The sequence below is a fragment of the Desulfovibrio sp. TomC genome, assembly GCF_000801335.2.
Lineage (GTDB): Bacteria > Desulfobacterota > Desulfovibrionia > Desulfovibrionales > Desulfovibrionaceae > Solidesulfovibrio.
Window position 1 is genome coordinate 55207 of record NZ_JSEH01000007.1, and the last position, 56167, is coordinate 111373.

Annotated in this window: 55 protein-coding genes and 1 tRNA gene (1 of these 56 cut by a window edge); 20 read left to right on the top strand and 36 right to left on the bottom strand. The window is 60.2% G+C overall.

The annotated features are described in order from the left end of the window. Positions 1 to 36 precede the first annotated feature (36 nt). Together NY78_RS08255 and NY78_RS08260 are read left to right on the top strand one after the other, a co-directional pair. Positions 37 to 840: a sulfite exporter TauE/SafE family protein gene (locus NY78_RS08255; protein ID WP_043634257.1), complete on the top strand. Its 804-nt coding sequence runs from the start codon at positions 37 to 39 to the stop codon at positions 838 to 840. 26 nt (positions 841 to 866) lie between these two features. Further along, complete coding sequence (locus NY78_RS08260) at positions 867 to 2111, top strand: NupC/NupG family nucleoside CNT transporter (RefSeq protein WP_043634259.1); 1245 nt, start codon at positions 867 to 869, stop codon at positions 2109 to 2111. Here NY78_RS08260 and NY78_RS23590 read toward each other — a convergent pair. Both NY78_RS23590 and NY78_RS08270 read right to left on the bottom strand, forming a co-directional pair. Continuing rightward, positions 2023 to 2802 (bottom strand): potassium channel family protein, encoded by a 780-nt coding sequence (locus tag NY78_RS23590; RefSeq protein WP_082139923.1) that lies wholly within the window; start codon positions 2800 to 2802, stop codon positions 2023 to 2025. The two genes, NY78_RS08260 and NY78_RS23590, sit on opposite strands and share 89 nt — an antisense overlap. Before the next feature lie 60 nt (positions 2803 to 2862). Then, on the bottom strand, positions 2863 to 3852 hold the full coding sequence (locus tag NY78_RS08270) for an HD-GYP domain-containing protein (protein ID WP_043634265.1): 990 nt from the start codon (positions 3850 to 3852) through the stop codon (positions 2863 to 2865). A 182-nt stretch (positions 3853 to 4034) separates the two neighbouring features. Between NY78_RS08270 and NY78_RS08275 the strand changes: the two genes are divergently transcribed. Continuing rightward, on the top strand, positions 4035 to 4679 hold the full coding sequence (locus NY78_RS08275) for an SOS response-associated peptidase (protein ID WP_043634268.1): 645 nt from the start codon (positions 4035 to 4037) through the stop codon (positions 4677 to 4679). Positions 4680 to 4769: 90 nt separating this feature from the next. Here NY78_RS08275 and NY78_RS08280 read toward each other — a convergent pair whose 3' ends face one another. After that, positions 4770 to 6419, bottom strand: a complete 1650-nt coding sequence (locus NY78_RS08280) for a PAS domain-containing sensor histidine kinase (protein WP_043634272.1) — start codon at positions 6417 to 6419, stop codon at positions 4770 to 4772. A gap of 179 nt (positions 6420 to 6598) precedes the next feature. Here NY78_RS08280 and NY78_RS08285 point away from each other — a divergent pair, with 179 nt between their 5' ends. Next, the gene (locus tag NY78_RS08285) at positions 6599 to 6937 is read left to right on the top strand and encodes a hypothetical protein (protein WP_043634275.1); all 339 of its coding nucleotides are present in this window, start codon (positions 6599 to 6601) and stop codon (positions 6935 to 6937) included. Between the two features lie 33 nt (positions 6938 to 6970). Here the strand turns inward: NY78_RS08285 and NY78_RS08290 are convergent, their stop codons facing one another. The 5 genes from NY78_RS08290 to NY78_RS08310 all read right to left on the bottom strand — a co-directional run bounded on the left by NY78_RS08290 (position 6971) and on the right by NY78_RS08310 (position 12093). Then, positions 6971 to 9082: an ATP-grasp domain-containing protein gene (locus tag NY78_RS08290; RefSeq protein ID WP_043634278.1), complete on the bottom strand. Its 2112-nt coding sequence runs from the start codon at positions 9080 to 9082 to the stop codon at positions 6971 to 6973. A gap of 102 nt (positions 9083 to 9184) precedes the next feature. Then, complete coding sequence (locus NY78_RS08295) at positions 9185 to 9871, bottom strand: 2-oxoacid:acceptor oxidoreductase family protein (RefSeq protein WP_082139924.1); 687 nt, start codon at positions 9869 to 9871, stop codon at positions 9185 to 9187. Further along, on the bottom strand, positions 9868 to 10704 hold the full coding sequence (locus tag NY78_RS08300; protein ID WP_043634281.1) for a 2-oxoacid:ferredoxin oxidoreductase subunit beta: 837 nt from the start codon (positions 10702 to 10704) through the stop codon (positions 9868 to 9870). The genes NY78_RS08295 and NY78_RS08300 overlap by 4 nt, the downstream gene beginning before the upstream one ends. Position 10705: 1 nt before the next feature. Continuing rightward, positions 10706 to 11848, bottom strand: a complete 1143-nt coding sequence (locus NY78_RS08305; protein WP_043634283.1) for a 2-oxoacid:acceptor oxidoreductase subunit alpha — start codon at positions 11846 to 11848, stop codon at positions 10706 to 10708. Then, the gene (locus NY78_RS08310) at positions 11845 to 12093 is read right to left on the bottom strand and encodes a 4Fe-4S dicluster domain-containing protein (protein WP_043634285.1); all 249 of its coding nucleotides are present in this window, start codon (positions 12091 to 12093) and stop codon (positions 11845 to 11847) included. The genes NY78_RS08305 and NY78_RS08310 overlap by 4 nt, the downstream gene beginning before the upstream one ends. A gap of 162 nt (positions 12094 to 12255) precedes the next feature. Here NY78_RS08310 and NY78_RS08315 point away from each other — a divergent pair, with 162 nt between their 5' ends. Beyond that, on the top strand, positions 12256 to 12858 hold the full coding sequence (locus NY78_RS08315) for a peptidylprolyl isomerase (RefSeq protein WP_043634288.1): 603 nt from the start codon (positions 12256 to 12258) through the stop codon (positions 12856 to 12858). A gap of 229 nt (positions 12859 to 13087) precedes the next feature. Beyond that, positions 13088 to 13164 (top strand) — tRNA-Arg (locus NY78_RS08320). 253 nt (positions 13165 to 13417) lie between these two features. On the opposite strand, the gene NY78_RS08325 is transcribed toward NY78_RS08320, so the two are convergent. The 15 genes from NY78_RS08325 to NY78_RS08390 all read right to left on the bottom strand — a co-directional run bounded on the left by NY78_RS08325 (position 13418) and on the right by NY78_RS08390 (position 25258). Next, entirely contained in the window at positions 13418 to 14095 is a 678-nt protein-coding gene (locus NY78_RS08325; RefSeq protein ID WP_082139939.1) for a DNA-methyltransferase, read from the bottom strand. A 46-nt stretch (positions 14096 to 14141) separates the two neighbouring features. Next, the gene (locus NY78_RS23595; RefSeq protein ID WP_082139925.1) at positions 14142 to 14324 is read right to left on the bottom strand and encodes a Com family DNA-binding transcriptional regulator; all 183 of its coding nucleotides are present in this window, start codon (positions 14322 to 14324) and stop codon (positions 14142 to 14144) included. A gap of 60 nt (positions 14325 to 14384) precedes the next feature. Further along, positions 14385 to 14540, bottom strand: a complete 156-nt coding sequence (locus NY78_RS24600; RefSeq protein ID WP_156180889.1) for a hypothetical protein — start codon at positions 14538 to 14540, stop codon at positions 14385 to 14387. After that, the gene (locus NY78_RS08330; RefSeq protein ID WP_043634290.1) at positions 14537 to 15391 is read right to left on the bottom strand and encodes a hypothetical protein; all 855 of its coding nucleotides are present in this window, start codon (positions 15389 to 15391) and stop codon (positions 14537 to 14539) included. The genes NY78_RS24600 and NY78_RS08330 overlap by 4 nt, the downstream gene beginning before the upstream one ends. After that, on the bottom strand, positions 15391 to 16383 hold the full coding sequence (locus NY78_RS08335) for a hypothetical protein (RefSeq protein WP_043634292.1): 993 nt from the start codon (positions 16381 to 16383) through the stop codon (positions 15391 to 15393). Before NY78_RS08335 ends, NY78_RS08330 begins: the two co-directional genes overlap by 1 nt. Further along, positions 16383 to 16793, bottom strand: coding sequence for a hypothetical protein (locus NY78_RS23040; protein WP_053062160.1), 411 nt, complete (start codon positions 16791 to 16793; stop codon positions 16383 to 16385). The genes NY78_RS08335 and NY78_RS23040 overlap by 1 nt, the downstream gene beginning before the upstream one ends. A 1-nt stretch (position 16794) precedes the next feature. Beyond that, positions 16795 to 17217 carry a hypothetical protein gene (locus NY78_RS08345; protein WP_043634294.1) on the bottom strand — a complete coding sequence of 141 codons (423 nt, stop codon included), beginning with the start codon at positions 17215 to 17217 and terminating at the stop codon, positions 16795 to 16797. Positions 17218 to 17219: 2 nt separating this feature from the next. Then, positions 17220 to 17720 carry a transglycosylase SLT domain-containing protein gene (locus tag NY78_RS08350; protein ID WP_043634297.1) on the bottom strand — a complete coding sequence of 167 codons (501 nt, stop codon included), beginning with the start codon at positions 17718 to 17720 and terminating at the stop codon, positions 17220 to 17222. Positions 17721 to 17948: 228 nt separating this feature from the next. After that, on the bottom strand, positions 17949 to 20684 hold the full coding sequence (locus NY78_RS23600; protein WP_082139926.1) for an NACHT domain-containing protein: 2736 nt from the start codon (positions 20682 to 20684) through the stop codon (positions 17949 to 17951). A 153-nt stretch (positions 20685 to 20837) separates the two neighbouring features. Beyond that, positions 20838 to 21284, bottom strand: a complete 447-nt coding sequence (locus NY78_RS23045) for a hypothetical protein (RefSeq protein WP_053062162.1) — start codon at positions 21282 to 21284, stop codon at positions 20838 to 20840. Beyond that, positions 21281 to 21775: a DUF3164 family protein gene (locus tag NY78_RS08365; RefSeq protein ID WP_053062163.1), complete on the bottom strand. Its 495-nt coding sequence runs from the start codon at positions 21773 to 21775 to the stop codon at positions 21281 to 21283. The genes NY78_RS23045 and NY78_RS08365 overlap by 4 nt, the downstream gene beginning before the upstream one ends. Beyond that, the gene (locus NY78_RS25460) at positions 21772 to 22602 is read right to left on the bottom strand and encodes an ATP-binding protein (protein WP_047960089.1); all 831 of its coding nucleotides are present in this window, start codon (positions 22600 to 22602) and stop codon (positions 21772 to 21774) included. The genes NY78_RS08365 and NY78_RS25460 overlap by 4 nt, the downstream gene beginning before the upstream one ends. Further along, positions 22599 to 24632: a Mu transposase C-terminal domain-containing protein gene (locus tag NY78_RS08380; RefSeq protein WP_231583852.1), complete on the bottom strand. Its 2034-nt coding sequence runs from the start codon at positions 24630 to 24632 to the stop codon at positions 22599 to 22601. Before NY78_RS08380 ends, NY78_RS25460 begins: the two co-directional genes overlap by 4 nt. 96 nt (positions 24633 to 24728) lie before the next feature. Next, positions 24729 to 24947 carry a helix-turn-helix transcriptional regulator gene (locus NY78_RS08385; RefSeq protein WP_043634304.1) on the bottom strand — a complete coding sequence of 73 codons (219 nt, stop codon included), beginning with the start codon at positions 24945 to 24947 and terminating at the stop codon, positions 24729 to 24731. Next, the gene (locus NY78_RS08390) at positions 24944 to 25258 is read right to left on the bottom strand and encodes a hypothetical protein (RefSeq protein ID WP_231583855.1); all 315 of its coding nucleotides are present in this window, start codon (positions 25256 to 25258) and stop codon (positions 24944 to 24946) included. Before NY78_RS08390 ends, NY78_RS08385 begins: the two co-directional genes overlap by 4 nt. 320 nt (positions 25259 to 25578) lie before the next feature. Here NY78_RS08390 and NY78_RS08395 point away from each other — a divergent pair, with 320 nt between their 5' ends. Then, the gene (locus tag NY78_RS08395; RefSeq protein ID WP_053062164.1) at positions 25579 to 26361 is read left to right on the top strand and encodes a LexA family transcriptional regulator; all 783 of its coding nucleotides are present in this window, start codon (positions 25579 to 25581) and stop codon (positions 26359 to 26361) included. A 450-nt stretch (positions 26362 to 26811) separates the two neighbouring features. Here NY78_RS08395 and NY78_RS08400 read toward each other — a convergent pair whose 3' ends face one another. Then, positions 26812 to 27924, bottom strand: coding sequence for an acyltransferase family protein (locus tag NY78_RS08400; protein ID WP_043634310.1), 1113 nt, complete (start codon positions 27922 to 27924; stop codon positions 26812 to 26814). A gap of 487 nt (positions 27925 to 28411) precedes the next feature. Between NY78_RS08400 and NY78_RS08405 the strand changes: the two genes are divergently transcribed. The 13 genes from NY78_RS08405 (at position 28412) to NY78_RS08465 (ending at position 44855) form a co-directional block, all read left to right on the top strand. Further along, positions 28412 to 29260 (top strand): GGDEF domain-containing protein, encoded by an 849-nt coding sequence (locus tag NY78_RS08405; RefSeq protein WP_043634313.1) that lies wholly within the window; start codon positions 28412 to 28414, stop codon positions 29258 to 29260. Positions 29261 to 29506: 246 nt separating this feature from the next. Further along, entirely contained in the window at positions 29507 to 30517 is a 1011-nt protein-coding gene (locus NY78_RS23055; protein ID WP_197084218.1) for a methyltransferase domain-containing protein, read from the top strand. A 397-nt stretch (positions 30518 to 30914) separates the two neighbouring features. After that, positions 30915 to 31706, top strand: coding sequence for an SDR family NAD(P)-dependent oxidoreductase (locus NY78_RS08415; RefSeq protein ID WP_043634316.1), 792 nt, complete (start codon positions 30915 to 30917; stop codon positions 31704 to 31706). A 624-nt stretch (positions 31707 to 32330) separates the two neighbouring features. Next, positions 32331 to 33743, top strand: a complete 1413-nt coding sequence (locus tag NY78_RS08420) for a glycosyltransferase family 2 protein (RefSeq protein WP_047960091.1) — start codon at positions 32331 to 32333, stop codon at positions 33741 to 33743. 1042 nt (positions 33744 to 34785) lie between these two features. After that, positions 34786 to 36072: a hypothetical protein gene (locus tag NY78_RS25225; protein WP_197084219.1), complete on the top strand. Its 1287-nt coding sequence runs from the start codon at positions 34786 to 34788 to the stop codon at positions 36070 to 36072. A gap of 99 nt (positions 36073 to 36171) precedes the next feature. After that, a complete protein-coding gene (locus NY78_RS08430) occupies positions 36172 to 36960 on the top strand; it encodes a FecR family protein (protein WP_043634318.1) in 789 nt (262 codons plus the stop codon). Positions 36961 to 37268: 308 nt separating this feature from the next. Next, positions 37269 to 37910, top strand: coding sequence for a hypothetical protein (locus NY78_RS08435; protein WP_043634320.1), 642 nt, complete (start codon positions 37269 to 37271; stop codon positions 37908 to 37910). Positions 37911 to 37931: 21 nt separating this feature from the next. Continuing rightward, a complete protein-coding gene (locus NY78_RS08440; protein ID WP_043634321.1) occupies positions 37932 to 39335 on the top strand; it encodes a hypothetical protein in 1404 nt (467 codons plus the stop codon). A gap of 68 nt (positions 39336 to 39403) precedes the next feature. After that, positions 39404 to 40159, top strand: a complete 756-nt coding sequence (locus tag NY78_RS08445; protein ID WP_043634324.1) for a hypothetical protein — start codon at positions 39404 to 39406, stop codon at positions 40157 to 40159. Between the two features lie 27 nt (positions 40160 to 40186). Continuing rightward, entirely contained in the window at positions 40187 to 40828 is a 642-nt protein-coding gene (locus tag NY78_RS08450) for a tetratricopeptide repeat protein (RefSeq protein ID WP_043634326.1), read from the top strand. A 92-nt stretch (positions 40829 to 40920) separates the two neighbouring features. Continuing rightward, positions 40921 to 41469, top strand: coding sequence for a hypothetical protein (locus NY78_RS08455; protein WP_043634329.1), 549 nt, complete (start codon positions 40921 to 40923; stop codon positions 41467 to 41469). A 254-nt stretch (positions 41470 to 41723) separates the two neighbouring features. Beyond that, positions 41724 to 42560, top strand: a complete 837-nt coding sequence (locus tag NY78_RS08460) for a hypothetical protein (protein ID WP_043634332.1) — start codon at positions 41724 to 41726, stop codon at positions 42558 to 42560. A 24-nt stretch (positions 42561 to 42584) separates the two neighbouring features. Continuing rightward, on the top strand, positions 42585 to 44855 hold the full coding sequence (locus NY78_RS08465) for a CHASE2 domain-containing protein (protein ID WP_231583858.1): 2271 nt from the start codon (positions 42585 to 42587) through the stop codon (positions 44853 to 44855). A gap of 250 nt (positions 44856 to 45105) precedes the next feature. Here NY78_RS08465 and NY78_RS08470 read toward each other — a convergent pair whose 3' ends face one another. From NY78_RS08470 to nuoK, 12 genes are all read right to left on the bottom strand, one after another. Next, positions 45106 to 45609, bottom strand: a complete 504-nt coding sequence (locus NY78_RS08470) for a 4Fe-4S binding protein (protein WP_043634338.1) — start codon at positions 45607 to 45609, stop codon at positions 45106 to 45108. Between the two features lies 1 nt (position 45610). Then, complete coding sequence (gene nuoH / locus NY78_RS08475; protein ID WP_043634340.1) at positions 45611 to 46597, bottom strand: NADH-quinone oxidoreductase subunit NuoH; 987 nt, start codon at positions 46595 to 46597, stop codon at positions 45611 to 45613. After that, positions 46594 to 47751, bottom strand: coding sequence for an NADH-quinone oxidoreductase subunit D (locus tag NY78_RS08480; RefSeq protein ID WP_043634342.1), 1158 nt, complete (start codon positions 47749 to 47751; stop codon positions 46594 to 46596). The genes nuoH and NY78_RS08480 overlap by 4 nt, the downstream gene beginning before the upstream one ends. A 14-nt stretch (positions 47752 to 47765) precedes the next feature. After that, a complete protein-coding gene (locus NY78_RS08485) occupies positions 47766 to 48308 on the bottom strand; it encodes an NADH-quinone oxidoreductase subunit C (protein ID WP_043634344.1) in 543 nt (180 codons plus the stop codon). Then, positions 48305 to 48835: an NADH-quinone oxidoreductase subunit B gene (locus NY78_RS08490; protein WP_043634346.1), complete on the bottom strand. Its 531-nt coding sequence runs from the start codon at positions 48833 to 48835 to the stop codon at positions 48305 to 48307. Before NY78_RS08490 ends, NY78_RS08485 begins: the two co-directional genes overlap by 4 nt. Further along, positions 48799 to 49191 carry an NADH-quinone oxidoreductase subunit A gene (locus tag NY78_RS08495; protein ID WP_043634349.1) on the bottom strand — a complete coding sequence of 131 codons (393 nt, stop codon included), beginning with the start codon at positions 49189 to 49191 and terminating at the stop codon, positions 48799 to 48801. The genes NY78_RS08490 and NY78_RS08495 overlap by 37 nt, the downstream gene beginning before the upstream one ends. Positions 49192 to 49264: 73 nt before the next feature. Beyond that, positions 49265 to 50668 (bottom strand): NADH-quinone oxidoreductase subunit N, encoded by a 1404-nt coding sequence (locus NY78_RS08500; protein ID WP_043634352.1) that lies wholly within the window; start codon positions 50666 to 50668, stop codon positions 49265 to 49267. Beyond that, the gene (locus NY78_RS08505; protein WP_043634354.1) at positions 50665 to 52239 is read right to left on the bottom strand and encodes a complex I subunit 4 family protein; all 1575 of its coding nucleotides are present in this window, start codon (positions 52237 to 52239) and stop codon (positions 50665 to 50667) included. Before NY78_RS08505 ends, NY78_RS08500 begins: the two co-directional genes overlap by 4 nt. A gap of 24 nt (positions 52240 to 52263) precedes the next feature. After that, on the bottom strand, positions 52264 to 54078 hold the full coding sequence (locus NY78_RS08510; RefSeq protein WP_156180891.1) for a Na(+)/H(+) antiporter subunit D: 1815 nt from the start codon (positions 54076 to 54078) through the stop codon (positions 52264 to 52266). After that, complete coding sequence (locus tag NY78_RS08515) at positions 54065 to 54331, bottom strand: hypothetical protein (RefSeq protein ID WP_043634360.1); 267 nt, start codon at positions 54329 to 54331, stop codon at positions 54065 to 54067. Before NY78_RS08515 ends, NY78_RS08510 begins: the two co-directional genes overlap by 14 nt. A gap of 94 nt (positions 54332 to 54425) precedes the next feature. Then, positions 54426 to 55919, bottom strand: a complete 1494-nt coding sequence (locus tag NY78_RS08520) for a monovalent cation/H+ antiporter subunit D family protein (RefSeq protein WP_043634363.1) — start codon at positions 55917 to 55919, stop codon at positions 54426 to 54428. Between the two features lie 3 nt (positions 55920 to 55922). Next, positions 55923 to 56167 carry the 3' portion of an NADH-quinone oxidoreductase subunit NuoK gene (nuoK, locus tag NY78_RS08525; RefSeq protein WP_043634365.1) on the bottom strand. 64 nt of this gene lie beyond the right edge of the window, so only the last 245 of its 309 coding nucleotides appear in the window; its start codon lies beyond the right edge, outside the window; its stop codon occupies positions 55923 to 55925.

Here is a 56167-nt window from a genome sequence, read left to right on the forward strand (position 1 = left end):
AGCCAGCCCTTGCCCGCAGCAATCAAGGAGTCGCCCATGCCGTCACTGTCGTTCATGCTCGCCTACCTCGTTTTCGGGGCGGTTGCCGGCGTCATCGCCGGACTGCTTGGGGTTGGCGGCGGCATTGTCGTGGTCCCGGCCCTGTTCTGGTTTTTCACCGCCCAGGGCTTTTCCCCGGACATCATCATGCAGATGGCCCTTGGCACGTCGTTGGCCGCCATCATGTTCACCTCAATCTCAAGCCTTCGGGCCCACCACCGCCGGGGCGCGGTCCTGTGGCCCATTGTCAAAGCCATCACTCCGGGTATCCTGATAGGCACCTTTGCCGGCTCCTGCGTGGCCGCCAAGCTCCCCACCGGCTTTCTCAAGGGCTTTTTCGTGTGCTTTCTCTATTACGTCGCCATCCAGATGCTGCTCAACATCAAGCCCAAGGCCAGCCGCCAGATTCCGGGCCAGGCCGGCATGTTCGGGGCCGGGTTTGGCATCGGCGCGGTGTCGAGTCTGGTCGGCATCGGCGGCGGCACCTTGTCCGTACCATTTATGGTCTGGTGCAACATCGCCATGCACACGGCCGTTGGCACTTCCGCCGCCATCGGCTTCCCCATCGCCCTGGCCGGAACCGTCGGATACGTCGTCAACGGCCTGGGCGCGGCGAATCTGCCGCCGCTGTCTTTTGGCTATATCTATCTGCCGGCCCTGGTCGGCGTGGCGGCTGTCAGCATCCTGACCGCTCCCTACGGCGCCAAGCTCGCGCACAAGCTGCCGGTTCCCACCCTCAAACGCTTCTTCGCCCTGTTCGTCCTGGCCATGGCCACGCGGATGCTGTGGGGCATGTTCTAACCCGCCGCAACAGAAGGGACCTCGCCATGCTGCAACCCCTGATCGGACTGGCCGTCATCCTGGCCGTCGCCGCGCTTGTGAGCGAACACCGGGGCAAAATCCCCTGGCGCATGGCGGCCGGCGGTCTCGGTTTGCAATTCGCCCTGGCGGCGCTGATGCTCAAGGCTCCTTTTTTGCGCGGCATTTTTCTCGGCCTCAATGCCCTGGTGGCCGCCATGGACGAGGCCACCCGGGCCGGCACGGCCTTTGTGTTCGGCTATGTGGGCGGCGGCCCGGCTCCCTTTGCCGCAACCGATCCGGGCGCGAGCTTTATCCTCGGCTTCCAGGCCCTGCCCCTGGTCATCGTCATCGCCGCCCTGGCCGCCCTGCTCTATTACTGGAATATCCTGCCCCATGTCGTCCGGGCCTTTTCCCTGCTGCTTGAAAAGGTCATGGGCATCGGCGGCGTGCTGGGCGTGGGGGCCGGGGGCTGCATCTTTCTCGGCATGATCGAAGCCCCGCTGCTCATTCGTCCCTATTTAAACCGCATGACCCGCAGCGAACTGTTTGCCATGATGACCACCGGCATGTCCTGCATCGCCGGCACCATGCTCATGCTCTACGCCACGGTCTTGAAATCCGTCATCCCCGATGCCCTGGGGCACATCCTGACCGCCTCGGTCATCCACGCCCCGGCAGCCCTGCTTATTGCCGGGCTGATGCTGCCGGAAACCGGCCAGCCGACCCTTGGCCGCACCATCCCCAAGTCCACGGCCTCAGGCAGCATGGACGCCATTGTGTCGGGCACGGCCGACGGTCTTCGCCTGTTCTGGAGCATCATCGCCACCCTGCTCGTCTTCGTGGCCCTGGTGAAACTGGCCAACATCCTTCTTGGGGCCATGCCCGATCTGGCCGGCGCACCGATCACCCTGGAACGGGCCTTGGGCGTCCTCATGGCCCCGGCCGCCTGGCTCATCGGCGTGCCCTGGGCCGAGGCGTCCACGGCCGGGACGCTCCTTGGCGCCAAGATCGTGCTCAATGAATTTATTGCCTTCATCGACATGGCCAAACTGCCGGCCGGGTCGCTGTCGGACCACTCCCGCCTCATTATGACCTATGCCATGTGCAGCTTCGCCAACTGCGGCTCGGTGGGCATCCTGCTGGCCGGCCTGACCTCGCTTTGCCCGGAACGCAAGGCCGAGATCACGTCTCTGGGGGGGCGGGCGCTGCTTGGCGGTGTGCTGGCGTCGCTGTCGACGGGTGCTGTGGTGGGGATTCTGGCAGCGTTTTAGCCGGAAGACTCCGCTCCTTCTCGGCCACATGCAAGCCGACAAGCCGGGCCATGAAAAAGACCATGTAGAACTGGCCGGCAATGCCCTCAAGCACGGACAGCGTCCGGGCCACCGGCGAAATGGGTACGATGTCGCCGTAGCCAGTGGTCAAGAGCGACACATAACTGAAGAAAAAGAGCAGCCGATCCTGCTCCTGATCAGACAGATTGTGCCCGTGGACCGTAAAATCAAAGGCTGCCGGGTTGATACGGACGACGAGAGAATAGAGTACATACCACATGGCTCCGATAAACATATAAACACACAAACCGCCAAGGACTGTATCCAGATCGACCCGACGTTGCCGGGACAGATACTGCGAAACCTCCACGGCCGTAAAAAGAATGACGCTGGCAACGAGAAAATCTCCAACAATATCTACATAGAGAAATCCTATTGTGTATTTTATCACAACAATAAAGGCGCAACATCCTGTCAGGACGCAATTTACATTGTTTAACAGACTTTTTCCGGCGATGCCCAAGGCTGCCAGCAATATCCCCAGAAAGAGGAGATCCTGTATGACAGCCCCTATGGCGCCGACGACAAACGGCGAGGCTATAAGCTGGAGCAACAAGGCCGCCAGCAGCCAGTGAAATCGTTTGCTGGTGGTGGTGACCGCTGTTGCGATATGGGGCGAGACGGTGGGCATGCGATATTCCTTTCGAAAAGGGCTACACGAGCCGGCAGCCGGCGGCAAGGAAGCAAGGGATTACAGCAGGGCCGCACCGCTTAACAGCATGACGAAGCGTTTGTAGAGGTCGACGTCAAAAGAGCCGGCCATTTCATGGCGCATGATGCGAAGGGCTTCAAAAGGACGCACGGCATCGGCATAGCAGCGTCTGGAGGTCAGGGCGTCGTAGACATCGGCCAGGGACACGGCCCGGACGTGGAGTGGGATAGCCTCGCCGGCCCTGCCTCCGGGATACCCCTTCCCGTCGAGCTTTTCGTGGTGCATGAGAATGCATTCCCGGGCCAGACGCGACAGGGACAATCCCCGGCAAAGCCGCACACCCAAAGCCGGATGCTCTTTTACGGTCAGAAATTCCCCGGGCGTGAGCCTTCCGGGTTTGGACAGGACGGCCGGGTCAACGGCCTCCTTGCCGCTGTCGTGCAACAGCGCCCCGACGCCGGCCTGGACGATCGTGGGCGTGGGCAGCCCCAGGGAACGCAGCAGAAAAACCGTGTACACAAAGACATGCACGCCGTGGCTGTAGACATCATAGTCATGAGCCATGAGCGCCCCCATCCGGGCCAGTCCGGCCTCGGAGCACAAAAACGCCACGCTATCGCGGGCATAGCCCACAAACAGCCGGCCATGCACGTCGGAGACGGCCTGGGGCAGGCGCTCCCGGATGAGATCACTGACGATGTCGCAGCAATTATGGTAAAAAACCGTAGCCTTGTCCGCGATGGGCAGTTGTGCGCCAAGAAGCGCCCCAGGCAAATGACGGCGCATGTAGGCGCGGTAGCTGTCCCGCTCGTCCCGGTGGATGAAGACCGTGCGCACGCCGTATTCACCCAGCATTTCCCGGCGTACCCCGGTGAGCGCTTCGCCGCTTCGGGCAAACAGGGTATGCGTATCGCCGTGGCGCAAATAGATATGAAATTCTCCCGGGGCATGGGGAAATATATGCCCCACCGGGATCGGGTGGTACTCACTGGCCGGATCGACCGACGGCGGCGGTGCAAGCTGCGTCATCGTGGGTTTGACTTTGTTACATTTTCTGTTCAGTTTTTTTGGTGATTTGCGCCCAGGCTCTCACGCCCAGTCTTTGAGCCGCTGTAATGCCGGCATTTTCTAAAACAAACCTTATTCCCTGGCCCGAAAGTCAACTTTCCTCCGAGGGTTAGCAAAACCCGGGCCGAAAAAGGGGGACCTTCATGTGCGGCAGATTCGCCCTGGCCGTGCCGCGTCGGCTGGTGGCCGAAGCCATGGGTGTACCGGATATGCCCGAGGTCCCGGCCCGACCGGAAATTTTCCCGTCGCAACTCATTGAAGCCGTGTTCACGGCCCGGGAGAGCGCACGGCGTATGGCCGGTCTTTTTCGGTGGGGATTTGTCCCGGTCTTTCTCAAGGACGATCCGGCAGCGCGGCCTATGATCAATGCCCGGTGTGAAACCGTGCTCACCCTGCCCTCGTTCCGGGCGGCGGCCCGCTACCGGCGCTGCATCGTGCCGGCCGAGGGCTACTATGAATGGCGCAAGGACCCCGGAGGACGCAAAACGCGGTTTTTCCTGAGCGTTCCAGGGACGCCAGTCCTTGGGCTCGCCGGCATCTATGAACGCGCAGTCACCACTGCCGGCGAGGTGCGCGACACCGTGGCCATTCTCACCCGGCCAGCCGAAGGCGTGGCGGCCGCTGTCCACCCCCGGATGCCGCTTGTCATCGCCACCCAGGCCATGGAGGCTTGGCTTGATCCCGGACGCACCGAACGGACGGACATCGAACCGCTGTTGGCTCTGGCTCCGCCCGGGGGACTCAAGGCCAGCGCGGCTCCGGGGGAGCCGTCGCTGCTGGTGCTGTGAGGAAGGAACCGCCCTGGAAGAGGGCCTTTGGGCGAGGAGTCGTTGCAGCGTGCGCCTAGCCTGTGAAAAAAGCCGGCGCGCTGCGGTGGGTCAGCCCTGCTCCGGCTCCGAAAGCGCTGCTGCGCTGGGCCGTTCGTAGGGGGCAACGAACGTAAAACAACTGCCCGATCCTGGCATGCTGGCAACCGTCAGCCGACCGCCCATGGCCTGGGCCAGTTTGCCGGCAATGGCCAGTCCCAGGCCCGCGCCGCCAAAACGCCGGGTCTTGCTGCCGTCGGCCTGACGAAATGGCTCAAAAATGGTCTCGCTCTGGTCAGGGGCAAGCCCGATGCCGGTATCGCGGACCGCCAGGGCGAGGACCACCGACGGCACTGGAGTCGCCATGTCTCCGGGAGGCTGGTCCTCGACGGTTGCCACGACTGCGATCGTGCCCGTTTCCGTGAATTTGACGGCATTGCTGAGCAAGGCAGCCAGGATCTGGCGCAGCCCGCCGCCGTCGCCGACCACCAGCTCCGGAATCCGACGGTCCACGGTCCAGGTCAGGGCCAGCCCCTTTTGTATGGCCGCCCCGCCAAAGGAATTGACCACGCCCTCAATGATATTGGCTACGCTAAAGGGCGCCCGGCGTGTCTGCACGTCTCCGGAATCGAGGCGGGCAAAATCAAGGACACTCTCCAGCAGGGCGGCCAGGGTGCGGCCGGATTCCTTGAGCGTCTCAATGAGTTCCTGCTGTTCGGCAGTCAGGGCCGTGATTCCGAGCAGTTCGGCCATGCCCAGAATGCCATTTAAGGGGGTGCGGATCTCATGGGACATGTTGTCCATGAATTCGTGCTTGAGCCGTTCAGCGGCCAGGGTGGCCTCCTCGGCCAGCCGACGATCCGTGACGTCTTCCATGATCCAGATGGAACCTTCCTGGGGACGGTCGGCGTACAGCACCTGGCCGATCAGGCGACACCAGAAATGCACACCATCGCTGCGACGCATGACAGAGACGGTGTCCACCCGCTCCCCTCGGCCAAGCACCGGGTAGAATCGTTGGCCAAAGGCTTCAAATGCGGCCTGGTCCAGATAAAACGCCGCCGTGGAAAGACCGGCCGCCTTCCCCTGCTCCAGGCTGAAAAGCTCGTGAAACCGCGGGTTGGCCCGCCGTACAACGCGGTCGGCGACAAAAGCGATGCCGATGGGGCTGTTTTCAAAAATGTAGTTGAGACTGCGGTGGGATTCCTCCAAGGCCTTTTCGGCCTTGCGTCGTTCTCCCATCTCGTGGCGCAACTCCTGATTGGCCCGTCGCAGGTCTTCGGCCCGCTCCGCAACGTCGCGTTCAAGCACAGCCAGGGTCTGCCGGTTTTGGGCATCCACCCTCTTTTGCGCCGTGATGTTGCGGGCAACGCAAACAACCCCGGCCATCTGGCCCGTTTGGTCCATGACCGGGGTTTTGAGCACTTGCAACCAGACCGAACGGTCATCGCGTTCGACAACATATTCAAACATCTGAGGCTGCCCGGAGGCCATGACTGTCTGATCGGCCTGGCGGTGGCGGTTGGCGCTGGAAGCCGGAAACGCCGTGAAATCGGTGCTGCCCACAATCGCCTGGGCCGGAATGCCGAACAGCTCGCAAAATGCCCGGTTCACATACCGATAGGTGAAGCTGGCGTCCTTGAAAAAAAAGATGTCCGACGAAGCATCCACCATGGCCCAACACAGGCTTGGGTCGAGAGGCGGCATTGCGGGGTCAATCATGAGGCCAACTCTAGCGCAGACAGCTTCGGTGCGGCAACGGATTTCATACTGGCAAGGCGTGGCCGGGAGACGGCGGGAAAACCGCTGGCGACGGCCTTCCCCGCCATTGCCGGGCCGAAGAAAATATGGTTAGGTCCAGCCCACATAACGCGGCCTTTGCCGGCCGCATGGGAGCATTCATGCGCAAATCCGCTTTGCCGGTGCTGTTGGCCACCAGCCTGTTTATCGCTTCGTCCCCGGTTTGGGCCGGCCAGGAACCTCAAGCCGCCCCCCCGTCCGAGCAGCCGGCAGCGCAACCGACAGCGCAACCAGCCAAGGCCAGCGGCCCTTCCACCACGCGCTCGGATGCGGCCGAAGCCCGCTACCGCGCCTGGGTGGACAAAGAGCATGCCCAGGACGCCGCGGAATTTGCCAAGGAAAAATCCAAGGTCGAAGACAAATACAAAGGCTACGTGCGCCCCAAACGGGAGAAAAAGGGCGGCAAGGCCGAGCCTGCTGACAAGCCGGCCAAGCCCTGACCCCCGCTTTCAGCCTGCTGCCTAGCGGCCGGCTTACCCCCGGCACAACGCCTCGGCCATGACGCCGGCCACCTCGCCCAGTTCGCCGCAGACCGTTATTCCCGCTTGCTCCAGACAGGCCAGTTTTTCGGCCGCGCCGCCGGGACGCTCCAAAAGCGCCCCGGCATGGCCAAGGGTGCGCCCCGGCGGCGCGGTCAAACCGGCCACAAAGGCCAGCACCGGCTTGGGGTAGACCGTACGCTGCACGTATTCGGCCAGCTCCTCCTCAGCCGTGCCGCCGACCTCGCCGATGACCATGACCGCCTTGACCCGCGCATCATCGCGCACCATCTCGCACAGCTCGACAAACCCCGCCCCGCCAAACGGATCGCCCCCGATGCCGACGGCCAATGCCTGCCCGATGCCGGCTGCCGTCAGTCGTGAAGCGACTTCGTAGGTGAGCGTGCCGCTGCGTGAAAAAACCGCCGTCGGTCCAGGCGAAAACGGTTCCACCGGCATGATGCCGGCCAGGAACTGCTTCCCCGGCACAATGAATCCCGGCGAATTGGGACCGATGACCAGCGTCCCCCGACCGGCCAGGGCAGCGCGCACCAGCAGCATGTCGCGCTGGGGGATGCCGTCGGTGATGCAGACAATGCGCGCCACGCCAGCGGCCGCCGCCTCCAGCACGGCGTCGGCCGCGCCGGGGGCAGGGACGAAAATGACGGACAGGTCGATATCGTGCTCGGCCACGGCTTCGGCCACGGTGTCGTAGACCGGCGTCCCGTCCACCATACTCCCGCCCCGAAACGGGGTGACCCCGGCCACCACCTGCACGCCATAGGCCCGCATCCGCTTCGCATGGGCGCTGCCGGCCCGGCCGGTCAGGCCCTGGATAAGCACCCGGGCGTCCGGTCCCAGATCGAGCAGACCCGGCAGTACCGGTCCGCGTGGACCACACCCGGCCCGGCGGATCACGGATCGGTTCAGCGGCGGCTGGGGACAGATTGCCGCCCCGGTCACAGCCTGGGGTCGCCCAGGGCTCGGCACAACTTCGGAAAGCATGGCCACGGCCTGATCCATATCCTCAGCCACCAACACCCGCCCCCCGGACATGGCCCGCAGCCGGTCCGCGCCGGCCTTGGCCGCATTGCCGGCAAAACGGACCACCAACGGCCGGCCCGGCCCGTCGCCAAGGGCCTTGGCCAACGCCTCGGCCACGTCGGCACAGGACAGGATGCCGCCGTACATGTTGACGCAGCAGGCTTCCACGGCCGGGTCGGCAAAAAGAAGGTCAAAGGCCGCCCGCAATCGGACCGCATCGGCCGTGCCGCCAAAATCAAGGAAATTGGCCGCCGGCAGTCCCGCCGCCCCCAGGGCGTCCATGGTGGCCATGGCCAGTCCAGCGCCGTTGGCCACCAGCCCCACCCGGCCGGACAAGCTCACAAACGACAGCCGATGGACAGCCGCCTGGCGTTCGGCCGGCGTGGCAAAGCGGTCGTCGCCAAACTGGGCCAGCTTCGGGCGCTGGGCCACGACGTTGTCATCGATGATGCACTTGGCGTCCAAGGCCACGAAGCGTCCCTCGGCCGTAACGGCCAGGGGATTGATCTCGGCCAGGAGCAAGCCGTACTCGGCCACGGCTCCAAAAAGCCGGCCAAGCAGGCTCTCGAAGGCGGCCCAGGTCTCCCGCTCCAGGCGAAGATGGAAAAAAGCGGCCCGGGCCAGCCAGTCCGGACAGACCAGCGACGGCGGCACATCCAGGACCAGCAGGTCCGGGGTACCGGCCAGCGTTTCGACATCCACGCCGCCCTGGCGGCCAAGGGTCAGACAAAAGCTCTTGCGCTGCCTGGAGACGCCAAGCGAGAGGTAGCAGGCCCGCGTATGGGCGACGGCAGCCTCCAGACGCAAAAAAGGCGGCGTCATGCCGCCAAATTGCCGGGCAAAAAGTGTGTCTGCGGCCCCGGCGAGATCGGCGGCGGCATCCACGCGGACCACGCCCCCGGCCTTGCCGCGACCGCCGCCAAGGGTCTGGGCCTTTACATAGTAGGGACCGGTGAACGGCGGGATCACCGGCGCGCCGCCGGGTTCAAGGACAAGGCCGGGCGGCGTCTGGATGCCGGCTTCGGCCAGAAGCGCCTTGCCGGCGTGTTCGGTCAACAGCATGGGCGCGCTCCTTGGGGGTGTCCGAGGCTGGTTGCGGGAGTTCTTCCGTCATGCCCGCCTTTACGGGAAAAAGCCACTGCCTCGGGCCATAATCCATCCGGTTCAATCGTCGGTCATGATGTTGGTCAGATCCATGCGCACCCCGTTGGTCTCCTCTTCCCCGGCCGGGTCCGGCAGGGCGATGGGCTGGCCGAAGTGCTTTTTCGCCTCCTGATAGCCAAGGTTCAAGGCCTTCAGGTTGGCGTCACGGATTTTCTCGGGCAAGGCGGTCTTGAGGCTCTTTCGCATGGCCTCGATGCGGGCAAAGGGCAGCAGAAAAGCCACCGCGCCCAAAGCCACGACATTGGTGGCCTGGGGCACCCCCACCTTCTCCCGGGCCAGCCGGGTGAAAGGCAGACCCAAAAAGACATTGGTCGGGCTTTGACGCACCAGTTCCGAATCGACCAACAGCGTGCCCCGGGGCTTGAGGTAAGAATAATAGCCGGCCGCAGCCTCCTGGGACAGGGCCACCAGCAGATCAAGATATTCGGTCTTGGGGTAGCTGATGGGTTCGGAGCTGACGACCAGATCCGACCGGCTGGCCCCGCCCCGGGCCTCGGGACCATAGCTCTGGGTCTGGGTGACGTAGTAGCCGTGCCCCAGAGCCAGGGCCTGGCCCAGGAGCTTGCCCATGGTCAGGATGCCCTGGCCGCCAAGGCCCGAGAGCCGTATTTCGTAGCGCGCCAGCACCTGCCTGACGCCGTTGCCGTTGGCCGCGCCGTTGCCGCTACCCTCTCCCGCCCCGCTCATGCCGCACCTCCCTTTTTCGCCCGCAGTCCCTGGCACATGGCCGCGTAGCGCGTCTCCAGTCCGGGAACGTCGCGGCGCACGAAACTGCCGATGGGAATCTTGCCGCCGGGGTCTTCCAGCTTGGCATACCGCTCCAGCGGCAGGCAGGAGTTTTTAAGCCAACGAAACATCTCCACCGCGCTTTTAAAGCCGTTGCCGCGCCCGTACTGGGTGAAGCACGGGGTAAGGGCCTCGACCAGATTGAACCCCGGCCGGGTCAGGGCGTCGGTCAGCAGCGCATCGAGTTCCTTGACGTGAAAGACCGTGCCCCGCGACACCCCGGCCGCCCCGGCCGCCCGGGTCAGTTCCACAATGTCGAAGGCGCTTTCCAGCTGTCCCATGGGGCTGGTGTGGGAATAGGCCCCTTCGGGGGTGGTGGAGGAGCACTGGCCGCCGGTCATGCCGTAGATGAAGTTATTGAGCACCAGGGCGGTCACGCCGATATTGCGCCGGGCGGCATGGATGAGATGGTTGCCGCCAATGGAGAAGGCGTCGCCGTCGCCCATGACTGCGATGACGGTGAGTTTGGGGTTGGCCATCTTGATGCCGGTGGCCACGGTCAGCGCCCGCCCGTGGGTGGTGTGCACGGTGTTGAAGTCCACATAGGCGGCGATGCGGCCGGAACAGCCGATGCCGGCCACGATGACCACGTTGTCCTTGGCAAGGCCCAGGGCATGCACGCTTCGCACCAGGGAGCCAAGCACGATGCCATGGCCGCAGCCCGGGCAAAAGACGAGCGGGAACTTCTTGTTATGCCGCAGGTAATGGTGGATCAGCTGGGTGATTTCGGCCATGTCACGCGATCTCCTTGAGTATCTGGGAGGGCGTTATGATCTGTCCGTCGATACGGTTGATGGTGCGCACGGTGGTATGCCCTTCGTTGACCCGTTTGACCTCGCGCGAGAGCTGCCCCATGTTGAGTTCCGGCACCACCGCCAGCCGGGTGGAGCGCAACAGCGGCTCCACATGGCGGCGGGGGAAGGGATAGAGGGTCTTAAGCACCAGCAGCCCCGCCCGAACGCCGGCTTCCCGGGCTTGCCGCACCGCCAGCCGGGCCGAGCGGGCCACGCAGCCATAGGCAATGACCACCACTTCGGCGTCAGCCGTTTCGACATGCTCGACGAGCTGGATGTCTTCGAAAAACCGGTCGATCTTGCGAAACTGGCGTTCCGTGAGCGCCCGCACTTCCTCGGGCCGGCTGGTGGGAAAGCCCTGGGCGTCGTGGGTCAGCCCGGTGACATGGAAGCGGTAGCCCGAGCCTATGGGCGGCATGGGCGGCACGCCGCGCATCGTTTCCTCAAAGGGTTTGTACCATTCCGGCGGCATGGTCGGGGTCAGGCGGGAGACGATCTCGAAATCGCCGGGCTCGGGCAGGCTGATCTTTTCCCGGGTGTGGGCAGTGATCTCATCAAGCAGCAAAATGACCGGGGTACGGTACTTTTCGGCGAAATTAAAGGCCGTAACAGCCATCTCCACACACTCGGGCACATCAGTGGCCGAAAGGACAATGATGGGGTGATCGCCGTGCGCCCCCCAGCGGGCCTGCTGCACGTCGCCCTGGCCCGGGCTGGTGGGCAGACCGGTGCTGGCCCCGCCGCGCATGACATTGACCAGGACCAGCGGCGTCTCGGTCATGGCCGCATAGCCGATCTGCTCCTGCATGAGTGAAAACCCCGGGCCGGACGTGGCGGTCATGACCTTTCGCCCGGCCAGTGAACCGCCTATGATCGCGCCCATGGAGGCGATTTCGTCTTCCATCTGAATGAAGACCCCGTCCGGCACATGGGGCAGGCGCTTGGCCATGCATTCCATGATTTCCGTGGACGGAGTGATGGGATAGCCGGCATAGAAGGAGCAGCCGGCGGCGAGAGCCCCTTCGACCACGGCCTCGTTGCCGAGCAGAAAGGCTTCGCGTCGTTTGTTTCGCGGGGTGGTCACGGGGTCTCCTCCTTGCTGTCGAGGGGAGCGGATTCGGGCGGTACCGGCTCGCCTTCCGGAATCACCACAATGGCGAAATCCGGGCAATGCGGCTCGCAAAAACCGCAATTGACGCAGGCCTCCTCATTGACGACACGGGCCTTGCCGTCCAAGCCGACGGCAAGCACCTTTTTGGGGCAAAACGCGGCACAGATGCCGCAGCCCTTGCACCAGTCCGGATAGATAACGACACGATTGCGTCCCATGTTTGACTCGCTTTTGCCATCACCGTGGAGAAAGGATAGAAATTGCAGCGATCATTGACGCGAACCGGGAAAATTGGCAACGGTCAAAGCCGGTTATTTTTTTGCTCGACGAAATTGAAAAATTCTCATAGGGCGATAAAACTTTTTCCGGAGGTTGACGTTATGGTTTCAAAAGGCCGCGTGAACTGGTTGGGGGCGATCCTTGCCCTGTGCTGCGTTCTGGCCGTAACCCTGGGGGGCACGTCCGCCGCCTGGGCCAAGGGAGGAAATCCGATGGTCAAACTGACGACCAACAAAGGCGATATCGTTATCGAACTGGACCAGGAAAAGGCCCCCATCTCTTCGGCCAATTTCCTGAACTACGTCAAAAAGGGCCACTACGACGGCCTGATCTTCCACCGGGTTATTCCCGGTTTCATGATCCAGGGCGGCGGCATGGACAAGACCATGAAGGAAAAGAGCACCGACGCTCCGATCCAGAACGAGGCCAAAAATGGCTTGAAGAACAAGGCCTACACCTTGGCCATGGCCCGCACCGGCGATCCGCATTCGGCCACGGCCCAGTTTTTCATCAACGTGGCCGACAATGGCTTCCTGGATTACCCCGGCCAGGATGGCTGGGGCTATGCAGTGTTCGGCAAGGTGGTCTCGGGCCAGGAAGTGGTGGACGCCATCAAGGCCGTGCCGACCATGACCAAGGGTTTTCACGAGAACGTGCCGGTTTCCCCGGTGGTGATCGAGAAGGCCGAGGTGGTCAGCGAGTAGCCGACCTCCCGTTTTCGTTGCCTGCCAAGACCGCTCCGGTGAACCGGGGCGGTCTTTTTTTCGGTTTTCCGGCCCGCAGCCTTGTGCATCTTTGGAGAATCTTTTTCCGGAGCATAGGCATTGGGCCGTGTCTTGCCGACGCCCAAGCTCCCTTTTCAAAAAAAACAGGATGACCGGCAATTTCTTGTTGACGGTCCCGGGGTCTTTCCGTAGATACCTCCTTCTCGGCGCGCCCGTAGCTCAGCTGGATAGAGCGCCGGACTACGAATCCGTAGGTCAGAGGTTCGAATCCTCTCGGGCGCACCAGATCTTTCAAGGGGTTACCAGAAATGGTGACCCCTTCTGCTTTGGCAAGCCTCATTTTGTCCCCACCATGTCCCCATTCCGTCCGGGATGCCCCGGGAAACATTGTAAGCACTCAACCAAAATGAGAAATCGTTTCATTCAAAGTGAGAACTTCTGTCTCTCTCTGACTTCTCATTTTGGTTGAAGCGACCTCACGCCGGTAGCCGCCCTTCTTGGGTATATTTTGAGTATAGGCGACTGTTCAAGGATGCCACTACGATTTAAGATGGGCAAGCTCGACGGCAGCGATCCGCTCGGCTGCCAGCGAGGCGTATTCGCTCGATAGCTCCACACCAACAAACCGTCGCTCGGTCTCAATGCAGGCCACTGCCGTGGTGCCTCCACCCATAAACGGGTCCAAGACGGTGCCACCCTCCACCACAACACCAAGCAGGTCCACGAGCAGCGGAAGCGGCTTGCTGGTCAAATGGATTTTCGCGGCCGCATTTACCGCATGGTTGAAGACTCCAGGGAAACAACGCCGAGTAAACGTCCTGGCTGGAGCTTTGACGGCGTGAATCACGAACTCGGCATCACGTCGGAAGCTCCCCAGCATAGGCCGGGCGCTTGGCTTGTGCCAAACCACGATGCCGCGCCATTCGAACCCGGCGGCCTGGATCGCGTCGGTCATGACCGGGAGCTGCCGCCAATCCGAGAAAACCAGAACCGGCGCACCAGGCTTGGCGAGTCGCCAGCACTCGGACAGCCATAACGTGGCCCACATGGTGAAGGACCGCTGGTCCTTGCAGTCGCCGAGCATGGGCGGGTAGGTCCGCTTTGTGCCGCTCGCCTGGTACTTCTGGGCCGGGTCGGCGCGGCGGGCTCCGGCGTGAAGGCCACCACTGGAATACGGCGGATCGGTCAGGATAGCGTCGACCTGGCCGTCCGCCATGTCTCGCAGGACGGCCAGGGCGTCGCCTTGGTACAATATGCCATTGTCAAAGACCTTGGTGGTTAATGCCACGTGAGGGCTCCTTTTTTGGGGCTCTCAGGCGCTCTAGGTCGGGGTTCGTGGCCCTCACATGGTTGATAGCCCCACACCTGGGGCACTTGATGGAGAGGCTAAGCGCCTCCCCTTTGGCCAACAATCTATTGCACTTGCCGCACCGTATATCCCTCATTCCCTTCTCTTTACAGGTTGTGCTTGCCCTGCTACGCCCGTCACACCCCTGGTCGCCAGATCATGGGCAGGGAGCGCGGTAGACCGTGGCCTGGTCGCGAAGCGAAGGGATGTAGTTCTCCCGATGCCCGCCAGCGGCCATACCACCGGGGTTGGCGGTCGGATCATAGTCGTTGGGGTTGTAAAATGCGTCCAAACGGTCGGCGGCCTGACTCATGCCACCACCTCCTTGATCTCAAAGGCCATGCCGTTGATGTTGCAGGCCACATGCTCAAGCGGCGAGAGCTGGCGCAGGCGGCCAAGGAATGACCGCTGCTGCATGAGCAGGGGATTGGCCGGATCGAACACGAAAAAGACCTCGCCCGAGATGTCCAGGGCGCGGGTCATGGCCAAGGCCTGGTTGGTGGCTTCGATGCGGTCCATGTAATCGAGACGAAAACTGACGACGCGGTACGGCGGCCGCTCCTCAAAGTGTTCGGCCCCGGACAGGGATGCTTCGGTCAGGGTGGCCGATTCCCAGGCCAGGGACACGCCGTAGGAGAAGTTAAAGTTGGGCTGCCAACCAGGAACCACCACCAGCCGGGACAGATCGATGTAGCCGGCCGGGTTGGCCTGGTCGTCGATGTCAACAGACAGGTAGCGGCAAAAGACCTGGCGCGGCAGCAGGTGCAGGAAGGTCTTGGACATCCGGGCCACATCTTCGGGCAACACGCGACCGGACCACCAGTTGTCGGCTTCCCACTCCAGCTCGGCCGTGGCGTAGACCGGCGGCCAGACGTCGCTCCATCCCGAGTCGGCCCGGAGGATGGTGCGGGCGGCGTCGGCAAAACACCGGATACGGATGCGGGCCGAGGGCGAAAGGGTGTGGCTGGGGATGGCCACCACCTTGATGGTGCGGTCCCGGGACAGGTCCACGTCAAAGCGCGTGGCCTCCAGAGACAGGCCGGCGGTCCTGGCCACCCGGGTCAGAAAGCGGTCCCGCAGGTTGACCAGGGGCGTTTGCCAGACCCCGCCGGCGAAGGCGGCTTGGTCGGCGTAGTTGGGCCAGCAAAGGAGACCGGTCGCCATCAGCCCACCACCTCCAGGGTCACCCGGCCGGTCTCATATTCCTCGGCCATGCCGATGACGACAAAGAGCCGGCCGGCGGCCAACCCGAACCGGGGCAGCTGCACCGCGACCACACTTCCCAGGTCCAGGCCCCGGACATACTCCCGTTTGACCGGCAGCTTGAGCCGCAGCCGAGATGCCCCATGCAGGGCAAGCAGGCGCTCGGCTTCGGCCCGGGCCGCGTCGGCATCGTCCAGGGTGGTTTCGACGGTCAGTTCCGGAGCGAGCCGATGGACGTCCCGGATCGTCGTATCCTCGACGGCGACCGTGCGGGAGGTTTCGGCCAGCCAGGCCCGGCGCTCGTCGGCCACGCCGCCGGCCAGATCGTTGTCGTCCTGCCGGCTCCAATTTCGCTGGTAGTCGAGCGCCACCCGGTACACCGGCGTGCCGTCGGCCAGATCGTGAACCGGCAAAATTTCCAGACCCTCGCCGGCATCGAGCAGCTCAACCGTGGTCAAGGTGGCGGCTGGCTCTCCGGCCGGGGCCTCGAAACGGCCAACGGTCAACCGGCCCAGGCGGTCGAAGCTCCACCAAGCCCCGATGGACGCGCACAGGTCGTCAAAAATCGTGTCCACGTCCGTTTTACTGCCGCCGTCCTGGGAATAGCCGACCAAGGTGGGGTTTACCGCGTCCAAATTGGTAAAGGTGACAAGGTCCAGATCGGTTTCGGCCAGACCGGCCCGGGTCAAGGCAATGCGGCGGATGATGGCGGAAACAGACCCGGCAAAGACGCCGCCGGTGGCGTCGCCGTCCACGTCGGCCGTGACAGACCCGGCCGGCCTTGTCCACAAGCGGAGCAGGCCGGCAGCCAAACAGGTGGCGTACTGGCCGGCGGCAAACGTGGCAGCGGTGAGCGCGGCCACGGTCGGATAGTCCCGGGTCGGGGTCAGGGCCATGGCCGCAAGCTCTTTTTCGGTTCTCTGGCCAACCATGGCGGCGCGTTCCATATTCATTACAAGCCTCCCCGCATCGGGCTGTCGCCCTTGGGAATGCGTCCCAGCGGGCAAAACTGGTTGGTGCAAATGGCGTCCACCATGCGCTGCATGACTTGCGTGTTGAGCACGACCTGGTCATGCAGGCTGGTGGCCAGGGACTGGTAGGCCTCGACCAGCTTGACGTTGTCCTTGTAATACGAGGTCACCAGCCGCAGATCCTCGCCGTAGGTCTTGAGAATGCGGTCCATGTCCTCGCGGTAGCGGGACAGGTCCACCCGGCGGCGGCGATCCTCGACCTGCCAAAAGATGACGATCAGCACCACGAGGCCCATGGGTGTCAGCGTCACGAGCGAGGCCAGGAGAACGAGCGTGCCGGCGTCGAGGTTGCCGAGGAGTTTGAAAAGCGTCGCCGCCAGGGTCTGGTCCATGTCATCGGCCTCCCTTCAGGCTGCGGGCAGCGATGTAGATACCGGCCACACCGGCGATGCACACCTGGGTAATGGGCGGCAGCTCCAGCCCGATAGGATGTTGGACGGCCAGTCCGGCCACGGTGCCGACCAGGGTCCACAGCCGGCTGGACGTGAGCAGCGGTTCCCGGACCTCGGAGAGAGCCGGGGCGATTTGTTCGCTTAGGGTGGCGGCATAGGTTTCGATACGGTCAGCCGGCAGCGTGAGTATCTGGGCCGGGGTGGAGCCGGTTTGGGGTTGCAGCGGCAACGGCTCGGCTGCCGGCGACGGGGTGCTGAAAAGGCCCTTGGCGACCTCGCCCAGCACGGCCAGGGCCGAAGCCACGGCTTCCGGGGTGATGTTCGGCGCGGGCGCGGCCTGGGTTTGTTTGGTCTGCGCATCCATGGTTAAAAGCCCTCCTGCGGCCAGACGCCGCCCGGCAGATGCTCCAGCACCTTGGCCGGATAGGTGTTTGCGGGATTGTGGGCATTGCCGGGACCGCCGTTGTAGGCGCGGCAAACGACTTCCCAGCCACCGGTGTTCAGGAACCGGTCGCGCAGCCGGGCCAGATACCGGCAGCCCCACTCAAGCCCGATTTCGGGGGTGAGTAGCTCGCCGAACCAGCCGCGAAAGCCGATGGTGCGGGCGGTTTCGCCCATGATCTGGAGCAGACCCCAGGACGTGGCGCGGCCGATGGCCTCAGTATCCTTGGAGCAACCGGGCGGGACGAAGGATAACGGCTTGTTTTTGAGGTAGCGGTCAAAAAAGGCGGGTTCGAATCGCGTGGCGAAGGGATTGCCATGCGATTCGACCATGATCATGGATTGAGGTAATTCAACGGGAAGGCCGAGTGCGGAAGCTGTGCCATCAATATTTACGCCAGCGATTGATAAACAGAGGGTTGCCATGCTGCACCTCCAGATTGGATGGAGTGAGCATAGGCGGAGGAAGGACGAGACACAGGCCTCGAATGGACGGATGCGGACGGAAATAAATACAATTTTAAGTTTTTATTGCAAAACTACGTTTCGTGTTCAAGTATGGCAGTCAAGTAGCCTACACACCAGAAATTACAGGCTCCATCGTGTCTGGTGATGCGATAAAAAATAAGCAAGACGGAAGTTCAAAAAAATATATTACATATCGTCAAGAGCCGAGAGATCTTCGTATGTAGGACCAACGCTAATGCTATGTGGCCCAGCGCTATGTAATTTGTAAAATTTAAGTAATTCAGCACTTTCTTCTTTTGGCCTTGCTTTTATCATTCTGAGCAGTGTATTCCGTAAGACTTGCTCTTTCCCATTATGAATAGCCCAGTTTAAAACAAAGCGAATGTCACTCGTTTTTTTTGAAAACAGTATCAAAACTTCTTCCCACCAAGGTTCATCCATCAACGTACCAATGCCAATACTTCTGTTTTGGCATAGCTCAGAAGCAGCAAAATATTCTTGAAACCGAAGATGGCCAAACCCAAATCGGCCTTTATCTGTCATTGCAACCAGTATGTTACATGGGTCTATCAATTCTCTAAAAGCAATTAATATTTTACTTCTTTCAATTGATCCGTTGGTGTATCGACTTATCAAGTTTATTGCTCGTTTTTCTGTAATTTCTCGTACTCCTAGTGTATGCATTCCAAATGCAAGTTTTTGGGCAATGTCTTTTAATTCATGACGAGGAGACGTTATTCTTTTAATTTTTTTATGAACATCATACATGCCGAGAAGCAGTTCTATTCTTTGGTCGTAAAGATGTATTTCGCTGTCTGGTAATGGTATATCGTTTTCAGCCAAAACACAGAGAATTGTTATTAAAAGAGGGCTTCTTACAATATCAGACACTTCTGTTTGTATTGTTAGATGTATAAGGATTTGTTCTGATTTGTTTTTGTCGTGTTTAAACCAATTTTTAACAACTTGGCTTCGTTGTTTGTTTGTGAAAGGCAACAGTGTTGCACACAGAAATGGAAAATCCTCAAGGTAATTTCCACTTGCACGTGAGCTAGTGATGATCTGGCAATTGGGGTATCTTTTCTTTAACCCAAGGATCAAGTCTACTACATTAGGAACTTTCTTAATAGCTTCATCGATACCATCTAGCAGTAGCGTCGCTTCTTTTTGCAATTCGGTCTGTAAATCTTCTTTTTTTAATTCGCATCCAAAGTCAGTATAATACAGACAGATACACTCTTCTATAGTATCTGTCTCGATTTTGTTGCCGAAAGATTTTTTGTGATTCGCATAGGTCTGGTAAAGTTTCGAGAGGGGGTAGTACAGATAAAATCTGTCATCCCTATGTTGTATTTTGTTTTTCATGTACATTTGTAAACATGTTGTCTTCCCAGCACCGGCTTCACCAAGTACAAGAAAATCCATATTTGCGTCAAAAGCGTCAAGTATCGAAAAGTTGACCTGTACTTTTTTCTTTCCAGCATCCTCTTTGTTTTTTGATATTGTAATATATTTCCGTAATGCCTTGTTTGATTGTATCATATTTATTAATGAAAAATTATCAAGGCATGTTTTAAGAAATGATTTTATTTTATCTTGTGTTGGCTTGGATTTCTTGTGGCTATCAATAAACGATGAGATGGTAATTTGATAATCATTTAAAGTTGTCGCAAGAAGAGATGTATCAATTGAAAAAAATATAGATGGATTGTTGATTTTGACGTCAACTCGATTTATAATTGTCAGCTGTCGTTGATATTTTGAGGATAGGCCTATGAACCTTGCCAATGCAGGGGGCAACAAGGCTCCATCATCAGCTTTGTGCTCGTCGAAGTAAAGCTTATATCTTAGCAGGATGCCATTTACAACTCCCAGTGTATTGGTGTCATTGTTTCCTCCTATGCTACTAATAAGTCTGTCGATGTCTTGGCCAAGCTGCCCGATGTAGTGTATTAAATGTCCTGGATTGGTGTCGTCTTCTCTTAGTAAAGGGGTTAAGTCGACAATCGCTTCTTTAAAACTGCGGTAATCGTTTAAGATAAGGGCTGCTGATTGCGATTTTGCAAGTGAAATTTTTGCGAGAGCTTTTCTTAGACTTGGTATTTTATCTTTTATTTTCATAAATCTGTACTGTATCTTGTCTATTGAAGGGGAAACTATATCTATTCCAGAAATATATTTGATTTGTGTGCATGCTGGCAAAAGATTTTCCCAGTGAGCCCAATCGATAGCACCTCTGAAGTCTATGCTGTTAAATTTAAGAGATAAAGTATCTTGCAGGGAAACTTTTCCAATTTTGAATTCTAAGTCAGTGTAATATAGCGATATGTCTTTTGGAGAGTCTTGCTGTAGGGCGCTCATTAGGTCTTCGTTGTTAAGTTTATGTGCAATATGCGTGTATGTTGATTTTATGCCAAGAATTTTGTTTATTTGCTTTGGTATTTTGCTCAAACAAAGTTCAGTAAGTTTATGGCCATCTAGTATTTTTACCATTCGCGAACGTAATTCTTGGTATTTCTCAAATCTTGTAGCCAGAGATCTGGTGTTTAGAAGATATGGAGTGATAAAATAAACTCTATTAGGTTTGTAAGAATTTCCATCAACATTAGGGACGCTTTTTTCTGATGCCTGCTGTAGTTGGTTTACAACCTCCATAAAACTTTTGTTGTCAGAGGCTTTTGCGGTAGGTTTGTACTTTTTTACTTGACACACCATGAGCTCAATATCATTAAGCTCATCTTTTTTCCAGCAAATTATATCCTTCCCTTCTTCATAAGGCCCGCCATTGTAGTCAATCTTGGAGTAGCCTATGGCTTGAAAAAGAGGGATCAAAATATCAATAGTGAGTTCGTGCTCGGAGAGGCTTTGAAGCTTTTTTTCTATTAGCGTTAATTTAGAAGTTTCTTCTGAGCCAATTATCATAACAATCCTGCCTTGTATCGTGCCGACTATTTTTAGATCAGTTATTCCAAATTGGAATCAAGCCATGCTTATTACGCCATTTGCTCTTAATTTTTCTGGTATGTCATCGTTTTCACTTGGCTAGAGTGTTGAGTTTTGCAATGTAAAAAACAATTACTTTTTTATTGTTGTAGTCGTGAGTTCGCGGCATACACTCTCGGCAGTCACCCGGGCCGGGGGCGAATCTGGATGTTTGTCAAGACGGCCTTCTTGTATCATTTCCCAAACTTTACTTCTACCTACCGATAGGACAAATTCAACCTCAGGTATCGTCAGAAGTACCTTTTTGGTGACTAATTCCCGCGCCGACACCGCCGGCAAACTTGCAAATGCCAGCTTCTTCGTCTGATACGTCACCGGCAGCATCAACTCAAACCCCGCCGGATCGACCAGGCTGCACCGTTTGGCGCAGCCCAGGCACACGTATTTTCGCTCTTTCCAAAACCATCGGGGCTTGCGTTTGCCGCAACCGAGGGGCTCGTACACGCTGCCATCCACATGGCCTTGGTAGGGCAGAAAGCCTTTGCCGAGCAGCGTCAGCACGTCGTCGATGATGCTCATACATCCCTCTTGTCTGCCGCAAGCAGCGTATCCACGGCCACGGGCAGATCGCTGCCGCCGACCGTGACCCACCACCGGCCGTCTATGCCCAGGATCAGCGCCTTGAGTTCGTCGCGGCTGCCCTCGGTCCACTCGGTGATGCACTCGTCAATGAGCTCCTTGGCCGCCTGAAGGCGTTCATCAAAGGTCAGGTGCTCGGCCATGTGGCGCTGCACCTTGAACGCCCCGTCAAAGCTCGTCAGGGTCACGTTGCCCTTGTTGCCGCCCACCTTGGCCCCGTACTGCTCGGCCGAAAGCTGGACAAAGGCCGCCACGTCGCCCATGGCGTCGTCGCGAAACCCGCGCATGGCCTCGCGCAGGGCCAGCGCCTTGCCCGCGATCTCGCGCACGAGCTGGTCGCGGGTCTTGTCCACGTCCTTGACCAGCTTGGCCGGCACCAGCCGCCCCTGGCCGTCCTGCATGTACCCTTCGGGGATGCTCGTTGCGTTCATTGCTCCTGCTCCTCTTTCTCGAACCGGGCCAGGATGGCCCGGCAGTTGTCGATGATTTTGCCCCGCACGGCCGGTTGGTAAGGATCGCGCTCCATGAAGGATCGGACCAAACGGCAGGCCGCATTCCGCTCCACCTCGAAGGGATCGGTGACGTCCTGTGGCGGATACGGCGTTTCCACCGTGTCCTTGGCCCGAAGCGTGGCCCGGAAAAGATACGTCGCCCCTTTGCGCCCATGCCGTTCGACAAAGGCCTCATCCAGGAGCCATTGCCCATATTTCCGAGTATGAGTGTAGGAAACGCGGGACACCTGGGCGATGTCCGTCCAGGAGAAGCCCGGCTTTGCCGATCGGATGGCCCGCCAAATGCGACGGCGCTCGGACAGGAGTCCGATGAGTTCTTCTTCTCCGATCAAGACCACAGCCGCGCCAGTCGCCTCGTGGATGTCGCGCAGATCCTCGATGCGCCCAAAGTGCAAACGGTCGGCCTCGTCCATGTAGATGGTGACTGTCTGCCCTTGGTCGCGCCGCTTTTCCAAGGTCTCAATGATGCGCACCTTGCAGGCATGGGCGGATCGGGGAGTGGTATTGGCCCCCGTCGTCTCCTTGCAAAGCCGTCCCAGGAAGGCGGCTTGCGTCATCCCCTCCCAAGCCGAGAGGAAAACGCCGCCGCGTTCGGTGTAGCTGTTGCGGGCCGTAAAGGTCTTGCCCCGGCCGGCCTGTCCCCAGGCCACGACAATGCCGGGTTGTCCGCGCTGGACGTCCTCGACGGTCAGCACGGCGCGCCGAAAGGCGGTCACGTTGCCCGTCTCCACAAAAACCGATTTCATGCGTCTCCTCCCCCATTGGCGGCCTTGCGGCGGCGCTCGTAAACCATGCGCAGGCGTTCGTAACGTCCAGCCGCGCAAGCCGCGTATTCCTCGGTTTGCTCGTAGCGGGCCATCCAGTCGGCGTCGGCTTCACGCAGGGCCACACCGTCCCGGACGGCCAGATTGAAAAGGTATTCGTAGCGGTCGAGTTCACTGACGATGGCGGCCATCTGTGCCGGCGGCACGTAAGCCGGTGCGGCTTCAATCCTGGCCCTGGCCGCATTCTTGGCGGCTTCGATGCCAGCCACGTCCGGGGCCTTTGCTTCCGGCAGGGCCGGCGGTACCGCCTTGCCGGCCGCGACAAGCCGCATCCGGCTTTGCGTTTCGGGCAGCACGACGGAGCTCAAAAATTCGCGAGCGTTGGCCGTGACTTGGTTTTCCAAAGCCTTTTTGTAGGCGATCTCGCCCGTCAGGACGGCCTGATCGTCAGCGGTTCCGAGGATGCGGGCAGCCGGATGCACCTTCGGCGCGGGCGTGGCCTCGCAGATCAGGTTCTTGCCGGATTGGTCGTAGACCAGCACCGACCGCCGATCCTGGTCATCGAAGCGCACCAGCACCGGATGGCGCAGGCTGTGCAGGAAGGGATGGCGGTACGACTGGCCAAAAAGGCTGACGCCGTTGCGGTCGATCTTGCGGACCACCTTGGACAGCATACACAGCCGCAGCCTGGCCAGATCGCTTTCGCCAAGGCCTATGCCGGCTCCGGCGGCAAACGCCTCGGCTGGGGCCTTGCCGCTCAAATGGCCCCGCTGGGGGCGATCGGCATAGGCGTCGAACCAACGGGCAATGGCGGTATGGGCTTCCTCAAGAGTCAGCGGCCGGCCGCCGGATGCCTCGTAGACCTTGCGGTGGAGCTTCTCCCCGCGCATGAGGCGCGGCGGCTTGGATTCGATGGACGTGCCGACATAGGAGGGAATCCAGCGTTCGAGTTCGCCAAAGGTCTTGAAAAACCGTTCGATGGTCTTGGATTGGCCGTGGTAGGGCCAGGCAAAAAGCGGTTCGATGCCGAGTTCCTGGAACACGCCCCCAAGGCCGCTTTGGGTCAGGTCCACGCCATTGAAGAACTTACCGCGAAACGCCCGCCCGTTGTCGAGATACGCCACCTTGGGGAACTTCCCGAGCCGCAGACAGGCCCGCCGCAAAGCCGAGGCAATGGCTAGCGTGTTTTCCGTGGGTAGGATTTCCCATCCGAGCGGGTAGCTGGATGCCATGTCGAACCACAGCACCAGTTCCATGCGCGCGCCCTTGCCGGTTTCCGGGTCGAGAATCTCGAAATTGAGGGCATGGCCATCGGCCACCAGGATGTCGCCCACGGCGATCTTGTCGTAATCGCGTTCGATAAACGGGCAACACAGGTCGTTCCAGGCCTTCTTGCCCTGGCGGGCATAGATCCATTCCCCGAAATTGAGCGTCATCCACTTTTTGAGATACCGGTACAGCGTGATGTCGGCGCAATCCGGCAGGCTGGCAGCCTTGAAGGCCTCGCGGGCCATGCGGCAGACCTCGGCTAAGCGGGGCTTGTTGGGATGGCGGGCCAGGGCGAGTAAAATTTGGGCGTGTCGTTCGGTCACGACAGGGGCAAGGCGGACGCCGCCGCGCGTGTCGGCCAGCTTCAGGGCCGAGCCGGTACGGCGCATGGCCAGCTTCCAGCGTTCCAGGGACTTCCACGACACGTCGCCAAGAACGTCTCGGATGGCAGACCAGACACCGGCTGTATAGGCCGTGATGAATTCATCACGGGCACGGCCCTTGTTGGCGGCTTTGGCCAACACCTCGGTATAGAGCCGCACCAAATCGGCCTTGGCCAGGGCCTTGCGCCGCTGGGCGTCGGTCAGGGGCGTATCGGATACTTCGGCGGGAACATTCGCGCCTTCATAGGCGATGAGGGCAGCCCGCACGTCTTCAGGCAGGGCCGCAGCCAGATACAGGCGGCGTTTGCCGCCACGGCAAGCCTCAACCTCACAAAGCCAGGAATCTCTGTCGGCGCGCATTCTGGTTGCCCGCTCTGAAATGTCCAAGGCTTGAGCGATGACTTTAGCCGGATATCTGTCTTGCATTGTGCAGCCGTCCTCGAAAGTAAAAATAACCTAAGCGGCGTGTTTGTCCTGGAGATCTGCCGGCAGGGCCAGGAGCTTCACGGGACAACCAATTTCAATGAGCGCACGCAGAGCTTTCCGATTGTTACGACGGGCATGGATAGTTTCAGACACCATGGAACGGGCAATGCCAGCTTTGCGGGCCACATCTGACACTGATATGCGGCGCTCGACCATCCACGCCCGAATTTTGTTTCCGTCGCGTTTCATAATTCCGCCTCGATCTTTCTTTTTCGCGCCCGAAGCGCCTTTATTTCACGTTCCATCCGGGCCAATTCCAAGAGCTTGAAGTCTTCGTCGTCAATGACCCGCCAGCCCAAACCATGTGAGCGGGCCAGCAAGTCCAAAGGCTCCGGTGACTGAAACACATGGCAGAAGAGATTGAGCGCTCGCGTGGAAGGCACATATTCGGGCTCATTTGGGTTCAGCCATTTTTCAAATGTCGCAAGCCCAAGTTCCTTGGCGCTGCCGGAAGCCAGCCGTACGCCATACCGCCGAGCTGCGGCATTGAGTTGGTCCACGGCCTCTCCCCGCGACAGACCAGCGCTCTCGACAATCCGATCCATGGACATTGCAATGTCCGCATCAAGATTGAGGCTTGGCAGATCAAGAAGGGAGAGGCGTCGGGCCGTAGGCATTGTTTTCGACAACTCCAATCCAAAATTTTCGTATGGGCGGACATTGAGTTCGTGTGCCGCCCCTGATAGCTACGTTCGTAGCGGGCTAACCGTCGCCCACGACTAAAGCTCTACATAGTGGAAGAAAATTCGTCAACAAGGGAATCGCCATTTCCGACTTTCGTTCTTATCGGGGTGGGACGATTGTGGGGCAACAGGCCAATATGACAGATAAAAATAGAGATAACCCTGCTTCCGACTTTTCTTCCGACTTTGTCTCGGAAAGTCGGAAAGAGTTCGATGCGACAATCCAGCGCATGGTCCAAGCCATACGGGGCAACAGCCCAGACAGTTTGGCGTCTTTCCTTGAGATCAGTAAGGACGCCATCTATAAAGCTGGTCGGGCGAATAAAATTCCACCGGCTTGGTTTCTTCAAATAGGAAAAAAAACAAATATTTCGATTGATTGGCTTGTCACCGGGGAAGGTGTCATGGAGCGGGGCAATGCCGAAGCGACAAGAACGACGCCGAGCATTGTTCCAGCGGATGAACCGCCCTACATGAATCCGGAAGCCGCACCGGCCATGGGGTACACACTGGTGCCCAAAGTCCAGGCACGGTTGGCGGCAGGGACCGGAAGTCTGGAGACTGAAGGGGAAGTGATTGGCTATTATGCGTTCAAGACCGATTTTTTAAGACGCAAAGGGCTACCCAAAAAAATGGTCTTGATGGATGTGGCAGGCGACAGCATGGAGCCCGTCTTGATTGACCGGGACACGGTCCTCATCGATGAAAGTCAGAGCGCAATAATATCAGGTGGGCTTTTTGCAGTAGGTATTGAGCACGAAGTCTTTGTAAAATATTTGGATCGTGTACCCGGAAAGCTCATTTTGCGAAGCCGTAACGAACGCTATGCCCCCGTTGAAGTTGACATGAACGGCCAGCTCTCGGAATCTGTGAGGATCATTGGTCGGGTGGTCTGGAGTTGCCGAGAGTACGTGCGGTAGGCAGGGTGAGCTTCTCACTTTGCCTGAAACGGCCACCCTTTTTTTGCCAGTTTTCCCATCTTGCCCTTCGGGCGTCCGAGCCAAGCCTCGGGCGTCCGAAAGTCCACGTCAGGCCTACGTTTAGCCTACGTCCGGCCTATTCGATCTAAGCACCACGCCATTTCTTATTCTGCCTGACTCCCCACAAACATTCTGCTCCTCTTGTCCACACTTGTCCCCGCCTGCCTAGTCCCATGCGGCCACCTCCGCCAGGGAAGCAGGCCGCTCATATACCGGTCACAGGTGATTAGCCCATGGCTTTGTCCCGGTCCCGCTCCCATCCCATCCACTTTACCAGGAAGCCGTCAGGGTCGCCCGGCTCGGCAAAGGTCAGTCCGGTCAGGAACGCCAGGGCAACAATCCCGGCATACCGCAAGCTCCTGAACTTGCCGCTATTTTTCCGAAGAGATTTTAGAGTTTGACGACGATGCGGTGTGCGTATAGCGCCCACGCCCCGAGGAACATCGCTAGCAGAAAGAGTATGGACCAGGACAGGGAAGCCAGGTAGCCATACGTCCAGCCCGAAAAAAGCGTTTTGAACAGATATGCTTGCAGATTTATGCCCCCGGGCCTCCCGTCAGGAATTTTGATCCAATACAGCGTGGCCGAGACAAACTCGGAGACGACATAGATCGCCAACGGATTGACGCCCATGATCACGAACGGCTTGGTCCAGGCCGTCTTGCCGCGTCCATCAATGAGCCAATGACAGGCGACAAGCATCATGACGCCAAACCCGCCCGCGAACAACACGAACGAACTGGTGCAAATAGATTTATTGATCGGATACCACTCGTGCCACAACAGCCCGGTCAAAAACATGCCAAGCCCCAAGACAAACGCCCGCGCCATACCTGGTCTGCCCGAACGCAGCCACCGGCCGACCAATACACCGATCAGCCCCAGCGTCATGGCGGGGAAGGTGGAAAGAATGCCTTCAGGATCCCATTGTGTGTCGTATTGCCAGATGTGGTTGTGCAGCATGACCTGATCCAGCCAAGCTTCCAGATTGGCGTGGGAATCCATGCTTGGATAACCGACGCCTGGAATAGGCACAAAAACCATAAGCGCCCAGTAGCCGATCAGGATAGCCACGATCACGGCGACGATCCCCCTATTTTGCAAGCGGACCTGCAACCAGACCACTGTGACATAGACCACGGCAATGCGCTGCAACACGCCTGGGATGCGCAGACTGGCCAGATCAAAGCAAGGATAAGCGTTTTCCAACAGACCGATTGCAATAAGGAGCGCAGATCTTCTGAAAACCTTGCACCAGAAATGAGCGCCCCCGCCGGCCCGAACCTTCTCGCGGTTGACGGACAGGGCCACGGATACGCCGACAATGAAGAGGAACAAAGGGAAAACGAAGTCCGTGGCGGTCCAGCCGTTCCAGGGCGTATGCGTCAGTTCTTGGTAGACATGCAGGTAGTCTCCAGGATTATTTGCCAAGATCATCCAGGCAATGACAAGCCCCCGCATACAGTCCACAGAGATCAATCTGCCTTTAAATGGGTTGGACATTGCGTGCACCTGACCCCCAAACCGACTTGCCGCGGTTGGCAACCGAGCCCCGCCGCTCCTCGACTTATACCAGATAGCTTGCGACCGAGGCCTCGTTTCCTGTGTCGATACGCCAGTCCCTCCCGGCTGAAAAGACATTGCCCGCGAGGTTCTGCCCTGCCACCGGGGGCACCCGCATCTGCCTACACCTGCACACTTTTGCCCTTTCTGTCTGTATTTTGCCCGTGCTTCCCGCCATCTTGCCCCTGCTGCCCCGTTTGGGTGTTCTGGTTGTGCTACCCGTTCCGACCCCGCCTGTGGCACTTTCCCCATGCCGACCGCATGACCGCAGTGTGCAGGCGCTACGGGCCTCGGCAGCATGGCAAGATGACAAGTCCCACCGTCCTTGCTATCAGTTCGTTATGGAGTGGGGATCCTCACCACAGCTATGCCGAAGGCACGTTTGCCCTGACGGCGGCTAACCGGATACTTGAACCTAAGCGCCTCCATGAAGAACAAGTTCCTCTGGAAACCAAGCCCGGCGACGCGACTGCTGCTGGCTTTCGGGCTCATTGCCCTGATCCACCTCATCGCCTATCTGCATTACATCACAGGCTTCGCTTACGAATTCAATGTGTTCTATTCGCTCCCCGTGCTGGCAGCCTCCTGGCTGCTGGGAGATATTTCCTGTGCCATTGTTGCCATCATATGTTTGGCGGATTGGGCCTTTAGTGATATTAAACTTGCCGGGGAACAGTCCAAAGTTATGGCGATTGTCTTTAACACAACAACGAGGGCACTCACTATATTCTTTGTAATCGTACTCATGAGGAAACTGCGACAAACTATGCAAGACGAGTGGGATGCTTCTCGAAAAGACCAGCTAACGGGGTTATACAACCGCCGATATTTCTACGAAATTAGCCTAAAAGTTCTGGAAATCATCCGTAGACAGTCATTGCCTGTCTCTATCGCATTCATGGATTTGGATCATTTTAAAGAGGTGAACGACTCCCTGGGTCATTCTGCGGGTGACGCTTTGCTGCAAGTCGTCAGCAAAATTATGCAGGCCCATTTTCGAGCCGAAGATGTGTTAGCCCGCCTTGGCGGCGACGAGTTCGCTGTCATTATGCCGGGCATCAAGGCTGAAGACGCCATCTCCCGATTAGAGAACCTGCGCAGCAGCATTCTGGCAGCCATGCGGGAACACCGCTGGCCCGTCACCGTCAGTATCGGCGCGGCAGCATTTGTTACGGTCAAAAACAGCATCGACCCTATGCTCGCCATCGCTGACGAAGCAATGTATGAGGCCAAACGCGCTGGGCGCGACACGATCGTCCTACGGACTTCCCCGTAGGAGCAAGATTACTGAGCTGGCCACCCAATGGAATGGATCATAGCTATTACTCTTGCCGTAGGCGTCTTCGCCCTGGTGGCGATTTCGTCTTGAGGGTCAAGCATCGCCCGGCAGTGTCCACAGCGACTTCCGCTTTGACAGCCACAAGACCGGCGAGTTGTCCAAGGGCGGAGTGTTCGACAAGACCAAGTGGCGATGATCGGCCCGCCACGGGAAACGCCACTCTCGACAAGGACAAGGTACGCCGTGACGACCATACAACTTGAGATTGCAATCCAGGAGACCGAATATGGAGCACCGAGTGAATGGCGTATGCTTTGTGCCGAGGGGAAATCCGACAATATCATCGAGCTCTGCTCCAAGATACCCCAGGCAAGAATTAACCGCGTCTTAGAAGTCGGAGCTGGTGAAGGTTCTATTCTCAAATGCCTTGACCGGAAAGCCTTTGCCAACGAGCTCCATGCATTGGAGATTTCGTCATCAGGAGTGGAAATTATCCGTAGTCTGGGGATTAACTCCCTGGCCTCATGCGATATATTCGATGGATATACTATCCCTTTTGAGGATAATACATTTGATTTGGTCATCCTGGCGCATGTCCTAGAACACATTGAATACCCTCGTATATTGTTGCGAGAAATGCGCAGAGTGGCGCGCTATCAATACATCGAAGTCCCATTGGACATGCCTGCTGATCTTGTGTCTTCAGCCATGATGCTTTCATACGGCCATGTTGATTGTTTCAGCCGATCTCGCTTACGCCATTTACTCTTGTCAGAAAACCTGCTTCCGATCATTGATTCAACAAAAAGATACCATCGTTCTGCGGTAGAATACCTCCACTTCGAGGGCAATGGCGTCCTCAGAACTCCAGAGCTGGTAAATGCATTTCGGCAACGACATGATGAATCAAATCGTCATTTCAATGCCCTGAGTGAGCAAGAAAAAGAAAAAAATGCAAATGTCTATTGCGTGGTTACGCAATACGAAAAAGTATCGGAGTGCACCTCTCGACTCCTATCCTATGTAACCGATTTGTTGCGGCGAGGAAGAAATGGCGAAGCAAGCTTGATCGCTAACGACATTGTAAAAAACGAGTATAATGCTGCTATATTTTATAAACTCGGGCAGATATATGCTTCGGCAAAAAAACCGGATCAAGCCAGAGAAATGCTCGAAAAAGCTTTGGAAATCGATGAAAATTTACAGCCAGCGCGAAAATTGCTTGCAACGTTGCCTGTGACGACAGGGCTGTGACCTCTTCTGCCGCAAGAGTTCCATGTTGCCTTGCTGCCTGAGTAATCCTCACCTTTTGAGGTGGTCTGAAAATCTGGGCTCTGCTGTCGTTGTCACCCGCCCCTGCCCCCCCCGCTCTCGGTTAATATGGCGTGAAGATTGCCGGCGTGTGAGGACATCCACGGCCAGGGCACATTCTCTTCATCCTGCCGTGTCCAGCCCGGCCCGCCTCCTTGAGTCACCCCCGCCCGTCCGCGACGCTCTCTCCTGTTGCTGCCAATGCCTTCTGTATTTCTGCCAAACATGTGGTAGAATGAAAACGCAGACGGCAATCGGAGCGGTTTGGGCCTGTGCCCCCCCCTTCAGCCGCTGCCGTTGGTCCATGGTGGACCGGCTCTGCTTGAAAGGAGAACAAATCATGCACATCGATCTGACTGGAAAATTGGCCATTGTCACCGGCTCGACAGCGGGCATCGGATTTGCCATCGCCCAGGGGCTCGCCGCCAGCGGCGCCAGGGTCGTTGTCAACGGCCGTTCGCAACGTGCGGTCGAGCGCGCCCTGGACAAACTCGCCAGCGCTCTTCCGCAGGACCGATTGCTCGGATTTCCCGGCGACCTGGGCGAGGCCAAGGGATGCCAGGCCCTGGTCGCCGCCCATCCTGACTGCGATATCCTCGTTAACAACCTGGGCATTTACGGTCTGCAGGATTTCTTTGAGATCCCCGATGCGGAATGGACTCGTTTTTTTGAAGTCAACGTCATGTCCGGCGTACGCCTCTCCCGGGCCTATCTGCCCGGGATGGCAAAAAAGGGATGGGGGCGGGTGGTGTTCCTCTCGTCGGAATCGGGGCTGAACATCCCGGCGGACATGATTCATTACGGCTTCACCAAAACGGCGGTGCTCTCCATTGCGCGTGGCCTGGCCAAGCGGATGGCCGGCACGGGCGTCACGGTCAATTCGGTGCTGCCCGGTCCGACCCTGTCGGAAGGGGTGGCCGCCATGCTGAGCGAGGAGGCCGCCGCCAAAGGGCAAAGCCTTGAAGAAGCGGCGGCGGCTTTCATCATGGCCAACCGTCCCTCCTCAATCCTGCGCCGGGCCGCGACCGTCGAGGAGGTGGCCAATATGGTCGTCTACGCCTGCTCCAGACAGGCCTCGGCCACAACGGGAGCAGCCTTGCGGGTGGACGGCGGCGTGGTCGACAGTCTGTAGGCGGTGATGCATGGGATGCCTGCCAGACAGAGGGGGAAGGACGCTCCAGGCGCAAAGTATTCGCCAGGACGAGAGGGGGAATGGCTCTGTCGCAGCCTTGCTGGCATCCCTCTGTTTTGTAGTCACCAATGCGCGCATGTGGCAACGGTGCTCTTGTCGTGGGGGCCAGGCACAAACTTCCGCCCCGCTCTCGCGCCCTTGCCCGGATGGGTAAAAGATTCTGTACGATCTTCGAAAGCCCACCCGGTATGAGCGGCCTCACAAGAAAACATAACCTGTCGTATTTGCTATGAATTAATACAATCTGCAACCACTCCCCTCTTTGCCACGACTCCCGCCTTCTAAAAAATCACCATCCTCTGAATGAACATTTTGCAAAAAGGCTTTTTGGGCGGCTCCCAGAAGGCCTTTTCATTTGGCATAGCCAGCCCCATCGCAGGCCGTGCATTGCCGCCCTTTTCGGCGTGTTCCCCGCATGTGCGGGGATGCTCCGATTTCCCCGGGTTTTCGCAACTGGCGAAGCGGCCTCCCATCAGAACTGTAACTGGCTTTTCGTCTTTCTTCACTCTAGATCGGGCTTGCCTATCGAACCGGCAAACATTTCAATTTGGCAATAGAGTGGTAATGTACGTGAAAGAGAAATCAAATCGTCAACTTACCCAAGTCGACTTATCCTATATTACAGTCCTGGCCTTCACGTTCCTCATCGGCGGAGCCGCCGTCTTCTCCATTTTGAGCGAACAAGAATACGTAATGGGCATCATCGAAGACGATATCCTGATACTCTATGAAAACATGAGTCTCGGGCTTGCCCCTCTGACCGCCCTCCTGCTCAGTTGGCGTCTGGTCATGGCCTGGAAGTATCGTGCAGTTCCCCCGGTTGACAACGCCACGCTGCCCATGGTGACCATAATCATCCCGGCCTACAACGAAGGCCGGCAAGTCCTGCTGACGCTGCGCTCCGTGATGGCCAGCAACTATCCGCCCGCAAAGATGCACGTGCTGTGTATTGACGACGGGTCCCAAGACGACACATGGACCTGGATGCGCTTGGCGGCAACCGAGTTCCCGACAAGAATCCAACTCATCCGCCAGCCCTCGAACACAGGCAAACGCCATGCCCTGTTGGCCGGCTTTGCCCAGGCCAGGGGAAGCGTCTTCGTCACGCTCGACTCGGATTCGGAAATCCTGCCGGACACCTTGCGCCATCTCGTGAGTCCGATTGCAACCGATCCAAAGGTCGGGGCGGTGGCCGGCAATGTCCGCGTGCTCAACGTCGGCCATGGCCTCATCCCCAAAATGCTCGACCTGTCCTTTACCATGTCATTTGACTTCCAACGCCGGGGCCAAAGCGTCTACGGAGGCGTCTTGTGCACTCCAGGCGCCCTTTCAGCCTATCGAATCTCGGCTGTCGCCCCGAGTCTGCCGGCCTGGGCGGAGCAAACCTTCCTGGGACGCGCCGCCAATATCGGCGAAGACAGAGCCCTGTCCAATATTGTGCTGCGCCAAGGCTATCGTGTCGTGTATCAGAATGAGGCGGTCGTCCTGACAGAAGTCCCTGTGGCCTACCAAGGGCTTTGCCGCATGATGTTGCGGTGGGCTCGAAGCAATGTACGGGAATGCCTCGTCATGGCGCAATTCATCGGTCGGCGGTTTCGCAAACATGACAGCGGCATGCATTGGCTGCGCCTTGCCGGAACCATGGAACTCCTTTTCCTCCCGTTGACGGAAGCCATGAAAGCGGGATTGCTCATCACGTTGTTGCTGCATCCAACAACGACACTCATGCTGCTGGCCGCAAGCTGCGCCCTCTCCGCGATACTGCCGGCGCTGGTGTACAATCATCTTCGACGAGCCGGCTTGAGAAGCCCCTTCCTGGCCGTAAGCTACGCCCTGTTTTGGGTCTTTTGTCTTTCGTGGATCTCGTGCTGGGGACTCCTGAGCGCAGGATGCTCTGGATGGCTGACCCGAAAACTCGCCGGCGCTCCCAGTCACGAACCTTCCCTGGGCGTATTGCACCATCCGAAAGAAGCCTGAAGCCGCCTTAGAAGCATGAAAAAGCAGTGGCTTTTCTGAAAGAGACACTGCCGCGGCCACTGGGCCCACTCGTCCCCCAAATCCCGACCCGTGCCGCATAAGGCGCACCGCGAAGCTCCCCAAAAGGAGCTTGGCCGTGCATGCGCGGCATCTGACGGCCAATCTGGCCGTGGCCAGAGCAAGCCCCAACAGTCCCCAGAAACGGGACAGGGGCTGCGGCACCCCGGTCCGGTCACCTGATTCATGGAGGCCGCCAGGACCGCACTCGCCGCCACGCAACCGCCAAGCCCCGGGAACAACCGCTCCCAACCGCACGCGTTATCCCCAACGCAAACTGATCAGATCCGCAGCAAGGCTGCGGGCGGAACCGATGCTATCGCGTCCTCTGCCACTGGCGACCGAACAATGGATCATCCGCAAATAGCGCAGGATCGCGCCAGGCCGCAGCACAGACGCACCAAGGAAACGCCGTCACAGCTCGCCCGGATGACTGCAATCATTTTCCGGCCTGATCGGACAATGCGACAAACCGTTGCTTTCCTCTTGACAACAAATACTAAAACTACGTAGTTTTGATTTGTAAATATTAACCGCACCAGTGCAGTGATAATATCCGTATACTTTGACCATTTTATGTTGGGACGGTCGCTTAATATTTCGGCGACAAAATGATTTGACCATTGTTTCATAGTACATTGCAGGCGTGTTGTCGTTACACGTTTCTTTTTTCCTGCAAATTGACCATCAGAACCAGATCGCTGTGAGGGTTTTGTGCCGTGCCCCAATGGCGGTACAATGTCTCTAAGCCTGACGTCAGCAGCGTGCGCCAAACAACACGCAGCCAGACGCCATCTGGTCAACGGGCAACCCGAATCCGGAAGGCCTATCGACCACCAGGGCGGGCTGGTTTCTGCCTGGGAGCATGCCCTGTCTGGCCCGAGGCGATGCTGTTACAGCAAGGCTTAAGATACGTAGGCTCGTGACGGATTCTATCCGCGGCTGCCTGCCATACACGCACCAACGGCAACAAAGGGGAAGTCCAATGCAGAAGGTTTTCAGCCTGGGTTTGCTTGTGGCGGTTCTCGCCCTGTCCGGTTGCGTCGGCGCTGGCAAAAAAGCCTCCGAACTGGCCGACCAAGCCCTGTATCAGCCTGTTGCCTATGAGAATGCCTCGGTCCCAGGCCCGGAAGTGGTGGTGTTGCCCGGCCAGATCAAAAGCGCCAACTACGCGTTCATCCAGAAAGTCACCTCGAACAATCTTCGAGATTTCGCAGAGATAGAGCTGTCCAAGGACAGTTTCACCGTCCTTGACCGGGCGGATGTCCAACCGCTCTTCCAGGAAATCGCCCTGGCCGCCAACCTCGGCGACGCCGAAGCTCTCAAAGTCTTCCGCAAGGGCCGGTTTAAGAGCACCAACTGGTTTGTGACCTTCAACATTCTCAAAGCCGAACCCACTGTCTATGTGACCAAAGGCTTTGACGGCGAAACCGCCGGGGCCGTCATCGACCTCATCGCCACCATTGCCAACAAGGGCGAGCGCAGCACCGCCGGAAAAGTCATCGGCCAGACGGTCGCCTCGGCCAAAACCGCCGACACCTCGGCCATCTGGCTGGTCGGGTTGCAGTACAAGATCGTCAATGCCGCCACAGGCGAACAGGTGGCGACCGGCTATATCGAAGACAAGATGGAAGCCACCACGTCCATGAATTCCTTCCTCGGGGCCACAAACCAGCAAAGCACCTCCATCACCCTCGACACGATGGCCCAGCGGCTGATTCAAAAAGCCGTGGCGGAAATCGACAAACAGTATAAAGGCCAGGCCAAGGCTGGCAGTGATACGGAAGCGTCCGGCGGCAAGAAACACAAAAAGACCGAGCCCGGCATCAGCCCGAAAAAAGAAAAAGCCGTCCTGGCCGACTATAAAAAGAAGGTTGAAGAGAACACCCGGGAAAAGGACAAGGAAGCGGCTCTCACCTCGGTCCGGTGCAATTTCGACGGCTACGCCAATCTCAACCAGGAAGCCGTCCTGGCCACCCTGGTCAAAGACAATCACGAGAAATTCCACAATAAATATGACAAAATGTTCTCGTTGGCCCAGAGCTCGCCCAAATGGCGCGATACTTATACAATTGATATCGCTGCCATCAACTGTGAGCTTGTCGAGTACAAGGGCGATACCTGCAAGGTCAAAGTCAGCGGTTCATATGCGATAACGGCCAAAGGCAAGTCTCAGACCTACGCCAAGGACGCAGTCCTGGATTTGGTCAAAGAGGACGGGCAATGGAGAATTACCACCTGGATCGATGCTGACGATAAAAAAATATTGTAGCATCCCCGAGCGCCGCAGCCCGGGATGTTGCCCGAGGCTGCGGCCCGACAATAGCGGTAGAAAGACAACTCTGGCTAATGCTCCCCAAAGGATACGGGCATGATGCGAAACAGCGTACTGCGGGCGGCCCTGGCTGTATTGTCGCTTTCCTTGCTCCTGGTTTGCGCTGCGCTTGCGGCAGACGAGCCAACGCCGGACACTGCGCCCCCCCCGGCCACAACCGAAGACACGTTGCACAAGGCCGGTGAGCTGACCGAGGCCAAGGGCCAGGTCCGGGCCAAACACGGCCAGGACCCGGAACGAACCCTCGCCACCGGCGGACCCGTCTTTGTCGAGGACGATCTGTCCACCGGCCCCGAGGACAAGGGCAAGGTGGTCTTTACCGACGGCTCATCCCTGGACATCGGCCCGGACAGCCGGGTGCTCATGGCCGATTTCGCCTACGATCCCCACGACATGGACTCCTCCAAACAGGCGCTGCGCATGGCCAAGGGCCTTTTCCGCTATGTCTCGGGCAAGGTGGTTCAAAACGATCCGGCCCGGTTGCGCCTGGAGTCGCCGTTGGCCGTCATCGGTATCCGGGGCACCACCGTGGACCACAAGATTGTGACGGAAACCAAGACAATCAAAGGCATCCCGACCGAGACGGTCAAGGAAGAACTGCATGCCCTGCGCGCATCCCACGGCAGCCAGGTGGTGGTCGATCAACGCGGACTCAAATCGGTGCTGGCCAAACCGGATCAGGCCGTTTTTTTGCGGCCCAAACTGCCAGGTTCGGTGCGGGCGCTGACGGAGAAGGAACGCGAGGAATTTGCCACGATTCCCATGACGCCGGCCCCCTTTGACCCCAGGCCGGGGAAAAGCAACTATTTCGGAGGCGGAAGCTAAGCCGCTACGCACGGGATGCAACAGCGTAAGCGAGTTGCCATGCCGCCGATAGAGCGCCCTTCCTTCGCCCCATACCGGTTCAAGGACGGGGAACGCCGCTCGGCGGTCGGCGACGCCCCTGCTTCTTTTGGACAGGACGCGCCTTGTCGGCGCATTTTCGATGACTGATTTCAGATTCAACAGCCCAAGCCGCTGGCCTTTTCGCCACATGTTGTGCTATGTGGGAGATCTACTGGCAATTTCGGATCAATGACGAAATTGACCGTACGCAGAACTTTAACGCAGCCGGAATACGGCAGGAAGCGATCATGCACCGACTGTCCGCCATTCTCCTCATGCTATTCCTGATTGCAATTCCTGCCCACAGCCTGGCCTTTTCCTTCTCTGAGGAATCAGCCAAGGAGTCCCGGGCCTCTTCCGCCAAGGCTGCAACCATTGGCGCGGCCCTTTCCGCTCCGTGTCGGGACAGCCTGAAAGGCAAACGCATCGCCCTGCTCCTGGCCGAACGTACCGGCGGCAAACTTTCACTTGGCGGATCTGGCGTTTTGTTTGAAGCCATCAACAACCAGTTGCAGCAGCTTGGCCTCAACACCATCACTCAGGCCCAGATCACGGCCAAGATTGCAGCCGCCGAACGGCTGGCCATCCTCAACAACGATCCCGACGCCGCCCTGGCTGCCTCCGGCCGTGTCGGCGCAGATTTCTTCATTCGGGGCGTCATCAGTGGCCGGGCCGGAAAAAACCTCATGGTCAACGCCAATGAGGTTGCCGTCACCATCATGATGACCCTCACCGACGCCCGGGGACGGGTGCTCTCCAGCCAGCGCCTGTCTGCGGAATCCTGGGCCGGCCAGGATGTCGTGGGGGCGGCCCTGGCCGTGGTCGAGGACGAGGGCGCAGTGGCCGTGGCGCAACTCTACCGCGATTTTTGCACCCAGGCCGGTCGCTAACCCCAAACCACCGGACGCCCCATGAAACGCTTTCGCCTGACCTCCGCCGTTGCCCTGCTCGTCCTGCTGTGCGCTGCCCTGCCGTCGGTCGCGGCCCAGCCCAAAGCCGACACTGCCCCGGCCAAGGCCGTGCCCGGTCCGGAAAAAACCATCGTGGTCACGGCCGAGGGTCTGGCCGATCCGACCGGCGAAGCCTATGCCCGCGACAAGGGCCTGCTTTTGGACGCGCTGCGGGCCGACGCCAAGAACCAGATCCTGGAAAAAGCCGTGGGGGCCTACGTCGAATCCTCGACCCTGGTCGAGAACTACGCCGTCATCAAGGACCGGGTGTTTTCCCGGTCCCAGGGCATCATCAAAAAAGTGCTGAAGGAATCCGACCCCTGGGTGGCGGACGACGGTTTTGCCCATCTGCTTATGAAAGCCGAGGTCTACGTCGGGGGTCTCGAAGACGCGCTCAAGGAAATGTCCCGGGACGAGCGCATGGCCGCCCTCAAAGACTACGGCAATCCGCGCATCTCAGCCGAGGTCAACGTCCGTGACGCGGCCCGGGGGACCGACGTGGTGACCGAGCGCTCCCCTGTGGCCGAGAACATCATCAAGGAACGCATCAAGAGCTTCGGCTACCGGATCTGGTCCGACGATGGCCGACCCGCAACCGGCCAGGGAGCCCGTGCGGCTGATTTCGCCATCAGCGGCGAGGCCAAATTCAAGTCCGTCAGCGCCAAACTGCCGGCTTCGGGGCTCACCCTGACCAAGTACGTGCTGACCTCGCTGACCATCAAATGCGTGGACAACCATACCGGCGAGGAAATCTACTACAACAGCAAGGTGCCCCAGAAGAAGAGCTGGGCCGACGAGGACCAGGCCCTTGAAGAAGTGGGCCGCATGATCGGGGCGGAGTTTTCCAAGGAATTTTTCGCCGAGCATCTCCAGACGCCGGCCAAGATTTACCAGATCCAGATTACCGGCCTGCCGAGCTATGATGCCGGACAGCTGATCAAAAAAGAATTCATCGGCCTGCGCCCGGTGCTCAATGTGGACTTCCGGGAATTCGACAAATCCGCCACCTCGCTTTTCGAAGTGGAGTTTGTCGGGACGCGGGGCAATTTCGGCGAGTTTCTCCAAAAAGCCATCCTCGTCCCCCTCAACCAGAAAATGGGGCAGGGAGCCTTCACCCTGGACTCGGCCCATGGCGATGTGGTGAAACTGGCCTTTGCCTCCAATCTCGACGCCCCGGCCCTGATGGAGCGTCTCGGCCATACGGTTCCGGCCGGGCTGGTCCAGTCTTCGCCGGAGCGGTTGCGGGAACTGGTCAAGTCCGAAGAGACGCTTAAAAAGGTGGCCGAGGTCGTGCCGGATGCAGCCAGGACGTTAAGCGGCGACCAGCCGCCGGCCACCACCCTCGACTCGGTCAAAAATTTCTGAACCAGTGCCCCTGCTCCAGGCGTTTGTAACTGGCGTTCCCCAACACCTAACCGAAACGGAGGAGAACAATGCGGTTTCATGTACTCGGCGTCCTGGCCCTGTTGGCGACCACTTCCCTGGTTCAGGGCTGCGTGTCCACCACAGCCTCGAAACAGGCCAACGCAGCGGCCGATCAGGCCATGTACCAGCCCATTACCTACAGCGACAAGGCCGGACCGATGCTCGTGGTCATCCCCGGCGAGATCAAGAGCGCCAACGCCACCTTCACCCAGAAAGTCAGCAGCAACAATATCGCCGACTACGCCGAACTGGAACTGGGCAAGGCCCATTACACCGTGCTTGAGCGCTCCGACCTTGGTCCCATGCTCAAGGAAATCGAAATCGCAGCCAACCTTGGCGACGTCAAGCAACTCAAAAAATTTAAAAAAGGCAAGTTCAAGGCCACCAACTGGCTGGTGCGTTTCGACATCCTCAAGGCCGAACCCGTCTCTGAAGTCAAAAAGAGTTTCGACGGCCGCTGGCTTGGCGCCATTGCCGGATCAGCCATCGGCGGGGCCGGCGGTTACGTGGCCGACGCCTCCGTAAGCTCGGTCCATTCCAATGAAGCCGCTGCCATCTGGATCGTCGGCCTGCGCTACAAGATCCTCGACGCCAACACCGGCGAACAGGTGGCCACCGGTTACATTGAAGACAAGATGGAAATCAATTCCCAAGGCGGCGGCGCGTTTGGCGTGTCGCAATCCGAGACCAAAATCGTCACCCTCGACACCATGTCCCAGCGCCTGGTGCAAAAGGCCGTGGCGGACATGGACAAGATGAAATAGGCGCAAGCCCAAACCAAGGAGAGCCACATGGCCAGAGCCTTGATCACCAGCATCGCCGCCTGTCTGCTTGTCATGGGACTGGCTGCCTGCCAGCCGCAGACCGTGGTCGTCACCGCCGCCCCCCAGGCGTCGGCCCAGGACTATTATGACGCGGGCATCCGCGCCTTCGGCATGGGAGATTTCAACCAAGCCGCGACCCAGTTCGACTCGGCCATCCGCCTCGCGCCGGGGCTGGCCGACGCCTACTGGTACCTCGGCCAGTGCTATGCCCGGATGGGCATGACCCGCCAAGCCGAGGACACCTATCGCAGCGGTCTGTCCGTGGCCCCCGGGCATATGCGTCTGCATGAAGCCCTGGGCCTTTTAAGCTACGAGACCGGGAACTATCCCCAGGCTCGACGCGAACTGGCTCAGGCCAGCGCCATGGGTTCCGCCAATCCGCAGGTCTTTCTCTACCTCGGCAATCTGGCCCTCCTTGATGGCGACTGCCAAAGCGCCAAGGCAAACTTCCAGCGGGCCCTGGCCCTGGACCCCGGCTTCCTGCCGGCCCGTCAGGCCCTGGCCGACGCCCAGGGGCGCTGCCGGCCCAAGGCGCCCAGAGCCGAAACGCCCAAGGTGGAAAAAAGCTTCACCGGCGGCGGCCGGGCCATTGATCCGTCCGACTTTTAACCGGCCGACTGACGCCATACCCAGCCGCGCCCGCCCCCAGGGTCGGGCGCGGTGATCCCCAAACGCCCACAGCGCGCGGCAAGGAGTCTCCCATGCGGTTGCGGATCGGCCTCTGGCTCGCCCTCCTGCTTCTTGGCGTTTCCCCTTGTCTGGCCGGCAACGCCGCCCTGACCAAGGCCTGGCAAGCCCGGCAGCAGGAGTTATCGCGCAAGATCGCCCAACATCTCTTCGACAAACAGCCAATCCCCCAAAACGGGTCCGTACGCTATACCGCCCGGGTCAAACCCGATGCGGCCGCCCCGGGCGGACTTGTCCTGTCCGTGGACAGCCTCTCCGTGGCCCCGACCGGAACCAGCCCCGGACCGGCCGTCCGGGTGGAAGGCGATGCGGCCAAACAGGCCATGGACACGGCGTTTGGTCCCCGCGACCCGGCCATGTCCGTGCACCTGGGAAACCTTGATATCCCGGTTGGCACCGAGATCACCGGCACGCTGACAATTAAGGACGGCAAGCCAATTGTCCCTCCGCCCCCAGGCGGACCGGCCGCTGACCCCCTGGTCAGCCCGCATCAGCAGGCCCCGGCCGAGCCCGCCGAAGAACCCTCGATCCTGCAACGCCTGCTGCAATTTTTCGGATGGTGAGACGAATGACCATGCCCTCGTACCCAATCGCAGCCCACACCCCGGTGGAGCTTTTGCGTCCTCAGTCTCAGGACGCAGGCCACCCCGCCAGGCGACCGCAACCGATGCCGGGACCGCGCCGCCTCCCGGATCAGGAAAGTGGGAAAGGCACCCGGCTGTGGCTGCTTCGCGGACACCTGTCCCGATTCTTTTCCCAAACGCGACGGTACCCTCTTTTGACCACCGCCAAAGACGCCGCCCGCAAGGAGCCTGTTATGCGCAAGATCACAGTCCTCGCCCCTCTCCTGGTCCTGCTGCTGGCCACCACGGCCCTGGCCGCCGGCAACCGGCAGCTGATGTCTGAAAAAATGGCCACCCAAGACCTCAAACGCAACATCATGGAGTCGGTCATCGGCTTCAAGGTCAAGAGCGAGGGACGCTTCGGTCTTACCGAAGACCCCAATCTGCGTGAGGAAACCGTGGCCGCTGCCGTGCTCAAGGGCGTGATGGTGGACAAGATGATTTACGACAAGGACAAAGACGTCGCCCTGGCCTTCGGGCATCTGGAACTGGGCGATATCGTCAATGTCCTTGGTGAAAAACACCGGTTCAAGGGCGTGCGCGTGGAAGGTTTCGGCTTTGGCACCACTTCCGAGGCCGCCCGGCCGGCCCTGATGGCCCTGCGGGCCGCCCAGGTCAACGCCTACGACGAATTGGCCCAGGTGATGATCGGTGAAAAAATCTTCAGTTCGAGCAAGGTGGAAAACTTCGTGCTGACCAAGGACATCAACCGGTCCAAGGTCTGTTCCGCCATTTTCGGGGCTTATATCCCCAATAGCGAACTGAATAGCCCCAACCGCGGCTGGGGCTGGGACACAAGCGGCAACGCCTTTGTCAAACTTGAAATCGACGCCCGCAAGGTTCGGGACATCCTGGGCAATCTGCTCGTCTACAAAGGCCCCAACATCATCGAGGTTATCGGACGGGGCTCGCCGGTTGACGATCTGGCCGACCAGCCGGCCGGCAGCATGGTGCGCAACAGCGGCTCGAAGAGCAAGGCCATGTCCCTGGACATCCCTCTGGGCCAGGAGCCGGGCAAGGCGGGGCAGTAAGGCGGTTGCGGCAGGACGCCCGACGTGTCGCTACGGATGGCCTTGCGAGGGCTGTTGACCCTGGCCTGCGGGGGTTGGCGCTCACTGGGTTCTCGTGCGGAGCTGTTTTTGGCCGGCTTGCTCGTGACGGCGGCCATGACCGGGCTGTATCTGGCCCGGCCGGCCTGGCTGGAATTCCAGGAGGCCAAGCTTTATGACCTGATGCTCACCCGGCAGCGGCCGCTTCTCCGCAGCGGCCTCCCCCTGGTGGTGGACATCGACGAAGCCAGTCTGGCCGAGCATGGGCAATGGCCCTGGCCGCGCTACCGGGTGGCCCTGCTCCTTGGCCGCCTGCGCAATGCCGGCGTGGCGGCCGTCGGCCTCGACATCGTCTTTGCCGAGCCGGACCGGGCCTCGCCAAGCGCCATCACCGGCCAGCTCCTGCGCGACCTCAAACTGGAGGTGACGGTTTCGGGCCTGCCCGACGCCCTGCGCGACTATGACAAGGTCCTGGCCGACATGTTGCGGGCCGGCCCTTTTGCCCTGGGGTACTATCAAGATTTCGCCAAAGCCGACGACGGATTCAGTCCGACCGTAGAGAAAGCCTGCCCCCTGCCGCCGGCCCGGCTGTCCATGGCCAAGACGCCCGACGCCAAACCGCTCGATGCCTGTCTTCCCGAGTCCAGCCGCATTGTGTGTCCCTTGCCGGCCCTGGCCAGGGCGGCCCCGGCGGCAGGCTTTATCAACACCCTGCCGGACCGCGACAACATCGTACGCAAAACGCCTCTGGTTCTGGAACACCAGGGCCGCCTGACCAGCAGTCTGGCCCTGGCTACGGTCATGGAGGCGTTTGGGGTCAAAAATGCCGTGATCCGCCTGACGGCCGGCGGCATCGAATCCCTGACCCTGGCCAGCGAGACCCTGGGCCGACGGGTCATTCCCCTGGATGCCGGGGGCCGGTTGCTCATCAACTACCGGGGGCCGGGCGGAACCTTTCCCCACATCAGCGCCGCTGACGTGCTGGGCGGCCGGGTCGATCCGGAAGCCTTGCGCGGACGCATCGTCTTTGTCGGCGCATCGGCCGCAGCCCTGCGCGACCTGCGGGCCTCGCCCCTGGACCGGTCCATGCCCGGGGTCGAAATCCACGCCACCGTCGCCGACATGATCGCGGCCAATGATTTCCTGTCCCAACCCGATTGGGCCGTGGCCGTGGAACTGACAGCGCTCATTGCCATGGGCCTGCTCTCGGCCGCACTCCTCGGCTTTGCCCCGGCCGCGGTGCTGCTGTTGCCCTTTGCCGCCCTGGCTGCCGGGAGCTGGCTTGGCGCGGCCAGCCTGCTGGCTCATGCCCGGCTGTATGTCTCGCCGCTGTTCCCGCTCCTGGTCTTGGCGCTCAATTTTGCCATCCTGACCTTTCTCAAATTCTGGCGTGAGGAGCGGCAAAAACGCTTTCTCCACGGAGCCTTTGCCCGCTATGTGGCCCCGGCCGTGGTGGCGCGCATTGTGGCCCGCCCCCAGGACCTGACTCTTTCCGGAGAAGAACGCGACATCACCATCCTTTTTTCCGATGTGCGCGGGTTCACCTCCATCTCCGAGCGCCTGTCCCCCAGCCAGGTCTCGGAACTGCTCCACCGCTACTTCACCCCCATGACCCGCATCATCGTCTCCCACCTCGGCACCATGGACAAGTTTATCGGCGACGCTATCATGGCCTTCTGGAACGCCCCTGTGCCCGTGCCGAACCATCCGGCCCAGGCGGTTCGGGCCGCTTTGGAAATGACCGTGCGCCTTGCCGCCTTAAACGAAGCGTTTCGCCGCGACTTCGGCTTCGCCATCGCCTGCGGCATCGGGTTGCACCGGGGCCGGGTGCGGGTCGGCAACTTTGGCTCCGAAGATCTTTTTGACTATACCGTCATCGGCGACGCCGTGAATCTGGCCTCGCGCCTGGAGGGTCTGACCAAATTTTACGGCGTGCGGGTGCTGGCCACGGACAGCCTGCGCCATGAGGCGATTTCCGAAGCCGCCTTTATTGAAATCGATCTGGTGCGGGTCAAAGGCAAGACCGTGCCAGTGATGCTCTACTCGGTTATAAGCCACGAGGAACGCCGGCAGCGGGCTGGGGAGCTCGACGCTGCCGAGGCGGCCAGAAAGCTCTACACCAGCCGCAAGTTTGCCGACGCCGCTACGGCCTATGCCAAGCTGGCGGCTGACCATGACCGTCGATTCTATGCCATCTTCGCCGAACGGGCCGCCCACCTGCGGGATACCCCGCCACCGGAGAGCTGGGACGGCGTTTTCGAGCATACCGCCAAATAACACGGGCAACGCACCGCAGAATTGCAGCCGGGTCCTACTCGTCATCATTGGCCGGGATCTGGACGCAGATCGCGCGCCACGCACCGCAGTATTCCGGCCGGCTCCAACCCCATTGGCAAAACCAGACAAAAAAACAAGGCCCCCGGACCAGACGGCCAGGGGACCTTGAGGAGCCCGGGAGGGTGCCGGGCGTCTCCTTCGACGTCGCAACGCGGCAGGGTGGATTGCGGCCTCGAAGGAGCAAGCAAGGTTAGTCTTGTTCGGCCTGCCGGCGCAGTCTGGCCAGCAGGTCGATCTGAAACTCCCGACGATCCAGACGCACCATGTACGGGTTGTCGGAGAACTGCAGGGAATCCACCGGGCAGGCCTTGGCGCATTGGCCGCACAGGCTGCACAACGAGAAGTCCACGATAACGGCCCCGGGCGTCTTGCTGCCTTTCTGCGGCGCCGGTCCCATGACCACGGGACCGGCCTCCTCCCCTTCCTTGGCCGGAACCGGACACAGGATGGTGAGGCAATTGGACGGGCAGGCCTTCACACAGGCCCCGCAGGCCACGCAGCGCGGCACAGCCGGGTCTTCATCCTTGCCAATAAGCTCCACATGGCCCCGGAAGGTGGACAGATTGTCCACTTCTTCCTTGGGATAGATCACCGTGACGCCGGGCTGGCAAAAGGCTTTTCCCGTAATGCCAAGGCCGATCACCAGGCTTTTCAGTCCGGTGTAGGCCTCCTGAAACAGCGCAGATACGGTCATGTCAGCCTCCAAATCCGGCCACGATCACCACCAGCACCAGATCAATCAGGGCCAGGGGGGTGAGCCACTTCCAGCTGAGGTTTAAGAGCTGGTCGAAACGCACGCGGGGAAACGTCCAGCGCATCCAGATCATAAGGAGCAAAATGGCGTAGACCTTGACCAGAAACCACATGATGCCCGGCAAAAACGGTCCCTGCCAGCCGCCCAGGAAAAGAGCGGCGGCCACACCGGAAACCACGATCATGTTGGCGTATTCGGCCAGGAAAAACAGGCCAAATCCCATGCCCGAGTATTCCGTGTGAAAGCCGGCCGTCAGTTCGGATTCGGCTTCGGGCAGGTCAAAGGGAGCGCGGTTGGTCTCGGCCACGGCGCAGACCAGGAAGATGAAAAAGGCCAGCGGGTTTTTGACGCCATACCACTGCCAGGGCCAGCCGCCCTGCTGGGCCGTGATCTGATAGAGATCAAGGGACCCGGCAGTCAGGGCCACGGCCATGACCGACAGCAACAGCGGCACCTCATAGGCCACGGACTGGGCCACGGCCCGGGCCGCGCCCAAAAGGCCCCACTTGTTGTTGGAACCCCAGCCGGCCAGGATCAGCGACAGCACGCCGAGGCCGGAAAAGGCCAGGATGAGGACCAGGCCGATATTGAGCCGCATGGGAGCGAGGTCCGGACCAAAGGGCAGCGGCAGGAAACAGACCGTGACCGGGGCAAAGGCCAAAAGCGGCGCGGCCCAGTAGAGGTAGCGGTCCGCGCCCTCCGGCATGGCCAGCTGTTTGCCGATCAGTTTCACCGCGTCAACAATGGGTTGCAGCAGGCCGTAGGGACCGACATGAAGGGGACCCGGGCGCAGCTGGACAAAGCCGGCCACCTTGCGTTCCACCCACACCAGGACCAGTCCGTTTAAGCCGACGAAAGCGAACACACACAACAGCCCGACGACAAGGCGCGTCAGGGGATGGTCGAAGCTCAAAAGATCGGGGGTCATCGGTCGATCTCCGGGATAACAAGGTCCAGGCTGCCCAGAATGGACACGGCGTCAGCCAGAAGCGTTCCCCTGGCCAGCTCGCAGAACACACTCAGGTTGGAAAAGCCCGGGGCGCGAAGCTTCACCCGGTAGGGCTTGGGACCGCCATCGGACCGGACATGGACGAGAATCTTGCCGCGCGCGCCTTCGACGGCGTAGCAGGCCTCGCCCTTGGGCGGTTTGATGGTCTTTGGCACCTTGGCCGCAATGGGCCCTTCCGGCAGGTTGGTCACGGCCTGCTCAATGATCGAACAGCTCGTTTCCAGCTCGTCCATGCGCACCATGTACCGGGCCATGGCGTCACCCTGGGGATAGGTCGGGATGGGGAACTCGAAGCGGCCGTAGACGCCGTACGGTTCGGCCCGGCGGGTATCGACCGGCGCGCCGGAGCCGCGAATGACCGGACCGGTGGCCCCGTACTGCCTCGCCAGTTCCACGTCCATCTCGCCGATGCCTTCGCAGCGCCCGCGCAGGATCACGTTATCCGTGACCAGATCGCGGTACATGGGCAGGCGTGAGCGCAACTGCCGGACAAAGGCCAGACAGCGCGGGGCGAAGTCGTCGGGCACGTCGCTGTAAACGCCGCCGAAGGTGAAGTAGGAATAGGTCAGGCGCGAGCCGGTGACGGCCTGCAGGATGTCCAGGAGAAACTCCCGGTCGTCGAAGGCGTACATGATGGGGGTAAAGGCCCCGAGGTCGAGGAGATAGGCTCCCCACCAGAGCAGGTGGGAGCTTATGCGGTTGAGTTCCGTCACCGCCACCCGGATGTACTCGGCCCGCTCGGGCACCTCAATGCCGGCCAGCCGTTCCACCGACCCGGCATAGGCCCAGTTCCAGGCCATGGCGTGGAGGTAGTCCACCCGGCCCATGTTGGGCATGAACTGGAAGTAGGTTTTCTGTTCGGCCATCCACTCGTGCATCCGGTGGATGTAGCCCAGCACCGGCTCGGCCCGGACAATGTACTCGCCGTCGAGTTCGAGCAGGATACGCAGAACCCCGTGGGTGGAGGGATGCTGCGGTCCCATGCTGAGGATCAGCTTGTCTTCGGTGGGACCCGGTTCAAAGCGCACCGACGTGGGGTCTTGCGCCAATTTTTTGGGATCAAAGGCTTGCATGCGTCCTCCGGGCCTTAGGCGTCTTCGGTTTTGGCGGCCTTGACCACCTTGGCGGGCTTGGGCTTTTCCGCTTCGGGTTCGGCCAGACCGCAGTCCACGAGGTAGCCAAGGGGCATGAGGTCGGCCAGGGATTTCCTGGCTTTCTCCGCCTTGATCAGTGGATGGCTGCCGAAGTTCTCGGGCAAAAGCAGATAGTGCAGGTTGGGATGCCCGGCGAAGTCAATGCCGTAGAAATCGAAGCACTCCCGCTCGTGCCAGTCCGCGCCGGGGTAGACGGCGCTGATGGTCGGCAGGCTTGGCGCATCGTGGGGAACAAGGGCGCGCACCACAATGCGGTTGGCCCCGTCGAGCAGGCTCAGGTGATAGGTGATTTCAAAGCCTTCCTGAAGATCGGAGGCCATGACGTCTTCGAGGAGATACCCTTCGGCGTCAAGAACCGTCATGGCTTCCACAACAGCCTTGGCGTCAACAGTGACGGACAGGGTCATGCCGGTGGCGGCATGGTCCATGGGGGCGGTGCATACCGGTCCCATTTTGGCGACAAAAGCCGGGATCATTGCTCACCTCCCTGGGGGACCTGCCACCAGCGACGGCCGGTGATCTTCTGCTGCAGGGCAAAAAGCCCTTCCAGCAGGGCCTCGGGCCGGGGCGGACAGCCGGGCACATAGACGTCGACCGGGATCAGGGTGTCCACGCCCTGGATGACGTTGTACTGGCCTTCGATGTTAAACGGGCCGCCGGAGATGGCGCAGTTGCCAAGGGCCATGACGTAGCGCGGGGCCGGCATCTGCTCGTAGAGGCGAACCACGGCCGGGGCCATCTTCTTGTTCACCGTGCCGGCCACGATCATGAGATCGGACTGGCGCGGCGAGGGCCGGAAGACTTCCGCGCCGTAGCGGGCGATGTCGAAGCGGGCCATGCCAACGGCCATCATTTCGATGGCGCAGCAGGCCAGACCAAAGGTCATGGGCCAGATGGACATGGCCCGGCAGACATCCACCAGCTTCTGGACCGCCGGCGTGGCGACCAGGGCCGGATCGACCGTGGTTACGGCCGGGGTGCAATATGGATCTTGCGGGGCCATGTGAACACTCCCTTGCGCATGAAGTAGACGATGGCGGCGGCGAGCACCGCGAGAAACACCAGCAGCCGAATGGTCGTGCCCAGACCCTGGGGCGAGGCATAGGCCGCCGCCACCGGGAAGAGGTAGAGGATATCCACCTCGAAGGCCAAAAAGATCAGGGCGTAGAAGTAGTAGTTGATGCCGAATTTGACCCAGGAACGTCCGTGCGTGGGCACGCCGCACTCATAGGTTTCGCCAAGCGCCCCGCCCTTGGCCTTGGGGGCCAAGAGCAGCGAGCCGATGAGCGGGCCTGCGGCAAATAGGATGCCACCCAGGAAGAAGAGCAGTATCGCCGCTTGTAACCAGGTAAAGACCATGCGTCTTTTCCTCCTTTCCCAATTCGAGAAACCGCGTCACAGGCCATGGACCACGGCCTGTGGACACCCCCGTTTACGGATGCAGATGCACCGCAGCCTGGGCCGCCAGATCATACAGCGGCGCCGGCAGAATACCGAGCAGCAGCACGAGCGCTGCCAGCACCCCGCCAAAGATCAGATACCCGCGCGGTTGGGCCAGGGCCGGAGCCTCGGACTCGCCGGTATAGGCATGACGGACCATGCCCAGGTAGTAATAGATGGAGATGGCCGTATTGAGCACAGCCACGATGACCAGCCAGTGGTAACCCTGGTCCCAGGCGGCCGAGAGCAGGAAGAGCTTGCCGGCAAACCCGGCGGTCGGCGGCAGGCCGACCAGGGAGAAGGCGGCAATGGCCAGGATCATGGCCAGGGCCGGAGCGCGCCGGTACAGGCCGTCCAGGTCGTCGAGACTCGGGTTCTCGCCGTTTTTGGCAATGGCGCACACGACGTAGAAGGCGGCCAGGTTCATGAGGATGTAAGCCAGGCTGTAAAAGGCCGCAGCCGACATGCCGGCGGCCGAGCCGGCGGCCAGACCGAGCATGACGTAGCCGGCGTGGGCCACCGAGGAAAAGCCCAGGAGGCGCTTGAGGTCGCGCTGAACCAGGGCGGCCAGATTGCCGGCGGTCATGGAAATGGCCCCGAGGATGGCCAGCGTGGTGGTCACTTCCAGGTGCGGGGCGATAAAGGCGGACAGGCGCACCAGGACCACCACGGCCCCGAGCTTGGGAATGGTGGCCACGTAGGCGGCCGTCTCGTTCTTGGCTCCCTGGTAGACGTCCGGGCACCAGAAGTGGAACGGAAACAGGGCCAGCTTGTAGAAGAACCCGGCCAGGAACAGTGTCAGGCCAAGGACGGCCAGGGGCGCGTCGGCAAAGCTCCAGGACGAGGCGGCCAGGGCCGCAATGAAGGTCGTGTGCTTGGCCGCCATGATATAGGACAGGCCAAACAGGGCCAGGGCGGTCACGGCCGCGCCAAACAGGATGTATTTGATGCCGGCCTCAGCCGCCCGTCTGTCCTGGCCGCGCAGCGGAATAAGCGCGTACAGGCTGTAGGAGGACAGTTCCAGCGCCAGATACAGGGTGATGAGTTCCACGCACGAGGACAACAGCATCAGTCCCCAGGCCGACAGGGCCAGCAGCATGAAATAGTCCGGGGTCAGGTCCTTGTCGTCCTTGTTGCCCGAAGCGATGCCGGCCACCACGGCGAAGCCAAAACTGATGACCAGCTTGAAGAACTGGGACAAGGCGTCAAGCTTATAGGTTGCGTACAGGTACTCCCCCCGCGCGCCAAGCGACACGGCGGCGGCCACCACGCCCAGGCCCGCAGCCAGGGGCAGCCAGGACATGACCGACTGTTTACGGTCGCTTACGCTGGCGACAAAGAGCGCGCAGACCAGCCCAAGCAGCCACAATTCCGGCAACAGTGCGAAGATGCTCATGGATGCTCCTTGCGGATGAAATCCGAGACGCCGGCCACGGCGAGCGGTCCGGTCAGACGCCAGCGCTCGGCCAGGGGCATGTCTTTGGTCAGTCCCAGGGCCATGTTTTTGGTGTGCATGGCGGCCAGGGTGCGGTCAATGGACGGCTCGATGGTGGTGATGGCCAGGGCCGGGGCCAGACCGATATAGAAGACCAGGGCGGCCAGGGGGGCAAGGGTCACCCACTCCCGGACACCAAGGTCCTTCCAGGAGGCCTTGTAAGCCGAAGGTTCGCCCCAGGTCACCCGCTGCAAAAGGCGCAACATGTAGGCGGCGGCCAGCATGGCTCCGGGCACGGCGGCAAAACCGATCCAGGTATTGCCCTGGAAAGCGCCAATAAGGACCAGCACCTCGCCAACGAAGCTGTTGGTGCCGGGGAAGGCCAGGGAGGAAAAGGAGAACAGGCCAAACAGGAACATGAAGATGGGCATGAACTTGCCCAGTCCCTGGTTGTCGCCGATCTCCCGGCTGTGGCTGCGCTCATAGAGCAGGCCGATCATCATGAACAGGCCGCCGGTGGTGATGCCGTGGTTGAGCATCTGCAGAATCGCGCCGGACACGCCCTTGGTGCTCAAAAGGAAGATGCCGAGGGTCACAAAGCCCATGTGCCCCACCGAGGAGTAGGCGATGAGCTTTTTGATGTCGGTCTGGCCCAGCGCGATACAGCCGCCGTAGATGATGCCGGCGATGGACAGGGCAATCATGAACGGCGCGAAGGTCTCGGTTGCCGCCGGGGTCAGCGGCAGGCAGAAGCGCAGGAAGCCATACGTGCCCATTTTGAGCAGGATGGCGGCCAGCAGCACGCTGCCGGCGGCCGGGGCCTCGACGTGGGCGGCTGGCAGCCAGGTATGGAACGGGAACATGGGGACCTTGATGGCAAAGGCCAGGGCCATGGCCAGAAAGGCCCAGAACTGGAACTTGAAGCCGTAGGACTGTTCCATCAGGTCCGGGATGGAGAAGGTGCCGCCCACCTGGCGGAAGGCCACGATGGCGGCCAACAGCAGGGTTGAGCCGGCCAGGGTGTAGAGGAAGAACTTGATGGAGGCGTAGCGCCGCCGGGGGCCGCCCCACACCGCAATCAAGAGGTACATGGGGACCAGCATGGCCTCCCAGAAGACGTAGAACAGGACAAAGTCCAGGGCCGCAAAGACCCCGATACAGGCCGAGGTCATAAGCAGCAGGCAGAAATGGAACTCGGTCACCCGTTTGCTGATGTAGGTCCAGGACCCCAGCACGCAAAGGGGGAGCATGAGCACCGTTAAAAGGATCATATACAGGCTCAGCCCGTCCACGCCGAGGTGGTAGGTCATGCCCAGCGCCGGCAGCCAGGCGGCCTGTTCCACGAACTGGAAGGCCGGTCCGTTAGGCGCATAGCCGAGCAGCGGCAGAGCCAGCAGACATTCGAGAATGCCCACCGCCAGCGTGACCATGCGCACCGGCCACTCCCGGCGCAGAAACAGCAGCGCCGCGGCCGCCACCAGCGGCAGGACGATCAGCGCCGTCACCACCGGAAATCCGTTTTGCGTCATCATGTATCGCTCCCTTCCCTAGCGGCGTTAACCGAGAAACCACACGGCCGCGAAGATGGCCAAACCAATCGACACGGCAGCGGCCAGATAGTCCTGCAAGCGCCCGGTCTGGCTGCGCGCGACACCGGCCCCGCCCACTTCGCGCACGCCCCGGGCCGAGCCGTCGAGAACCCCGTCGATGACCTTGACGTCAAAGACGCTTGTGCCAAAGCCCGCTTCGATCAGGGCCTTTAAACCCACCTTCTCGTAGACATCGGTCCAGATGTTGTCGATGGCCGCGGCCGGAACGCTGACGAGCTTGACGAATCCCCGGCCGATGAGCCGGTAGAGGATGTCGAAGTCGAGGTTGCGGCTGGCATGAGGCGGAATGATCTTGCGCATGAGGTAGAAGCCAAGGCCGGTAAAGCCGAGGATCAGACAGGCCTGGAGCACATGCCAGGCGGTGTATGGCGTATAATCCGTGGGAAACGGCAGCAGCCCGTAGAGGGTCTGCGGGAAGATGCCGATGCCCAGGCACAACAGCGATGAGATGATCATGCCGGCGTACATGTTCCACGGAATGGGCTTTAACTCCACCGTGCTGGTCGGCTTGGACCAGAAGGCGAAGTACGGCAGCTTGATGCCGACCGAAAGGAACGTGCCGACCGCCGCCAGTTCCATGCCAAGCGCCAGCCAGGTGCGATGGGCCTCGGCCGCGCCGGTGATGGTCATGGTTTTGGAGACGAAGCCGTTAAAGAGCGGCATTCCCGAGATGGAGACCGCGCCGACCATGTAGCAGATCATGACCAGGGGCAGCCGCGAGGCCAGTCCGCCAAGCTCGGTCAGCTTGGCCGTGCCGGCGGAATAGAGCAGACAGCCCGCGCCCATAAAGAGCAGGCCCTTATAGAGGATGTGGGCATAGGCGTGGGCGCAGGCCCCGTCCAGGGTCATGGCCGTGCCGATGCCGATGCCGCACACCATGTACCCCACCTGGGAGACGATGTGATACGACAGGATGCGCCGGGCGTTGTTCTCGATGGTCGCGTAAAAAACGCCGTAGAGACACATGACCAGCCCGCCGATGGCCAGCACCTCGAACCCGGCGTAACCGCGGGCCAGGACGTAGACGGCGGTCTTGGTGGTAAAGGCGCTCATGAAGACCGCGCCGGTCACCGTGGCCTCGGGATAGGCGTCGGGCAACCAGGCATGGAGCGGCACGCAGGCGGCGTTAACCAAAAAGCCGATCAGGATGATGTAGTCGTAGTAGCGGGCGGCATCAGGCGACACGGCAGTAAAGGCGAAGGTGCCCAGATCCGCGTGGCGCAGGAGCAACCCGGCCAGGACGAACAGCCCGCCGAAGATGTGGAACAGGAAGTAGCGGAAACCGGCGGCCGTGGCGGTCGGCGTCCGGCGCAGCCAGATCAGGAACACCGAGCCGACGCTCATGAGCTCCCAAAAGATGAACAGGGTAATGTAGTCCCCGGCAAAGACACAGCCGAATCCGCCGGCAATGTAGAGGCAGGCGGCGATGTGCTGGCCCCGGTCGGACACGTGCAGGGCGTAGATAAAGCCGATCAGTGCCTGGATGGCAAAGACATTGGCGAAGACCAGGGACAGGGCGTCGACCCGGCCAAGGCTCAGCGTCTGGCCGAGGTAATGGAGCGTGGCCAGCTCACGGGCGCCGTCCGGCCCGAAGGTCAAGGTCATGACCGAGAAGATGGCCAGGACCGGGGGGGCCAGGAGCAGCCAGCGCCAAGTCATGTAGCGTTCGTTGGAAAGAAAGCCCATGACCAGGGCCAGGGCCAGAAAACCGATGGATGGGTGCAGGAAATGGATGCCCGCGATCTGGTCAAGGCCGGCCATTGTCATCCTCCGGACGCGCTAACACGGGGTAGACGATCTTTTTGAGCACATAGACCATGGCAATGGCTGCCCCCAGGGAAAAAACAGCCCAGAAGCCGGGCAGTCCCTCGCCGACAAAGTGCGGATGATGGGGCGTGATAAAGATATTCAGCACCACGAGCGCCCCCAGGACGGCGAACAGGGCCTTTTTCCAGGCATCGGCCCTGGCCCTGGCCGCTTCGAGCCAGCTCCCCAACAGTTGTGGTTCCCGCATAACGTCCTCCCTTAAGTCCCGTAAACAGCGCGCCCGGGGCGCGCCGTCATACCCGTTTGAGCGGGACGCCGGATCATCCGGTCGTCCCGGGCCGCTAGAATCTGCCAAATGCGTCCACAAAGACGGCAAAGGTGTCCGGGAAAAGACCCAGGGCCACGGAAATGACCGCAGTGAGACACAACGGCGCAACCATCACCAGGGGCGCTTCCTTGAAGTGGGAATGATCCACGCCCTCGGCCGGCGGCCGGAAAAACGCCCGATAGATCACTGGTACGAAGTACCCGGCGTTTAAGAGCGTGGAGGCCAGCAAGGCCAAAAGCAAAATGTATTGGTGGATGCTGATGGCCCCGTTGGCCAGATACCATTTGGTCACGAACCCGGAGACCGGCGGCACGCCGATCATGGACAGAGCGGCGATGGCAAAGGCTCCGAAGGTAAACGGGAGCTTGCGGCCCATGCCGTCCAGATGCGGAATGTACTTGATGTGGGTGGCCACATAAATGGCGCCTGCGGCGAAGAAGAGCGTGATCTTGGCAAAGGCGTGGTGGGCGATGTGGAGCAGGCCGCCCTTGACGGCCAGGGGGGAGAGCATGGCCACGCCTATTATAATGTAGGAGAGCTGGCTGACCGTGGAATAGGCCAGCCGGGCCTTGAGGTCGTCCTTGGTCAGGGCGATGATGGAGGCCACCACGATGGTGAAGGCGGCCATGTAGGCGGTGATGAGGCCGAGGTTCAAGTTGGCCAGCAGGTCCACGCCAAAGCACGACAGCATGATGCGCGACACCGAGAACACACCGGCCTTGACCACGGCCACGGCGTGCAGCAGGGCCGAGACCGGGGTGGGCGCGACCATGGCCGAGGGCAGCCAGTTGTGCAGGGGCATAATGGCCGCTTTGGCCAGGCCGAAGATGAACAGGAAGTAGGTGATGGTCACCAGCGTCGGGTCGGCTGTCGGCGGGAACATGCCGCGCGAGATGTCGCCAAGATTGAAATCAAGCGTGCCGCACAGCACGTAGGTCATAATCATGGCCGGCAGCAGGAAGAGCTTGGAGGTGCCCATGAGGTAGACCAGGTATTTGCGTGCGCCGTGGTAGCCCTCGACGTCCTGGTGGTGGGCGACCAGCGGATAGGTGAAGACAGTGATGACCTCATAAAAGAGGTAGAGGGTGGCAATGGTCCCGGAGAAGGCCACGCCGACCGCGCCGAAGATGGCCACGGCAAAGCAGAAGTAATAGCGCGTCTGGGCGTGTTCCTTGAGTGACCGCATGTAGCCGATGTTGTAGCTGGTGGCGAAAAACCACAGGAATGTGGCGACGATGGCGAAGATGAGCGACAGGCCGTCCACGGCGAATTTGAGGGAAACGCCCGGGAAAAACGTCACCAGATGGTAGGTCCAGATGCTGCCGGCCAGAACCGCCGGGATCATGGACACGACTGATAAAAACGCCAGGGCGGCAGCGGTAAAGGACACGCCTTCGCGGGCGTTGGGGTTTTTCCGGAACAGATACACGGCAAACGGGGCCAGGAAGGTGATGACCAGGGGCGCAAGGACCCTGGCGCTTTCAATGGTGGTAACAGCAGCGGCCATGGACTACCCCTTGAGTTCGCTGGGGGCGTCTGCCGAGGCGTCCCCGAATCGTTTGGAAACCACCAGGACAATGGCCAGGACCAGGGTGGCCTCGGCAGCGGCCAGCCCCATGACGAGCAGCGCCCCGAGTTGGCCCAGGACCGCATCGGTGGGGGTGAGCTGGGCGGCGGCGACGATGGAAAGTCCTGCGCCGTTTAACATCAGCTCAACGCCAATGAGCATCCCGACAAGGGTGCGCCGGCCGACCA

What these genes read in the sequence shown, in the direction of transcription:
- NY78_RS08510 (WP_156180891.1), bottom strand. Translation starts at nt 54,078, where the DNA reads ATGGCCGGCCTTGACCAGATCGCGGGCATCCATTTCCTGCACCCATCC.
- NY78_RS08405 (WP_043634313.1), top strand. Translation starts at nt 28,412, where the DNA reads ATGAAGAACAAGTTCCTCTGGAAACCAAGCCCGGCGACGCGACTGCTG.
- NY78_RS08460 (WP_043634332.1), top strand. Translation starts at nt 41,724, where the DNA reads ATGCGCAAGATCACAGTCCTCGCCCCTCTCCTGGTCCTGCTGCTGGCC.
- NY78_RS08520 (WP_043634363.1), bottom strand. Translation starts at nt 55,919, where the DNA reads ATGGCCGCTGCTGTTACCACCATTGAAAGCGCCAGGGTCCTTGCGCCC.
- NY78_RS08485 (WP_043634344.1), bottom strand. Translation starts at nt 48,308, where the DNA reads ATGATCCCGGCTTTTGTCGCCAAAATGGGACCGGTATGCACCGCCCCC.
- NY78_RS08315 (WP_043634288.1), top strand. Translation starts at nt 12,256, where the DNA reads ATGGTTTCAAAAGGCCGCGTGAACTGGTTGGGGGCGATCCTTGCCCTG.
- NY78_RS08385 (WP_043634304.1), bottom strand. Translation starts at nt 24,947, where the DNA reads ATGAAACGCGACGGAAACAAAATTCGGGCGTGGATGGTCGAGCGCCGC.
- NY78_RS08290 (WP_043634278.1), bottom strand. Translation starts at nt 9,082, where the DNA reads ATGCTGTTGACCGAACACGCCGGCAAGGCGCTTCTGGCCGAAGCCGGC.
- NY78_RS08350 (WP_043634297.1), bottom strand. Translation starts at nt 17,720, where the DNA reads ATGGCAACCCTCTGTTTATCAATCGCTGGCGTAAATATTGATGGCACA.
- NY78_RS23590 (WP_082139923.1), bottom strand. Translation starts at nt 2,802, where the DNA reads ATGCCCACCGTCTCGCCCCATATCGCAACAGCGGTCACCACCACCAGC.
- NY78_RS23040 (WP_053062160.1), bottom strand. Translation starts at nt 16,793, where the DNA reads ATGGACCAGACCCTGGCGGCGACGCTTTTCAAACTCCTCGGCAACCTC.
- NY78_RS08490 (WP_043634346.1), bottom strand. Translation starts at nt 48,835, where the DNA reads ATGGCCCCGCAAGATCCATATTGCACCCCGGCCGTAACCACGGTCGAT.
- NY78_RS25460 (WP_047960089.1), bottom strand. Translation starts at nt 22,602, where the DNA reads ATGAAATCGGTTTTTGTGGAGACGGGCAACGTGACCGCCTTTCGGCGC.
- NY78_RS08480 (WP_043634342.1), bottom strand. Translation starts at nt 47,751, where the DNA reads ATGCAAGCCTTTGATCCCAAAAAATTGGCGCAAGACCCCACGTCGGTG.
- NY78_RS08300 (WP_043634281.1), bottom strand. Translation starts at nt 10,704, where the DNA reads ATGGCCGAAATCACCCAGCTGATCCACCATTACCTGCGGCATAACAAG.
- NY78_RS08295 (WP_082139924.1), bottom strand. Translation starts at nt 9,871, where the DNA reads ATGAGCGGGGCGGGAGAGGGTAGCGGCAACGGCGCGGCCAACGGCAAC.
- NY78_RS08435 (WP_043634320.1), top strand. Translation starts at nt 37,269, where the DNA reads ATGCACCGACTGTCCGCCATTCTCCTCATGCTATTCCTGATTGCAATT.
- nuoH (WP_043634340.1), bottom strand. Translation starts at nt 46,597, where the DNA reads ATGACCCCCGATCTTTTGAGCTTCGACCATCCCCTGACGCGCCTTGTC.
- NY78_RS23595 (WP_082139925.1), bottom strand. Translation starts at nt 14,324, where the DNA reads ATGAGGGATATACGGTGCGGCAAGTGCAATAGATTGTTGGCCAAAGGG.
- NY78_RS08430 (WP_043634318.1), top strand. Translation starts at nt 36,172, where the DNA reads ATGATGCGAAACAGCGTACTGCGGGCGGCCCTGGCTGTATTGTCGCTT.
- NY78_RS23600 (WP_082139926.1), bottom strand. Translation starts at nt 20,684, where the DNA reads ATGATAATTGGCTCAGAAGAAACTTCTAAATTAACGCTAATAGAAAAA.
- NY78_RS08380 (WP_231583852.1), bottom strand. Translation starts at nt 24,632, where the DNA reads ATGCGCGCCGACAGAGATTCCTGGCTTTGTGAGGTTGAGGCTTGCCGT.
- NY78_RS08255 (WP_043634257.1), top strand. Translation starts at nt 37, where the DNA reads ATGCCGTCACTGTCGTTCATGCTCGCCTACCTCGTTTTCGGGGCGGTT.
- NY78_RS08445 (WP_043634324.1), top strand. Translation starts at nt 39,404, where the DNA reads ATGCGGTTTCATGTACTCGGCGTCCTGGCCCTGTTGGCGACCACTTCC.
- NY78_RS24600 (WP_156180889.1), bottom strand. Translation starts at nt 14,540, where the DNA reads ATGAGTCAGGCCGCCGACCGTTTGGACGCATTTTACAACCCCAACGAC.
- NY78_RS08285 (WP_043634275.1), top strand. Translation starts at nt 6,599, where the DNA reads ATGCGCAAATCCGCTTTGCCGGTGCTGTTGGCCACCAGCCTGTTTATC.
- NY78_RS23045 (WP_053062162.1), bottom strand. Translation starts at nt 21,284, where the DNA reads ATGAGCATCATCGACGACGTGCTGACGCTGCTCGGCAAAGGCTTTCTG.
- NY78_RS08335 (WP_043634292.1), bottom strand. Translation starts at nt 16,383, where the DNA reads ATGAATATGGAACGCGCCGCCATGGTTGGCCAGAGAACCGAAAAAGAG.
- NY78_RS08450 (WP_043634326.1), top strand. Translation starts at nt 40,187, where the DNA reads ATGGCCAGAGCCTTGATCACCAGCATCGCCGCCTGTCTGCTTGTCATG.
- NY78_RS08395 (WP_053062164.1), top strand. Translation starts at nt 25,579, where the DNA reads ATGACAGATAAAAATAGAGATAACCCTGCTTCCGACTTTTCTTCCGAC.
- NY78_RS08330 (WP_043634290.1), bottom strand. Translation starts at nt 15,391, where the DNA reads ATGGCGACCGGTCTCCTTTGCTGGCCCAACTACGCCGACCAAGCCGCC.
- NY78_RS08275 (WP_043634268.1), top strand. Translation starts at nt 4,035, where the DNA reads ATGTGCGGCAGATTCGCCCTGGCCGTGCCGCGTCGGCTGGTGGCCGAA.
- NY78_RS08365 (WP_053062163.1), bottom strand. Translation starts at nt 21,775, where the DNA reads ATGAACGCAACGAGCATCCCCGAAGGGTACATGCAGGACGGCCAGGGG.
- NY78_RS08345 (WP_043634294.1), bottom strand. Translation starts at nt 17,217, where the DNA reads ATGGATGCGCAGACCAAACAAACCCAGGCCGCGCCCGCGCCGAACATC.
- NY78_RS08500 (WP_043634352.1), bottom strand. Translation starts at nt 50,668, where the DNA reads ATGAGCATCTTCGCACTGTTGCCGGAATTGTGGCTGCTTGGGCTGGTC.
- NY78_RS08495 (WP_043634349.1), bottom strand. Translation starts at nt 49,191, where the DNA reads ATGGTCTTTACCTGGTTACAAGCGGCGATACTGCTCTTCTTCCTGGGT.
- NY78_RS08505 (WP_043634354.1), bottom strand. Translation starts at nt 52,239, where the DNA reads ATGATGACGCAAAACGGATTTCCGGTGGTGACGGCGCTGATCGTCCTG.
- NY78_RS08415 (WP_043634316.1), top strand. Translation starts at nt 30,915, where the DNA reads ATGCACATCGATCTGACTGGAAAATTGGCCATTGTCACCGGCTCGACA.
- NY78_RS08420 (WP_047960091.1), top strand. Translation starts at nt 32,331, where the DNA reads ATGTACGTGAAAGAGAAATCAAATCGTCAACTTACCCAAGTCGACTTA.
- NY78_RS08400 (WP_043634310.1), bottom strand. Translation starts at nt 27,924, where the DNA reads ATGTCCAACCCATTTAAAGGCAGATTGATCTCTGTGGACTGTATGCGG.
- NY78_RS08270 (WP_043634265.1), bottom strand. Translation starts at nt 3,852, where the DNA reads ATGACGCAGCTTGCACCGCCGCCGTCGGTCGATCCGGCCAGTGAGTAC.
- NY78_RS25225 (WP_197084219.1), top strand. Translation starts at nt 34,786, where the DNA reads ATGCAGAAGGTTTTCAGCCTGGGTTTGCTTGTGGCGGTTCTCGCCCTG.
- NY78_RS08260 (WP_043634259.1), top strand. Translation starts at nt 867, where the DNA reads ATGCTGCAACCCCTGATCGGACTGGCCGTCATCCTGGCCGTCGCCGCG.
- NY78_RS08280 (WP_043634272.1), bottom strand. Translation starts at nt 6,419, where the DNA reads ATGATTGACCCCGCAATGCCGCCTCTCGACCCAAGCCTGTGTTGGGCC.
- NY78_RS08310 (WP_043634285.1), bottom strand. Translation starts at nt 12,093, where the DNA reads ATGGGACGCAATCGTGTCGTTATCTATCCGGACTGGTGCAAGGGCTGC.
- NY78_RS08515 (WP_043634360.1), bottom strand. Translation starts at nt 54,331, where the DNA reads ATGCGGGAACCACAACTGTTGGGGAGCTGGCTCGAAGCGGCCAGGGCC.
- NY78_RS08455 (WP_043634329.1), top strand. Translation starts at nt 40,921, where the DNA reads ATGCGGTTGCGGATCGGCCTCTGGCTCGCCCTCCTGCTTCTTGGCGTT.
- NY78_RS08325 (WP_082139939.1), bottom strand. Translation starts at nt 14,095, where the DNA reads ATGGCGGACGGCCAGGTCGACGCTATCCTGACCGATCCGCCGTATTCC.
- NY78_RS08470 (WP_043634338.1), bottom strand. Translation starts at nt 45,609, where the DNA reads ATGACCGTATCTGCGCTGTTTCAGGAGGCCTACACCGGACTGAAAAGC.
- NY78_RS08440 (WP_043634321.1), top strand. Translation starts at nt 37,932, where the DNA reads ATGAAACGCTTTCGCCTGACCTCCGCCGTTGCCCTGCTCGTCCTGCTG.